This window comes from Sphingomonas kyeonggiensis, from assembly GCF_014196745.1.
GTDB classification, from domain to species: Bacteria; Pseudomonadota; Alphaproteobacteria; order Sphingomonadales; family Sphingomonadaceae; genus Sphingomonas; species Sphingomonas kyeonggiensis.
Map to the genome: position 1 here is coordinate 222,372 of NZ_JACIEH010000004.1, position 56,049 is coordinate 278,420.

Genomic DNA, 56,049 nt, shown 5'->3' on the forward strand with positions numbered 1-56,049 from the left:
GCCGAACTGGGCGAGCATCGGCAGGTTGTGGCCGGTGCCGCAGCCAATCTCGAGGATGCGCGCGCCGGCGGGAATCGCGCCATAGCGCGTCAGATAGTCAGAAAGGATCTCGCGGCGGGCGCGATACCACCAATGGGTGGTGTCATGCGCGGCCATGCGCTCGTAGACGATGCGGTCCATCTTATTTGAACACCAGATAACGGTTGAGCGCGAAAGTGATGACGGGCGTCACGAAGACGACGGGGAGCAACGGCACCCAGGTCGGCTGGTGCAACGGGCCGGTGAAGACCCAGGTGAAGGTGGCGTTCATCGCCATGCCGACCGACTGGACCGCGACGAACTTGGACTGGGTGCCCACCCCGCCCTCGGCCTCGTGCCCCTTGAAGCTCCAGCGGCTGTGGAAGACATAGCCGAACACGACCGCGACCAGGAATCCCGCGATCGAGGCGAGCACCGGCGGGATCGCATAGGTGGCGAGCGGCCAGTAGACCACGGCATAGACGAAGGTCGACGCCAGTCCGACAATGCCGAAGCGGACGAGCTGTCCCAGCACGCCATTCGCCCACATCTCTTCAAATCGCTTGAGTACCGCTGTCACTATCGCTTGCCCAGGAACCGAACGCGGCCCTAATGCCTGCATCAATGCGAGGGAAGCGATTTTGAAGCCGAACGTGCCGGGCGGGTTCCGCCCCGACAGGGAACTGGACCGCAACTGGCTGCGCTGGATGGCGCTGTTCTGGCTCTGCGTGGTGGTCTGGTTCCTCTATGATCGCCAGGGCAACATCTACTGGCTGCTCCTCGGCGACACCGACGACAATATGCGGCTTATGCAGGTCCGCGCCTGGCTGGCGGGGCAGGGCTGGTACGATCTCAGGCAATATCGCCTCGATCCCGCGCTGGGCGGCGCCGACATCCACTGGTCGCGCCTGGTCGACCTGCCGCTCGCCGGGTTGATCCTCGCCTTCAAGCCGTTCGTCGGCATCGCCACGGCCGAGCGCTGGGCGTGCGGCCTCGCCCCGCTCTTGCCCCTTTCGGTGGCGATGGCCGGGCTGTCGCTCGCCGTGCGCCGGCTGATCGCACCCTGGGCCTGGCCCGTGGCGCTGGTCGTGCTGCTCGGCTGCACCTCGACCATGTCGATGTACGCGCCGATGCGGATCGACCATCATGGCTGGCAGCTCGCCTTCCTCGCGCTCACCGTCGCCGGCCTGGCGGACCCGAAGCGCGCGCGCGGCGGCGCCACCGTCGGCCTCGCCAGCGCCGCCTCGCTCACCATCGGGCTGGAGATGCTCCCCTATTGCGCGATGGCCGGGGCGATCATCGCGCTGCGCTGGATCTGGGACCGCGGCGACGTCCGCCGCATGCAGGTCTATGCGCTGACGCTCGGCGGCGGATCGGCCTTCGGCTTCGCGGTCTTCGCCTCCGACGCCAACCAGGTGCTGCGCTGCGACGCGCTGACCCCCGTCTGGCTGAGCGTGATGATCGCCGCCGGCGCATTGCTGTTCGGCCTGTCGCTGCTCAACCCGGCCAATCGCTGGGTCCGCCTCGCCCTCGCCGCGCTGGCGGGCGGTGTTATCGTCGTCGGCTTCGCCCTGCTCTTCCCGCAATGCCTGGGCCGCCCGGAACAGGTTTCGGACGAGCTCGCCAACACCTGGCTCAACAATGTCCGCGAGGCGCGACCGATCTACAAGCACGCCTTCAAGACCGCCTTCCCGATGGCCGTCCTGCCGGTGATCGGCGTGCTCGGCGCGCTCTTCGCCACCTGGCGCGCGCGCCGCAGCGAGGCGCTGGTCGGCTGGGCGGCGGTGGCGCTGTTCACCGCGTTCGCCAGCGCGATGCTGCTCTGGCAGGTCCGCGCCGCGCCCGCCGCGCAGCTGCTCGCGGTGCCGGGCTCGGCCGCGCTGCTGGTCGTCGTCGTGCCCTGGTTCCTCGGCCTGCGCGCGCCCTTCGCCCGCTGGATCGGCGAGGTCCCCGCGATGGTCCTGGGCGTCGTCCTCCGCGTCTTCGGCACGGTTGCCGCCTTCCTGCTGCTCTCGGGCCTGTGGGCCGGGCTGGTCGTGCCCTGGTTCTCGGCCGACAAGGGCGCGAAGCCCGGCAAGCCCGCCCCGCCCGACCGGGTCGCCGCCGCCAATGCCGCCTGCGCGCGGCTGAGCAACCTGCGGATGCTCAACGACATCCCGGCCGCGACGATCTTCACCCATGTCGATCTCGGGCCGCGGCTGATCGTCACCACGCATCACAGCGCGATCGCCGGCCCCTATCACCGCAACGGCCGCGCGATCCTCGACGTCCACCACGCCTTCACCTGGGCGACCCCGAACTTCCGCCCGATCGCCAAGGCGCACGGCGCGCAATATCTGCTGATCTGCCCGAACATGTCGGAGACGACGCTCTACCGCGCGCGCGGCCCGAACGGCTTCTATGCGCAGCTGGTCAAGGGCCAGGTTCCGAACTGGCTCGAGCCGGTGAAGCTGCGCGAGGTCCGCCCGGGGGCGCCGCTCCCATTCCAGCTGTGGAAGATCCGCTACGACCTGCCGGATGCCCCGACGCCGGCACCGACGAAGCGCTGATCCCTCTTCCCCCTCTCCCGCAAGCGGAGAGGGGGAGAAGCTCAGTGCCCGCTCACCGCACGCCCGGCGACGAGCGCGGCGCTGATCCCGTCGATCACGAACTGCACCGCCAGCGCGCCCAGCAGCACGCCGAGCAGCCGCGACACCACCGCCTCGATCTTGGCGCCGACCACCCGCATCAACGGACCCGCGGCGAGCAACGCCAGCAAGGTCAGCACCAGGATCGCCGCCATCGCCGCGAGCACCACGGCGGTGCGCTCGATGCCGTTGTTCTGCGACATCAGCAGCATGGTCGAGGCGATCGAGCCCGGCCCGGCGATCATCGGCATCGCCATCGGGAAGATCGAGATGTCGGTCGGCTCCTCGGCCTTGATCTTCTCGGCCCGGTCCTCGCGCCGCTCGGTGCGCTTCTCGAACACCATCTCGAGCGCGATCAGGAACAGCATGATGCCGCCGGCGATCTTGAAGGCATTGAGGCTGATGCCCAGCGCGCGCAGCAGCGCCTCGCCGAACAGCGCGAAGCCGAACAGGATGATCGCGGCGACGATCACCGCCCGCAGCGCCATCGCGCGCCGATGCGCCACGCTCGTCCCCGCGGTCAGCCCCGCGAAGATCGGCGCGCAGCCCGGCGGATCGATCACCACGAAGAAGGTGATGAAGGTGGAGATGAAGAGCTCGATCATTTGGCGGGCGCTGCGATGTCGTCGGTCAGGACGGAGGTATCTGCCTCGCCGTTCCAGATCGAGGCGTTGAAGTGCCGCGCGCCGTCAGGCGTAACGTGCCAGTACCAGCTGATCGTTGCATCGGGAGACTCGCCATAACCGACCTTCGCATCGGCGGGTGCGGCAATCGATGCGATGCTCTCCCCGTCGGGTCCGCAGGTCGCCCGTACGACGATCGGCTCGGCCGGTCGCGGTCGTGCCTCCTTCAGGGCGTCCCCGCCATCGACGATCCACTTCCAGCTGCCGTCCGTTTCCTTGCGCCACACCGTGCTGAAATAACCCACCGACCCGTCCGGCCGCTTCCAGCCACCGGTATTCACCGCCAGCTTGCCGTCGCACGAGACATAGCTCGCCGTCGGCCACCATTCGACCGACTTGGGCGGGTCCTTGCGATCCTTGAGCCAATCCTGCGCCTTCACCGGCTGCGGCACGAACATCGTCGCATCGCTCGCGGCGAATTCGCGAAACGCCGTCCACTGCCCCTTGGCCTGCGCAGCGGCATTGAACGCGCGCTCGGCATCCACCGCGGTCTGCGGCGCGGCGGCCTGGAGGATCAGCGCGGCCAGGATCATATCGTGCCCTTCTCCAGCGGAATCCCGGCAGCGCGGTGCGCGGCCACCAGCGTGTTGCGCAGCAGGCAGGCGATGGTCATCGGCCCGACGCCGCCCGGCACCGGCGTGATCGCGCCCGCCACGCTCGCCGCACTTTCGAAATCGACATCGCCGACAAGGCCAGCGTCGGTGCGGTTGATGCCGACGTCGATCACGGTCGCGCCCGGCTTCAGCCACTCGCCCTTGACGAAATGGGGAATCCCAACCGCCGCCACGACGATGTCGGCATGCTTCAGATAATGCGGCAGGTTGCGTGTCCGGGAATGGACCAGGGTCACCGTCGCGCTCGCCTTGGTCAGCAGCGCGGCCATCGGCTTGCCGACGATATTCGAGCGCCCGATCACCACCGCGTCGAGCCCGGTCAGATCGCCCAGCCGGTCCTCGAGCAGCATCAGGCAACCGAGCGGGGTGCAGGGCACGAAGCCCTCCATGCCGGTGGCGAGGCGCCCGGCATTGACCGGATGGAAGCCGTCCACGTCCTTGTCCGGATCGATCCGCAGCAGCACCGCCCGCTCGTCGATATGCTTCGGCAGCGGCAGCTGGACCAGGATGCCGTCGACTTCGGGATCGGCATTGAGCTTGTCGACCAGCGCGATCAGCGTCGCCTGAGTAGTGTCCGCACCGAGCTTGTGCTCGAAGCTCTCCATCCCCGCCTCGCGGGTCTGCTTGCCCTTGGAGCGGACATAGACCGCACTGGCCGGATCCTCGCCGACCAATACCACGGCCAGCCCGGGCGCGCGGCCCGTCTTTGCCTGGAAAGCGGGAACCAGTTCCGCCACGCGGGCGCGCAGGCCCGCGGCGAACGCCTTGCCGTCGATGATGTCAGCCGTCATGCGCCCCGCCATAGAGACGTTGGGCCCGTTCTTCCAGCGCTGTGGGGTCGCCGGTTACACGAAGTCGCTTGAGCCGCGCGGTATCGCCCGCGATCAGGCTGACGGCACGCTTCGGCACGCCAAAGGCCCCCGCCACCAGCGGGACGAGCGCGGCATTGGCCGCGCCCTCCACCGGCGGCGCGGCGAGCCGGGCGGCGAAATGCTCGTCGGTGCCCGCCGCGAAGGCATCCCGCGACGCGCGCGGGGTCACGCGGACAGCGATCTCTATCCCGTCCGCGATACGCCGCCAGGCGGGCACGCCAGCGTCAGTATACCGCGCCGGCGAGCTGCGCGATCGCCCAGTTGAGGACAAAGTCCTTGACGATGATGATCAGCAACAGCGCGACCAGCGGGCTCAGGTCGAGCGCGCCGAAATCGGGCATGATCCGCCGGATCGGCCGGTAGATCGGCTTGGTGATCGCCTCCAGCGTCTGCCACACCGAGCGGACGAAGTCGTTGTAGGTGTTGATCACGTTGAACACGATCAGCCAGGACAGGATCGCCTGGATGATGATGATCCAGCTGAGCACCCACAGCAGATACTGCGCGACCTGCAGGAGCATGATGAGGAAGGACAAGGCGATCTCCGAGAAAGGTTGCGCGAGAACTTAAGCAAGGCCGCGCCCGTCAACAACCCCGGCATCGCCGGTCGCTTGCCGGATCAGGCGTGGACCAGCGTGCCCGCGCCGCGCCGGGTGAAGATCTCGAGCAGCATCGCGTGCGGGATGCGCCCGTCGAGGATCACCGCGGCATCGACGCCCTGCTCCACCGCGTGGACGCAGGTCTCGACCTTGGGGATCATGCCGCCCTTGATCGTGCCGTCGGCCTTGAGCGCTTCTATCCGGGCCCGGTCCAGATCGGTGAGCAGCTCGCCCTGCTTGTCGAGCACGCCGGCCACATCGGTCAGCAGGAAGAAGCGCGAGGCGCCGGTTGCGCTGGCGATCGCGCCGGCCATGGTGTCGGCATTGATGTTGTAGGTGTGCCCGTCCGCGCCCAGCGCGATCGGCGCGACCACCGGGATGAAGTCCTTCTCGGCCAGCGAATGGAGGATCGCCGGGTTCACCGCCACCGGTTCGCCGACGAAGCCCAGGTCGACATGGCGCTCGATGCCCTGGAGCGGATCGGCCTCGCGGCCGGTCACCTTCTCGGCGGTGACCAGGCCCGCGTCCTTGCCCGAGATGCCGACGGCGCGGCCGCCTGCGGCGCCGATCCAGCTGACGATCTCCTTGTTGATCGATCCGGCCAGGACCATCTCGGCGATGCGCGCGGTCTCGGCATCGGTGACGCGCAGGCCGCCGACGAAGTTCGATTCGACGCCCAGGCGCTTCAGCATCGCGCCGATCTGCGGGCCGCCGCCATGGACGACGATCGGGTTGATGCCCACTGCCTTGAGCAGCACCACGTCCTCGGCGAAGTCGCGCTGCAGCTCGGGATCGCCCATCGCGTGGCCGCCATATTTGACGACGAAGGTCGCGCCGGCATAGCGCTGCAGATAGGGCAGCGCCTCGACGAGCGTTTCGGCCTTGGCGAGCAGCGCGGGATCGGGGGCATTGGTCATGGCGGCCCCATAGGGCCAGAGGGGCGCCCCCGCAACTTTCAGCGGAAGACGGCCCTGGCGCGGTAGGTGGCGAGCCAGTTGGTCGAGCCGCGGCACTCGCTCATCACGCGCGCCTCGGTCAGCCGGAAGCGCCTGCCGTCCCACACATAGGTTTCGCTGCTGCCGCAATCGCCGACGCCCCGCCCCTTGTTGTGGGTCGAGAGCATGCCGTTGTCGAAGCTGGCGTTGACCAGCACGCCGTCGCTGCCGTCGAGATCGGCGCGCACCGCCTTGCCGCCGGCGACGATGAAGGCGACGCTGCTGAAGTTGTAGGCGCCCGAACCACAGGGCAGCAGCGCCAGCGTCTTGCCGCCGCCGAGCGCATAGGTGTCGACTTCGGGCACGCTGCCGACGCCGCCATCGAGCCCGTCGCACTCGCTCTGCTTCTCCATGCCCGCGCGCATCGCCCTGGAGACGGTGGCAGCCTTGCCCGAGGGCCGGAGCCCGACGATCTGCTCGGGCGGCCTGGCGGCGGGCACGGCGCTGGCGGACCTGGCGCCCCTGGCGACCAGCGCCGTCACCGTCCCGGCGCGGCCCTGGTTCGCATCGATATGGCGCAGCGAGGCCGAGGATCCGGCCAGCGAGATGCGCGCCACCGGCTTGCCGGTACCGTCGACCAGCGCCAGCACCTTGCCATTGGGCATGGCCGCGGCGATCCGGGAAGCGTCGGCGCCGCGGAAGGTCAGGCTTTCGTCGCTGATGGTGCCGGTCGCGACCACCGCATCGTCGATCCTGATCGAGGCCTTGCCCTTCAGGGCGCCGGACGGCCAGACCTCGACGGTGAGCGCGCCCGCCGGTCCGGCCTCGCGCGACAGCGACATGGTGGCTTCATAGGCGGAATCGTCCGCCGGCGCCGTGTCATCATTGGGGAAGAGCGAGGTCATCTCGCAGCGGTGCAGATTGTCGCAGGCTACCACCCAGTCGCCGTAGAGTTTCTCGGGATCGTCTTGCGGGACCGGCGCGGCGAGGAGGAAGGCGAGGAGCAGCATGGCGCCGAGCCTAGCCGATCCGCCTTCGAATCGATAGGAGCGGCGCCAAAGGAGAGATGATGATGAAGACGGTTGGCGTGATCGGTGCGGGGCAGATGGGCGCGGGCATTGCGCAGGTCTCGGCCCAGGCGGGCTATGCGGTGTTGCTCTCCGACGTCGATCAGGCGCGCGCCGAGGCCGGCAAGGCGGGGATCGCGAAGCAGCTCGCCCGCGCGGTCGAGAAGGAGAAGATCAGTGCGGCCGATGCCGAGGCGGCGCTGGGCCGCATCACTTGTGTCGGCGGTACCGACAGTTTCGCGCCCTGCGACCTGGTGATCGAGGCGGCGACCGAGCGGGAGGCGATCAAGCGCCAGATCTTCGAGAGCGTCGGCAAGGTGCTGGGCGCCGAGGCGATCCTGGCGAGCAACACCTCGTCGATCCCGATCACCCGCCTCGCCCAGGCCTCGCCCGATCCGGCGCGCTTCATGGGCGTGCACTTCTTCAATCCGGTGCCGGTGATGGGCCTGATCGAGCTGATCCGCGGCCTTGCCACTTCCGACGCCACCGTCGCCGCGGTCGAGAAGTTCGGCCAGTCGCTGGGCAAGCGCATCGTCCATGCCAATGACGCGCCGGGCTTCATCGTCAACCGCGTGCTGATGCCGATGCTCAACGAGGCCTGCTTCGCGCTGGGCGAAGGCGTGGCGACGATCCCGGACATCGACGCCGCATGCCAGCTGGGCCTCAACCATCCGATGGGGCCGTTCACCCTGGCCGACTTCATCGGGCTCGACACCTGTCTCGAGATCACCCGCGTGCTGTTCGAGGGCACCGGCGATCCCAAGTTCCGCCCGGCGCCGCTGCTGGTGAAATATGTCGAGGCCGGCTGGTACGGCCGCAAGACCAAGCGCGGCTTCTACGACTATTCGGGCGCGGAGCCGGTGCCGACGCGCTAGGCGCCGGCCTCCGCCTCCGCCTGGGTCAGCTCGGCCTGGCGGTCGAGCGCCCATCTGGCCAGCGTGTCGAACGGGATCGCCGCGAGAAAGGCGATCCCGGCACGGCCGTCATGCGCCCAGCGCACCACGCCGCGGCGGGCTTCCAGCCCGTGCACGCTCACCGTCACCTCATCGCCTTCCCGCAGGAAATCAGCCTCGACCTTCACCCCGCCCTGGGACACGTCGACCAGGGTGACGCTCACCCGCAGTCCCTCGGCGACCAGGCTCACCGGGCAGGCGATGCGCAGCCGCGGCATGCGCTGGGTCAGCCCGGGATCGCCGTGCACCGGCGCATGCAGCACCTCGAGCACGTCGATCTTCTCGTCGAACTGCACGCCGACCATGCCGTCATCCGACCAGGCGACATGCCCGGCGATCTCGTTGCCCGAGCGGATCTCGACCGTCACCGGCTCGCCGGGGGAGAGGCTCGTATGGAGCTTCCCCATCAGCCCGCCGGGCGAGATATTGCGGATCAGGCAGAGCGCCTCATAACCGTCCCATCGCAGCATCGCGGACCGATAGACCGAGATCTTCGAACGATCGTCGCTTCTACGGTCCATGGTCGGCACTTCGGGCTGGAAGGAGATTTCGGTGCGGGAGATGTTCGCCTCCAACGGCTTGTCTGTTGTGACCCGCGGCGAATATGCGTCCACCTGATGTCTGGAACGTTTCGATGCGGAAACGATCCTCGGCAGGGATTGGCTAGGCGCCACTCCGCCGATACCGGGCGGATGAAAGGCGAGCTGCAGGCAGTCCCGCACCCGGCCAAGCGCTTCCTCGCCGGGTGTCGGCGGCGGCCGGCGCAGGATGCGGAGCGGACGCGCGTCCGGACCGGTGGCGATGAAATTGGTCACGCATTACTCCAGCTACTGTTCTGGAGAGCGCACATCACAAGGCCGGCCCGTGGCACGGCACATGATGGCGCGCGACCCGCTCTCCATCCGATGTCGGTTGTTCTTGGCAGGTACAGCGCGCCCCCGGCGCAGCGTTGTGCCTGCGTATATACGTAATTCTACCGAAACGGCGGTATCCAAAAGGTTAACGCCTCAGGGGAGTAGCAGTCCCGCCAGTGCCGCGCTCATCAGGTTGGCGAGGCTGCCGGCGATCAGCGCGCGGACGCCGAGCTTGGCGATCATCGGCCGCTGGTTGGGCGCCAGGCTGCCGGTCGCCGCCATCTGGATCGCGATCGAGCTGAAATTGGCGAAGCCACATAGCGCAAAAGTGATGATCGCACGGGTACGCGGCGCGATATCGGTCATCGCGCCGAGATCGATGAAGGCGACGAACTCGTTGAGCACAACCTTGGTGCCGAACAGCCCGCCCGCCGCGGTCGCCTCGTGCCAGGAGATGCCGAGCAGGTACATGACCGGCGCGAAGACCGTGCCGATGATCTTCTGGAAGCTGAGATTCTGGAAGACCTGCGCCCAGGCGGCATGGCCGCTCAGCTCGTAGACCCAGTTGCCCGCGCCGGCGAGCAGGCCGTTGGCAAGCGCGACCAGCGCGACAAAGGCCAGCACCATCGCGCCGACCGCCACCGCGATCTTCACACCGGTCGACGCGCCCGAGGCCGCGGCCATGATGATGTTGGCGGCGCGCTCTTCCTCGATATCGTGCTCGGCGACCTTGATCGCCGCGTCCTCAGCATCGTCGCCGAGCGGCAGCTCACCCGCCTGCACGGGCGTGTCGGGCATCATGATCTTGGCCATCAACAGCCCGCCCGGCGCCGCCATGAACGAGGCGGCGAGGAGATAGGGCAGCGAAGCCGGGCCGAGCAGGCTGGCATAGGCGGCGAGGATGGTGCCGGCGACGCCGGCCATGCCGACGGTCATCACCGCGAAGAGCTGCGACGGGGTGAGCCGCGCCAGATAGGGGCGGATCACCAGCGGCGATTCACTCTGGCCGACGAAGATGTTCGCGGCGGCACAGAGGGACTCGACCTTGGTGGTGCCCACCACCTTCTCGATCGCGCCGCCGATCCAGCGGACCACGAACTGCATCACGCCGAGATGGTAGAGGATCGAGACCAGGGCCGCGAAGAAGATGATCACCGGCAGCGCCGCGATGGCGAAGCTCTGGCCGCCCAGTTCGGGCTTGGCGAGCGGGCCGAACAGGAAGCTGGTACCGGCGCCGGCATAGCCGAGCAGCGCCGAGACTCCGTTCGACATGCCGTGCAGCGCCGCCTGGCCCCAGCTGGTCCGCAGCACCAGCGCGGCGATGCCCGCCTGGAGGAGGAAGGCAGCGCCCACCACGCGCAGATTGATCGCGCGCTTGTTCGACGACAGCAGGAACGCGATGCCAAGGATCGCGAGCACGCCGAAGATGCCGATCGGAAACTGATTCAACTTCTACCCCCAAGGCAAACGCCCAAGCCTGTGAGCATACACGCTCGCACCCGCATGGCCAGAGGCAGCCGACTCCGTTCCCCGCAGAAGCCGCGTGACGGAAGTTCACAAAGTTCCCGACATCGCCGCGCGCGATCGCAGGCACCCGCACGCGTGGGCAAACGCTCCGCGGCCCCGCCCGGCGAAGACAGCCCGGCGAGTGATGGAAGGAACGGGATTTTCGAGATCTCGGACCCTACATAGAACAAACCAGGAACGATGTCAAGCCCAAAAGCCCCCGGGACTTGCGGTACGAACATTTCCCGCTAGCGTCCGCCCATGGACACCATTCGCATCCCGCGTTCGCTCTTCTTCCTCTCGATCTTCTATGGCGGCATGGTCTGCATCGCCGGCGTGCTGGGCAACAAGCAGGTTGCGCTCGGCCCGATCTCGCAGATCGGCAACTGGGTGGGCGTCGGCCCGCTCGCGGTGGAAGCCGGGATCTTCGCCTTCCTGTTGCTCGTCGCGGTCTCGAGCGCGGTCGCCGAGCTGCACGGGCCGGACACGGCGCGGCGGCTGGTGCTGATCGGTTTCGTGCCGCTGGTCACCTCCGTCCTGCTCTCGATGCTCGTCCTCGGCTTGCCGCCCTCCCCGAGCATGGCACCCGACCGGCTGCACGCCTTCGAGCTGATGATGAGCGGCACGCCGCGCATCTGGCTGGGCGGAATCATCGCCTATGGCATCTCGCAGATCCTCAACGTCACCATCTTCTCGGCGCTGAAGAGCGGCGGGGGCAAGCTGCTCTGGCTGCGTGCCGCGATCGCTTCGGTGCTGAGCCAGATCGCCGACACGCTGATCTTCGTCACCGTCGCATTCTATGGCGTGTTCCCGATCGGCGAACTGCTCGTCGGCCAGATGCTGAGCAAGGTGGTGCTGAGCATCGTGCTGGTGCCGGCGCTGATCTACCTGTTCGTCGCGTTCGGGCGCAGCCTGGATGGACGGCGCGGGCTGAATTGAGTTTCTGACAATTCCTCCCCCAGCTTGCTGGGGGAGGGGGACCGCTCGCGAAGCGAGTGGTGGAGGGGCGGCGGTGGAACACCGCCGGCTTCGTCGTCGGCCCCTCCACCATTGCTGTGCAATGGTCCCCCTCCCCGAGACAAGCTCGGGGAGGAATTTATCAGGGCGCCAGCCGGATCGGCTGGGCTTCGCAAAGGATCAGGGCGAACCAGTCGTTCGGGTCGGTCCATTCGCGGATCGGGGTCCAGCCGCCGGCGCGCAGCAGCTGGCGGGCGCCGTTGCGGCCATATTTGTGGCTGTTCTCGGTGTGGATCGTCTCGCCCGCCGCCATCCGGAACGGCCGGCCATCGACCGCGAACTCCATGTCGCGCACCGCCTCGAGATGCATCTCGATCCGCGCGGCATCGTCATTCCACAGGGCGACGTGGCGGAAGGCCTCCACGGGAATCGTGCCGCCCAGCTCGCGGTTGATCCGTTCGAGCAGGTTGAGATTGAACGCCGCGGTGACGCCCTGGGCATCGTCATAGGCCGGCACCAGCACCTCCGGCGCCTTGATCCGGTCCATGCCGATCAGCAGCCGCGCGCCCTCGCCCAGCCAGTCGCGCATCGCGCGCAGCAGATTGACCGCATGAAAGGCCTGCATGTTGCCGATCGTCGAGCCTGGGAAGAAACCGAGCTTGGGCATGCCGCCCACCTGCTCGGGCAGCGGCACCGGGCGGAGGAAATTAGCCTCGACCGGATAGACCGGCAGGCCCGGGAACGCCTGGCCGAGCTGCGCGGCGGACTGGCGGAGGAAATCGCCCGAAATATCGATCGGCACATAGGCGGCGGGATCGATGGCACGCAGCAGCAGCGGAGTCTTGACCGAGGAACCCGAGCCGAACTCGACCACCGCCGCGCCGCGCGCCGCCAGCGCACCGAGCTCGGGGCCGGTCTTGCGGAGCAGCTCGGTCTCGGTGCGGGTGGGGTAATATTCGGGGAGCTGGGTGATTTCCTCGAACAGCTCCGAGCCGCGGCGATCGTAGAACCAGCGCGCCGGGATGGCGCGCGGCCGTGCCTCGAGCCCGCTCAACACATCGGCACGGAAATGCGGATCGGCGAGGCTGGCCTGGCCGTCTTCGAGTTCCTGTTTCAGCATGATTCAGTGGCTTTCGTCATTCCCGCGAAAGCGGGAACCCATCTCCGATGGGTTCCGCCTGCTGCACGGGCAGGAGATGGGCCCCCGCTTTCGCGGGGGTGACGGTAAAGAGAAATCACAGGTCCTTCGCCAATCTGACGCCGGTGAACTGCCAGCGCTGATGGGGGTAGAAGAAGTTGCGGCAGCTGGCCCGCGAATGGCCACGGGGCGTGGCGCAGGACGATCCGCGCAGCACGAACTGCCCGCTCATGAACTTGCCATTATATTCGCCGACCGCGCCCTCGACCGGCCGGAAGCCGGGATAGGGCCGGAAGGCGCTGCCGGTCCATTCCCAGACATCGCCGAAAAAGGCCGGGCCGCCCGCCGACGGGCGCGGCTCGACCGGGCCGGCGGCGTCGAGCTGGTTGCCGCTTTCCGGATCGAACGCCGCAGCCGCGGCTTCCCATTCGAACTCGCTGGGCAGCCGCGCGCCGGCCCAGCTGGCATAGGCATCGGCCTCGAAGAAGCTGACATGGGTAACCGGCGCGGCGGGATCGACCGGGCGGCGGCCGTCGAACCCGAAGCGGGTCCAGACATCCCCGTCGCGGCGCCAGTAGAGCGGCGCCTCGATCCCCTCGGCCTTCACCCAGGCCCAGCCGTCCGACAGCCAGTGGCGCGGGTCGCTATAGCCGCCATCGGCGATGAAGGCGGCCCATTCGCCATTGGTCACGGTGCGATCGGCGATGGCATGCGGAGTGAGCAGTGCCTGGTGCCGCGGCCCCTCGCAGTCGAACGAAAATGTTGAATCGCTTGAATCGATTCCCGCCTGCACGAGCCCCTCGGCGCCGGTGATCCAGCCGATCGGGCCGGGCATCGCCACGGGGACCTTGGGTGCACCCTGCCAGACCGCGGGCTCGAGCGGGTTGACCGAGAAATGGTGGAGGATGTCGGTGAGCAGCAGCTCCTGGTGCTGCTCCTCATGATTGCAGCCGAGCAGGACCAGGGCCCGGGCTGCCTCGGGCAGATCGGGCAGCGCCTCGATCAGCGCGGCATCGACATGGGCGCGGTAGGCCAGCACTTCGGCGAGGCTCGGGCGCGAGAGCATGCCCCTGCGAGGACGCGCGTGGCGCTGGCCCTCCGCCTCGTAATAGCTGTTGAACAGGAAGGGCCAGCGTTCGTCGTGCAGCGCATAGCCGGGGACGTGGTCGCGCAGCACGAAGGTCTCGAAGAACCAGTTGGTGTGGGCGAGGTGCCATTTGGCCGGCGAGGCATCGTCCATCGACTGGATCGTGGCATCGGCATCGGAGAGCGGGCGGACCAGCGCCTCGCTCAGTGCGCGGGTGCGGCGGAACTTCGCGCCAAGGGCGCCGGAGGCCGGAGCGGATCCCGTTTCCGTTCGCATTATGTTCTCCTAGCGCGGCCGGCGGCGCCGGTCAACCGGGGGAGATATAGGGTCGCGGAAAGCCCCTGGTACCCCATCAGAACGTTACGTCGCCGGCTTTTGTTCACGCCTGGCCGATAGCCGGCGGCGCCGGGCCGGGAAGCTATGCCAAGGTATCGGTCAGCGCGACGCGCCGGGTATCCAGAGCACGTCCCCGGCCTCGCTCTGGTTCACCGCCCGGGCAGCGACGAACAGCAGATCGGACAGGCGGTTGAGATAGGCGAGCGGCTGGGCGCCGGCGCGCGCGGCCACCGCGGCGCGCTCGGCCCGGCGGGTAACGGCGCGGGCGAGGTGGAGCTCGGGCGCACCGGGGGCGCCGGCGGGCAGCACGAAGCTGGTCAGCGGCGCGAGGGCCGAGTTGATATGGTCGATCCGCTCCTCGAGCCATGCGACCTGGCCGGGGGTGATGCGCAGCGCGCCCTCGATCCCCGCCGGCGTGGCGAGATCGGCGCCGAGATCGAACAGGTCGTTCTGGATGTGCGCGAGCATGCCGCCGAATGCGTGATGGCCGAGCGTGGCGCGGGCGACGCCGAGCGCGCAATTCGCCTCGTCGACATCGCCGATCGCCGCCATCCGCGCATCCGCCTTGGAGACGCGCGAGCCGTCTACCAGACCGGTGGTGCCGTCGTCGCCGGTGCGGGTGTAGATCTTGTTGAGCTTGACCATGGGCGAGGGTCTACGCCGAAGGCGACGGCTTCTCAATTCCTCCCCGAGCTTGTCTCTGAGAGGGGGACCATTCGCAAAGCGAATGGTGGTGGGGCCTGCCGGGCACCGGCGCGTTGCACCGGCCCCTCCACCACCGCCTTCGGCGGCGGTCCCCTTCCCCCAGCAAGCTGGGGGAGGAATTTAGAAGGTCACGCCGCTTCGGCGATGTCGCCGCGGGCCGGGGGCAGGAAATGCTCGGGGCCGAACAGCCGGTGCGGATAGAGGAACTGGTTGGTCGCCATCGGCACCACCACGCCCTCGACCACGCCGGGCATGAAATAGTTGCCCTGATAGCAGTTGGGCTGGGTCATCTGGGTATCGCCGTGATAGGCGCTGCCGATCCCGCTATAGTTCAGGTCGGTGCCGAACACCGCGTAGAGCGCCATGTCCACGAAGTTCATGAACTCGGGCGTGCCGCGCAGATGCGTGTCCTGCGCGATCAGCGCGACCAGGTCGTCGCGCACGAAGGACAGCGCCGCGAGGTCCTTCACCACCTGGGTGAAATTATGGTCGCCGTCGTGATGGACGATCGTGCGGCGGCCGCGCTCCTCGAGCATCACGTGGCGGACATAGCTGGGCACGTCGCCATGGAAGATGCGCATGCGCCGGGCCGCCTCGGGGAAGGTGCGGCGGGTGCGCTCATAGGCGAAACGCAGATATTCGGCGGAGACGTCGACCAGGTCGAGATCGAAGTCGAACGGCTCGACGCAGCCGCCGAGATAGGCGGTGGCGCCGCCCATGAAGACGCCGACTTCGACGACGCGGTCGAACTGGCCGTTATAGTCGCGCAGGGTGCGGACGATGTCGTGATAATATTGCGGCGAGCACTGGTCCTCATAGGGAAGGCTGAGCGCGCAGACCCGTTCGGCGATGCGATCGAAGATGCGGTTCTGACCCTGGAACTCGTCCATCAGGCGCTTGGTCTGGTAGCCCGAATACATCGGGATGCCGAGCGCCGCGGCGGGATCCGCCACGTCGTGGAGCGTCTCGTCGGGCGCGATGAAGGTTCCGAAGGTCATGGGGCATCCTGGTGGTTACCCCTGAATTATAGAGCGCGCGGCGCTCAGGCGTGCTTCGAGCGGAGCAACAGCAGGCCGAAACCGATGAAGATCGTTCCCGTCATCCGGTTGAACCATTTCTTGAGCGACGGGCGCGCGAGATGGCGGGCGAGGCCGCGACCGCCCAGCGCATAGACGCCGTACCAGAAGCACTCGACCACCGCGAAGGTCAGCACCAGGATCGCGAACTGCGGCGGCTTGGGCGCGGCGGCGCTGACGAACTGGGGGAAGAAGGCGGCGGCGAAGAGCAAAGCCTTGGGATTGGAGATGCTGATCGCGAAGCCGCCGCGGAAGAGCTGGGCGGGGCTCAGCCGGCGGTCGGCGAGCGCGGCGTCGTCGGTCACGTCGAGCGGGGTCGGATCGGCGCGCCAGGCCTTGATGCCGAGCCAGACCAGATAGCCGGTGCCGAGCCAGCGCAGCACTTCGAACGCGCCCGGGATGGCGAGCAGCAGCGCGGTGAGCCCGGCGGCGGAGGCGGCGAGGATCGTCACCAGCCCGGCCAGGCAGCCGGCCATCGCCACCACCGTGCGCCGCACGCCGAAATCGACGCTGCGCTGGAGGATGTGGAGCATGTTGGGGCCGGGGGTTCCCGAAAGCAGGAACACGGCCATGACGAACAGCCACCAGGTCTGGAGAGTCATCGCGGCAACCTTGGAACGTGGGAAAAGGGCCGTGCGGCCCGGCGCGTCAGCCCTTGGCCGACATCATGATCAGGATCAGCGCGATCACCGCAATCGCAATCGCCTGGAACAGGATGCGCTGCTGCATCAGCTTCTGCGACTTGAGCGCGCGCGGACTCGGGCCGTCGCCGGTGCCTTCCAGGTCCTGGCTGGTCGTCTGCGCCATGTTCACCAGCCCCTTGATGAGGATGAACAGGGTGGCGAACATCGCCGCGAGCAGGAGGAAGGCCAGGAAGATCATGGGCGGAGCTTACGCCTGTGCCGCGGCGATGCCAACCGGCAGTTGTCCTTCGCGCAACCGGTCGGCGAGCGCGCGGCCGTCCTCTCCCGCCAGCCGCATCGCCTCGAGGCCAGGCGCGCCGTGGCGCTTGGCGAGGCGGGTGCCGTCGGGGCCGAGAAGAAGCGGGTGGTGGCGGTATTCCGGGGTCGGCAGGCCGAGCAGCGCCTGGAGCAGGCGGTGGACATGAGTGGCTGCGAACAGGTCCACCCCGCGCACGACATGGGTGATGCCCTGGGCCGCGTCGTCCATAGTGACGGCGAGGTGGTAGCTGGCCGGCGCGTCCTTGCGGGCGAGGACGACGTCGCCGGCGGAGGCTGGGTCGGCGAGGATGCGGCCGGCAAAGACGTCGTTCCAGAACAGCAAATCCTCCCCGAGCTTGTCTCGGGGAGGGGGACCGCCAGCCGCAGGCCGGTGGTGGAGGGGCGGCGGCGGGACACCGCCGTCTTCGCCGGCGGCCCCTCCACCATTCGCTGCGCGAATGGCCCCCCTCCCCGAGACAAGCTCGGGGAGGATTTTGAGGGCGCCCGTCACATCCAGCCGCCAGCAATGCGGCTTGCTCAGGTCAGGCGCCACCAGCCCCCGGCAGGTGCCCGGATAGAGCGCACCCTCCGGGCCATGCGGGGCGGTGAGGCTCGCGGCGATGTCGGCCCGGGTGCAGAAACAGGGGTAGAGCAGGCCCATCGCCCGCAGGTGATCCAGAGCCGCTTCGTACAGGTGCAGGCGTCGGGACTGGAAGGTCACCTCCCCATCCCAGGCCAAGCCCAGCCATTCGAGATCGCGCAGGGTCGCCTCGACATGCTCGGGGCGCGAGCGGGTGCCGTCGATGTCCTCGATGCGCAGCGTGAAGGTGCCGCCATGCGCCCGGGCATAGTCGTGCGCCTGGATCGCCGACCAGGCGTGCCCGAGGTGCAGGCGCCCCGTCGGGCTCGGCGCGAATCGGGTGTGGATAACCATCAAACCGGCCCTTGACCACGAGTCGCGGCATATGCTGTCATCACTGCGTCACGCTTCTCGGCGAGATGCGTGCCACCACGAACTGGGCGAGGGAGCGCATGTATCATCCCGATCTGATCCGCCATCCGGACAGCTGCCCTGCCCTTGTGCTCAATGCCGATTATACGCCCCTGAGCTATTATCCGCTGAGCATCTGGCCCTGGCAGACGGCGGTCAAGGCGCTGTTCCTCGATAGGGTGGACGTCGTCTCCTATTACGAACGCGAGGTGCGAAGTCCCAGCGCGAGGCTGAAGCTTCCTTCGGTCATCGCGCTCAAACAATATGTCAGACCTTCGCAATTCCCCGCCTTCACCCGGTTCAATCTCTTCCTTCGCGACAAGTTCGTCTGCCAATATTGCGGCAGCCACCGCGACCTCACCTTCGACCATGTCATTCCCCGCGCCCAGGGCGGGCGCACCACCTGGGAAAATGTCGCCACTGCCTGCGCGCCCTGCAACCTGAAGAAGGGCGGGCGCACGCCTCAGCAGGCCGCCATGCCCCTCTATCTCCAGCCGATACGGCCGACCAGCTGGCAGCTCCAGGAGCATGGCCGGCGCTACCCTCCCAATTATCTCCACGATACCTGGCGCGACTGGCTCTACTGGGATGTGGAGCTGCTGGCCTGATCTGCTAGCATTGTCCGGTAACGACCTGTTCCGGGGGATATAGGCATGAGCGGTTTCACCATCGACCGGCGCACGGCGCTGGCCCTGTCGCTGGGCGGCGCTAGCGCGCTGGCGTTTCCTCGGCTCGCCCTGGCGGCGGCGCTGGACGAAGCGGCGATCGATGCGATCGTCCAGCCTTTCCTGAGCGCGTTCGAGACTCCGGGCATCGCGGTCGCCGTGGTGCGGCCGGGCCTGCCCGCCTTCACCAAGGGATATGGCGTGCGCACGCTCGGCAAGCCCGCACCGGTGGACGCCCATACCCGCTTCGGCATCGCCTCGCACTCCAAGGCGTTCACCGCCGCCGCGCTGGCGCTGCTCGTCGACGAAGGCAAGCTCGGCTGGGAAGACCCGGTGGTGAAGCACCTGCCCGAGTTCCGCATGTCCGATCCCGCGGTCACCCAGATGATGACGGTGCGCGACCTTCTGGTGCATCGTTCCGGACTTCCTCTGGGCGCCGGCGACCTGATGTTCTTCCCCGCGGGCCTGCACGTCGCCGCCGATGCGCTCAAGGCGCTGCCGCACCTGAAGCCGGCGCGCGGTTTCCGGGCGGGCTATGACTACGACAACATCCTCTACATCGTCGCCGGGCTGCTGATCGAGCGCGTCAGCGGCACGCCCTGGGACAGGTTCGTCGAGACGCGGATCTTCGCGCCACTGGGCATGGCGGACGCAGTCGGATCGCGGATGTCGCTGAAGACCGACAATGTCGCCGGGCGCCATGCCCGCCTCGGGCCGCCGGTGCGCGGCATCGGCAAGCAGGAAGTGATCCAGCCCGACGAAGGCAAGATGGTCGACGCCGCCGGCGGGATCAACGCCAGCATCAGCGACATGGCCAAGTGGATCCAGGTGCAGCTGGCGCAGGGCAAGCTGCCCGACGGCAAGCAGCTCTGGTCGACCGCCCAGGCCAAGGAGATGTGGAAACCGCAGACGATCACCGCGTCGAGCGACGGCCCGACTGCGGAAAACCCGGCGCGGCCGGTGCTCGCCGCCTATGCGCTGGGCTGGTTCGTCCAGGATTACCGCGGCATGCGGATGATCCAGCACAGCGGCGGGCTCTCCGGCCAGGTGACCTATACCGGGCTGCTGCCGTCGCGCGGGATCGGCGTGTCGGTGCTGAGCAATGTCGAGGAAGGCGTCTCCGCCGCGATCCGCAACGCGATCCTCGACCGGCTGATCGACGCGCCGGCGTTCGACTGGGTGGCGAGCTACCGCACCCGGCAGAAGGCGGCACAGGACGAGGCGCTGGCGAGCGTCGAGGGCGGCGTCGACAAGGCGCCGGCCGGCGACCCCTCGCTGCCGCTGGCGGGCTATGCCGGGCGCTACCGCGATCCCTGGTACGGCGATGTCGTGGTGACGACCAAAAGCGGCAAGCTGTGGATCGACTTCACCCCGACCCCGGTGTTCAAGAGCGTGCTCGAACCCTGGGGACCCGACACCTTCCGCACCCGCTTCGCCAAGGATGCCGGCGAGGACGCCATCGTCCGCTTCCAGGTCAAGGACGGCAAGGTGACCGGCGTGACCATGGAGGCGCTCTCGCCGCTGGCCGACTTCAGCTATGATTATCAGCATCTTGCCTTCGTGCCGGTGCCGTAATCAACTGTGTTATTGTAGTAATACAGATGCTGCGTTAAAAGGGCGCCATGCGAGCGGCAGAATCGAAGATTGATGGCTGACGGCAGCGATCCGAGGAACGTCCGCTTTCCGCTGCGCCGGTCGGACGACGGGTTCGAGCCATCGCCGGACCCGGCGCCCGCGCCGAAGCCCGAGCCGCGCAACTGGCGTCCGCCTTCGATCGAGAAGCTCGGCGCGGGGCTGGGCGAGGCGATCAAACGCGTGACGCCGCAAAAGCCCGAGCCGCCGCTGGAGCTTTCGGGCGGCATGCCCGCGCCCGAGGACCAGGGCACACGCTGGCGCCGTGCCGCGCCCCCGCCTCCCCCGCCACCGATCCAGCCCGGCCATGCCGAGCCGCTGCCGGCGGGCGGCTACACCACCAATCTGCCGGTGGTGGTCAAGAAACGGAACTGGCTGCGCTGGGCGAGCTGGATCGTCGCGGGCTTCCTGATCCTGTTCTTCGTCGCGGTCGCCTGGCTCGCGCTGACCGCGCCGCTGTCCAAGTCGCTCCAGCCGCCGGCGCCACCCTCGATCACGCTCCTCTCCGCCGAGGGCAAACCGATCGCGCGGCGCGGCGCGGTGATCGCCGGCCCCGTCGATGCGAGCAAGCTGCCCGAGCATGTCCGTAACGCGTTCGTCGGCATCGAGGACCGGCGCTTCTACAGCCATTGGGGCGTCGATCCGCGCGGCATCCTGCGCGCCTTCGTCCATAATGTGACGAGCGAGGGCGGATCGCAGGGCGGCAGCACGATCACCCAGCAGCTCGCCAAGAACGCCTTCCTCAACTCGCAGCGCACCTTCGGGCGCAAGGCACAGGAAGTGCTGATCGCCTTCTGGCTGGAGGCCTGGCTGAGCAAGGACGAGATCCTCTCGCGCTACCTCTCCAACGTCTATTTCGGCGACAATGTGTACGGCCTGCGCGCCGCCGCGCGGCACTATTTCAGCGTCGAACCCGAGGCGCTGACGCTGAGCCAGGCGACGCTGTTGGCGGGGCTGGTGCAGGCGCCATCGCGGCTGGCGCCGACCGGAAACCTGAAGGGGGCACGCGAGCGGCAGAAGCTGGTGATCGCGTCGATGGTCGATGCGGGGCTGATCACCAAGGCGCGCGGACAGAGCGTGCGCCCGGCGGTGCTCAACGTCACCAAGTCCGAGGACGACCTGCCCAACGGCACCTATTTCGCCGACTGGGTGCTGCCCCAGGCGCGCGACCGGGCGGGCGGGGTCGGCACCGAGCAGACGGTGCAGACGACGCTCGAGCTCAGCGCGCAGCAGGCGGCCGAGCGTGCGGTGCGCGGTGCGGGGCTGAAGAAGTCGCAGATCGCGATCGTGGCGATGCGGCCCGACGGCCGGGTGATCGCGATGGTCGGCGGCAGGAATTACGGCGAGAGCCCGTTCAACCGCGCCACCCAGGCGCGACGCCAGCCGGGATCGACCTTCAAGCTGTTCGTCTATCTGGCGGCGCTGCGCGGCGGGATGGAGCCGGACAGCATCGTCGACGACTCCCCCGTCCAGATCGGCGACTGGAAGCCCGAGAATTCGCATGGCGACTATGCCGGGCAGATCACGCTGCGCCGTGCCTTCGCCCGCTCGTCCAACGTGGTCGCGGCGCGGCTGACCCAGAAGTTCGGCGTGCGCGCGGTGACCCAGGCTGCGCGCGACCTGGGCATCTCCACCCCGATCGGCAACGATGCCTCGATCGCGCTCGGCACCTCGACCGTCTCGCTGCTCGAGCTGACCGCCGCCTATGCCTCGGTCGCCAACGGCACCTATCCGGTGCGGCCACAGGGGCTGAGCGAGGACGAGGCGGACAGCGACTGGCTGGCCAAGCGGCTGGGCGGGCCGACCCGGTTCAACGGGCGCCAGCTCGACGATCTGCGCAGCCTGCTCGGCACGGTGGTGGAAGAAGGCACGGGCCGCGGCGCGAACCTGCCGATCCCGACCTATGGCAAGACCGGTACCACCCAGGACAATCGCGACGCGCTGTTCATCGGCTATGCGGGCGGGATCGTCTGCGGCGTCTGGCTGGGCAATGACGACAATTCGCCGAACCCCGGCCTGTCGGGCAGCGGCCTGCCGGCACGGGTGTGGCGCGACTTCATGACCCGCGCGCTCGACCTGCGCATCCCGCCGCCCGAGCCGACGGTGGAGCCCGACGGCAATGACGTGACGCTGGACGACGTGCTGAACGGCGTGGGCGACTTCATCGAGGGTACCGGCATCCAGACCCAGGTGGTGCCGCAGGGCGTCGATCCCGACGAGCAAGGCGAAGCACCGATCGATGCGCGGCCGATCGACCGCCGCCCGCGCCGCGACCAGGCACCGGACGGGCCGCCGCCGGGCGACCGCTTCCGGCCGGACGATCGGCGGGGCGAGGAGCGGTAGCAGCGAACGCTCCCCCTTGCGGAGGTTCGATCGGGCACTAGTCCTGATATCATGAACCTGTTCGTGATCGCCGGATTGCTTCTCACGCTTGTGTCCGTGATGGCGCTGGGAGCCGGCTTTGCTTCCGGCAACATGTTCCTGAGCCAAAGGCCCTGGGACCCCGCCATCGATACGAGCCGTCGCTCGGCGCCAATCACCTTCCGGGTCGTTGCGGCATCCTGGGTGCTCACGGCGACTTTCGGGATCGTCGTCATCGTCACCGCCTGGGGGAAATGATTGCCGCAGGAGGCCACGCATCGGTAACGCGCCGGCCCGACTGCTGCCCCGAGGCCGGGGTTACGGATAGGGCGAGATTCTCTCTGTTGACGCCGCGGGACACCCCCCGCATGGACCGGCCATGCGCTTCTTCTCCGACAACGCCGCCGCCGTCTGCCCCGAGGTCTTCGCCGCGCTCGGCAAGGTGAACCAGCTCGACACCGCCTATGACGGGGACAAATGGTCCAAGTCGCTCGACGGCGCCTTTTCGGACCTGTTCGGGACCGAGGTGCGTGCACTGTGGGTGCCGACCGGCACGGCGGCGAACAGCCTGGCGCTGGCGGCGCTCTGCCCGCCCTATGGCGGGGTGGTCTGCCACCGCGACGCGCACATCAATGTCGACGAATGCGGCGCGCCCGAATTCTACACGCATGGTGCCAAGCTGCTGGTCGGCGACGGCGAAGGCTCGAAGCTGACCCCCGACGCGATCCGCGCGGTGATCGACCCGATCCGGCCGGACGTCCATCAGGTCCAGCCGCATGCGATCTCGATCACCAACGCGACCGAGTACGGCCTGGCCTATACGCCCGACGAGGTCGCGGCGATCGGCGCGCTGGCCAAGGAGCGGAAGCTCGGGCTGCACATGGACGGCGCGCGCTTCGCCAATGCCGTCGCGCATCTGGGCTGCCATCCGGGCGACGTGACCTGGCGCGCCGGCGTGGATGCGCTGAGCTTCGGCTTCGTCAAGAATGGCGGGATGAGCGCCGAGATGCTGGTGTTCTTCAGGACCGAGCTGGCGGACGCGACGCTCTATCGCCGCAAGCGCGCCGGGCTGCTCTTCTCGAAGGGGCGCTATCTGGCGGCGCAGGTGCTGGCGCTGCTCGAGGACGACCTGTGGCTGCGCAACGGCCGCGCGGCCAATGCCGGGGCGGCGCTGCTCGCCCGGGCCGCGGGGGACCGTCTGGTGCATCCGGTGCAGGCCAATGAGGTGTTCCTCAAGGTCAGCGCCGCGGAAGCCGCATCGCTGCGCGCACTGGGCTTCGATTTCTATGACTGGGGTGTCGGCGAGGCGCGGCTGGTGATCAGCTGGGACCAGAGCGAGGACGCGATCCGGCCGCTGGCCGACGCGATCGCAGCGCTGTGAGGGGCCTTCTCCAATTCCTCCCCGAGCTCGCTCGGGGAGGGGGACCGCTCGCGAAGCGAGTGGTGGAGGGGCCGCCGGCGAAGACGGCGGTGTACCACCGCCCCTCCACCACCGCCCTTCGGGCGGCGGTCCCCCTCCCCCAGACAAGCTGGGGGAGGGATTGATGAGCGACGCTCCCCAGTCCACTCGCCTTTCGGTCCTGATCCCCTTCGCGATCGTCACGCTGATCTGGGGGTCGACCTGGATCGTGATCCGCGACCAGCTGTCGGTGGTGCCACCGAGCTGGTCGGTGACCTATCGCTTTACCGTCGCGGGGGTGACGATGCTCGCCTGGGCGCTGCTGCGCGGCGACGGCTTGCGGATGGACCTGCGCGGCTGGCGGTTCGCGGTGCTGCTCGGGCTCGCCCAGTTCGTGTTCAACTTCAACTTCGTCTACCGCGCCGAACAGCACATCACCTCGGGCGTGGTGGCGGTGGTCTATGCGCTGCTGCTGGTGCCCAATGCGGTGCTGGCGCGGATCTTCCTCGGCCAGAAAATGGGGCGGCAGCTGGTGATCGGCTCGGCGATCGCGATGGCGGGCGTGGCGCTGCTGTTCGTCCACGAGGCGCGGCTGAGCCCGGTCGGGCCGCACGCCGCGATGCTCGGCATCGGCATCGCGATGCTGGGGGTGCTGTCGGCCTCGACCGCCAATGTCATGCAGGCGACGAACACCGCCAAGGCCTATCCGATGGCGACCGCGCTCGGCTGGGCGATGCTGAGCGGCGCCGCGATCGATGCGGCCTTCGCCTATGCCACGGTCGGCGCGCCGGTGTTCGATCCGCGGCCGAGCTATGGCCTCGGCATCCTCTATCTGGGCGTGCTCGGATCGGCGCTGACCTTCAGCATCTATTTCAAGCTGATCCGCACGATCGGCCCGGCCAAGGCGGCGTACACCAGCGTGCTGATCCCGGTGATCGCGATGGTCTTCTCGACGGTGTTCGAAGGCTATCGCTGGTCGTGGCTGGCGGCGGGCGGCGCGGTGCTGGTCGTCGCGGGGCTCGTGGTGGCGCTGAGGGCGCGCAGGCCGAACCGGTAATCCGGGTAGCGCGGCGCCCAGCCCAGCACGCGCTTCGCCTTGCCGTTCGCGACGCGGCGATTCTCGGCATAGAAGGCCCGGGCCTGGGGGCTGAGGTTCGCCTGCTCGAGCGGCACCAGCCGGGGCACCGGGAGACCGAGCAGCGCACAGCCATAGGCTATGACGTCGCTCTGCGGGGCGGGCAGGTCGTCGGCGAAGTTGTAGGCGCCGGGCGGACCGTCGAACCCTGCGATCACGCCGCTGACGATGTCGTCGACATGGACGCGGCTGAACACCTGGCCGGGCACATCGATCCGGGCAGCAGCACCTGCACGGATACGATCGAGCGGGGAGCGGCCGGGGCCGTAGATTCCGGGCAGGCGGAAGACGCGGGCGTTCGGCAAGGCGAGCCAGGCGGCATCGGCTTGCGCGCGGGCGGTGCGGCGGCCGGTGCCGGTGGGCGCGCGCTCATCGACCCAGGCACCGGCGACATCGCCATAGATTCCGGTCGAGGAGAGATAGCCGATCCAGGCGCCCGAGGCAGCGATGTCCTTGCCGTACGCGGCGAGGACGGGGTCGTCGTCACCGGGCGGGACGGTGGACAGGATGTGGGTGGCGCGGGCGATGTCGTCCGCGCGGTCGGCGAAGGTTTCGCGGGTGACGGTGGCGATTTCCGCCTGGCCGGCGAGGCGGGCGATCAGGCGGGTGGCGGTGTAGCCCGGGCCGAAGATCAGGAGATGCATTCTCTAAAATCCTCCCCGAGCTTGTCTCGGGGAGGGGAACCATCGCGCAGCGATGGTGGAGGGGCCGGCGCAACGCGCCGGTGCCCGGCGCGCCCCTCCACCACCGCCTTCGGCGGCGGTCCCCCTCCCCCAGCAAGCTGGGGGAGGATTTAAATGGTCACTCCGCCCCATAGCCCCCGAACTGCACCCCGAAGAAATCGCCCTTGTTCCAGCGCGGGCGCTCCGGGACGTCGGTGAGGGTGCGGGCGATGGCATAGTTCAGCCGCATGTACTTCGCCGCCGAGTTCCAGTCGAACGGCAGGTCGATCTGGTCCGAGGGCTTGTGGTAATTCTCGGCGAGGAACTTCTTCTGCGCCTCGGCACCCTGGCCGCCGGGGCCGGTATCGAGCGACACCGCCGGCACGCCCGACTTGACGAAGCTGTAGTGATCCGAGCGGACGAAGAACATTTCCTCGGGGCTCGGGTCGGGCACGACCTTGAGCCCCTCGGTCGCCGCAGCCGCCTCGATCACCGGGCCGAGGCTCGAACGCTCGCCGCCCAGCGCGACCACGTCCACCAGCGGATAGGTGAGGATCGGCATGTCCATGTTGACGTCGGCGACCAGCTTGTCCTTGGGCACCGGTGGGTAATGCGCGAAATAGTCGGAGCCGAGCAGCCCCTTCTCCTCCGCCGCCAGCGCGATGAACAGCATCGAGCGCTTGGGCTTCTCGCCCGAGGCGATGAACTTGCGGGCCACCTCGAGCATCGTCGAGACGCCGACCGCATTGTCCATCGCGCCGTTGTAGATGCGATCGCCATTCACCGGATCGCCCACGCCGACATGGTCGAGATGCGCGGAGAGGACGACATATTCGGCCTTGAGCGTGGGATCGCTGCCTGGGATCAGCCCGACCACGTTGCGCGTCGACTGGGTGACCAGCCGCGTCTTGCTCGCCACCTTGAGGATGCCCGGCAGCGCGCCGGTGGGGATCTTTGTCGCCTTGCGCTGGGCGGCGAGCACGTCCTGCCACTTGATCTTCGCGCCCTGGAACAGTTTCTCGGCGCCGACCGGGCCGACATAGCCGACCGGCGGCGCGCCGGCCGCGGTGGCGAAGGCGGTGCCGTCGGGACGGGCCCAGGTGGTACGCTCATAGTCGTAATAGGGGACGATCGCCTCGAACGGGAATTGCTCGCGCTGGGCGAGCGATTCCAGCACGATCACCGCGACCGCGCCCTTCTTCTGCGCGATCGCCGCCTTCTGCTCGTCATCGCTGAAATGCGCCTCGACCGCATCGGGCAGGCCCTTGGGCACGCCGGGCAGGATCGCGACGATCTTGCCGCGCACGTCGAGCCCCTTGTAGTCGTCGCGCTTGCCCTCGGGATAGACCAGGCCATAGCCGGCGAAGACGATGCCGGCCTCGGCCTTGAAGTCGGGCGTGGCGGGCGCCGGCGTGTTGACGAAATCGATGCCGAACTGGAGCGGGATCTCGCTGCCGCCGCGCACCAGGCTCCACTTGGCCTTCTCGGCCGGCTTGTAGGCGACCAGCTTGAACGGCTGGAACCAGCTTCCCGCCACGCCCGGCTGCAGCCCGATCGCGAGCATCTGCGCCGCGACATATTCGGCCGCCACGTCATAGTCGCGCGTTCCTGCCTCGCGTCCGCGCATCGCGTCGGAGGCGAGGAACTGGACATGGCTCTTCAGCGCCGCCTGTTCGGGCGGGAGCTGCGCGGCCAGCGCGGCCGTCTGGGCCTGGGCAAGCGGCGCGGCGAGCAATGCCGCGGCGGCGAGAAGGAAGCGGTTGAGTTTCACTTTGCAGCGGGTCCCTGGGCCATCGGCCCCTTATAGAGCGTGCCGAAGAAATCGCCCTTGTTCCACACCGGCTTTTCCTCGGCATCGGCGAGCGCGCGGGCAATCGCATAGTTGAGGCCGACGAAGCGCAGCCCCTGCTTCCAGTCGATCAGCCCGATCTCGTCCGAGGGCTGGTGGTAATGCTTGTCGAGGAACTCCCTGGTCGCCGCCGCACCGGGTCCGCCCGGGCCGAGATCGAGCGAGACCGAAGGGATGCCGGCCTTGACGAAACTGTAGTGATCCGAGCGGACGAACGAGGCTTCCTCGGGCGCGGGATCGGGGACGAGCTTCACCCCTTCGGCCGCCGCCGCCGTCTCGACGATCCTGCCGACCGTGCTGCGATCCGCGCCATAGGCGACGAGGTCGACGAAATCATAGGTGAGGATCGGCATGTCGAGATTGACGTCGGCGACGATCGATCCCTTGGGCACCGTCGGGTTGGCGGCGAAGTAATCGGAGCCGACCAGCCCCTGTTCCTCCGCCGTAACGGCGACGAACAGGATCGAGCGGCGCGGCGCCTTGCCCGCGGCCTGAAAACGCCGGGCGACCTCGAGCATCGCGGCGGTGCCGACGGCATTGTCCATCGCGCCGTTATAGATCGTGTCGCCCTTCGCATCGGGCTTGCCGACGCCGACATGATCGAGATGGGCCGAGATCACGACATATTCGCCGGCCTTGTCGGTGCCCGGCAGCACGCCGGCGACATTGTTGGCGGTGAGGGTGCGGACATCGGTGTTGGACGCGCCGGTGACGGTCACGCCGAGCGCGCCCGTGGGCAGCTTGCGGTCCGTCTTGTCGGCGGCGAGCACTTCGTCCCACTTGATCCTGGTGCCCGCGAACAGCTTGGCCGCCCCTTCGTAGCTCAGATAGGCGAAGGCCGGTGCGGCGGCGCCGTCAGAAGCGCCCTGCCAGTGCATCGCGCTGGTCTGCCAATTGGGCACGGTGCGCGCGAACGAATAGCCCGTACGACGGGAGACGCCCTCGATCAGGATCACACCGATTGCGCCATGCGCCGCGGCGGTGCGCGACTGCTCGATCGGGATGCCGAGATGCGCGCGGATGTCGCTGGGGCCGGAATGCGGCGCATCGCGTACCACCGCGACGATCGCGCCCCTGGCGTTCAGCCCCTTATACTCGCCCTCGGTGCCGTAGCCGGCGAACACAACCGGCGCCGACGCGGTGAACTTCGGGTTCGAAGGCACCGCCCGGGTGATATAGTCCTTGCCCCATTCGAGCGGGGTTTCCGCGCCGCCGCGCCTTAGGACCAGGCTGCCATGATCGGCGGGCTTGTAATCGATCAGCGGCACCGGCTGGAACCAGGTGCCATCCACCCCCGCCGGCTTCAGCCCCGCCGCGAGCATCTGCGCCGCGACATATTGCTCGGCGATGGTCAGCTCGGGGCTGCCGGTGTCGCGGCCCTTCATCGCATCGGAGGCGAGGAACTGGACATGCGCCTTGAGCGCCGCCGCGTCCTTGCCCAGGTCCTGGGCGAAGGCCGGAGTCGCCGCGAGCAGCGCGCTCGCGGCGAGAAGCAGGTGCCGCTTCATCCTACTTGGCGCCCGGGCCGTCATAGGCGAGGCCGAAGAAATCGCCCTTGTTCCACACCGGCCGCTGGTCGCCATCGGCGATCTCGCGGGCGATCCGGTAGTTCACATCGACGAAGCGCACGCCCGATTCCCAGTCGATCGCCGGCAGCTGGCCGACCTCGTCAGAGGGCTGGTGATAATGGTTCTTCATGAAGTCATCGATCGCCGCGCGGCCCGGGCCGCCGGCACCCGGCCACAGGAAGACCGAAGGCACGCCCTTGCGGACGAAGTTGTAGTGATCCGAGCGGACGAAGATGTTCTCGCCGGGCAGCGGATCGTCCGACAGCGGCACGCCGATCGCCTTGCCGGCGCGCTCGACGATCGGGCCGAGCGTCGAGTGGCTGGCGCCGTACACGACCACGTCCTGGAACTTGTAGGTGATGATCGGCATGTCGAGATTGACGTCGGCGACGATGCTCGACAGCGGCACGGTGGGGTTGTTGGCGAAATAGTCCGAGCCGACCAGGCCCTTCTCCTCGGCGGTGACCGCGAGGAACAGCACCGAGCGGCGCGGCTTCGTCCCCGCCGTCTTGAAGCGCTTGGCCTCCTCGATCAGCGAGGCGATGCCGACCGCGTCGTCGAGCGCGCCATTGTTGATCGTGTCACCGGTCTTGTCCGGGCGGCCGACGCCGATGTGATCGAGATGGGCGGAAAGGACGACGATCTCCTTCGAGAGCGTCGGGTCGCTGCCGGGGATCAGGCCGGCGACGTTGTAGCTCTGCACCGGGGTGAGCGCGGTCTTGGCGGCGACGGTGACGGTCACCGGCAGCGCCTCGGCCTTGAACACCGCATTGTCGGCTTCGGCCGCCTTGGCGATGTCGGCCCATTTCTGCTTCGCGCCGGCGAACAGCTTCTCGGCGCCGACCAGGCTGACCGTGCCGGCCGAGGGCGTGCCCGGCGCGGCGATATGGCCGGTGCCGTTGGAATTGCCCCAGGTGAAGCGCGGACGCGTCACGGCATTGGCGTAGAAGCTGAAGGGACGCTGCTTGGCGGTGCGCGGCGATTCGAGCGTGATCGTGGCGACCGCGCCGTGCCTGGCGGCGATCTCCGACTTGGATGCCGGGTTGGAGAAATGCGCGGCGACCTCGCCGGGGAAGCTCTCGGGCGCGCCGCTGAAATAGGCGACGATCTTACCCTTCACATTGACGCCCTTATAGTCGTCACGACCCTGGCCGACGATGCCGTAGCCGACGAACACCACCGGTGCGGTGACGGTGTAATTGGGCGTCTCCGGGTTGGCCGAGGAGACGAAGTCCTTGCCGAATTCGAGCGTGACCGGCGCGCCGCCCTTGCGGGTGAGCGACAGGGTGCCGGGACCGTCGAGCTTGGCGCTGATCAGCGGCACGCTCTGCAAATAGCCGCCATTGTCGCCGGCGGGCTTGAGGCCGGCGGCATAGAATTGCGAGGCGACGTACTGGGCGGCGATGTTGAACTCGTCGCTGCCCGCCTCGCGGCCCTTGAGCGCGTCCGAGGCGAGGAACATCACATGGCTCTTGAGCGCGGCCTGGTCGGCCGGCAGCTCGGCATTGATGATCGCGTTGCGCTCGGCGGCACTGGGCGTAGCCGGGGCGGCGGCGGGCGCCGCGGTCTGGGCATAAGCGGGCATGGCCAGCATCAGCGCGAGGGCGAGCGGCGTGGTGGTGCGGATCATGTGGGGAACCTCTCGGGCGTAACTCGGTATATCGCTTCGGTAGCACGGCTTGACGCAGGCGCAAGCGGACAGATTTTCGTGGTGGCGGGCGGGATACTTGCCCCTATATCCGAGGGATCATGGCAGACGCACGCATCGCATCGCAAACCCCGCAAGTTATTCGCCGCGAGGACTATCGCGCGCCCGACTGGCTTGTTCCCGAGATCGCGCTCGACTTCGACCTCGATCCCACTGCGACCAGGGTGCGTGCGGTGCTCAAGGTCGAGCGCAACGGCACGCATGACCGGGCGCTGGTGCTGAACGGCGACGGGCTGGCGGCGGAGGCGGTGCTGGTCGACGGCGTCGAGGCGCAGGGCTGGACGATGGACGGACCCGACCTGGTGATCCCGCTGACCGGCACGGCGCACGAGATCGAGACGGTCGTGACGATCGCGCCCGAGCGCAACACCCAGCTGCAGGGGCTCTATGCCTCGTCGGGCATGCTCTGCACCCAGTGCGAGGCCGAGGGCTTCCGCCGCATCACCTTCTTCCCGGACCGGCCGGACGTGCTGTCCAGGTACAAGGTAAAGATGGCGGGCGACAAGGCGCGCTTCCCGGTGCTTCTGGCGAACGGCGATCCGATCGCGCAGGGCGATGCCGGGGATGGCCGCCAGTGGGCCGAGTGGCACGACCCCTTCCCCAAGCCGAGCTATCTGTTCGCGCTGGTCGCCGGCGACCTGGTGGCGAACAAGGGCCAGTTCACCACGATGAGCGGCCGCAGCGTAGATCTCGGCATCTGGGTGCGCGAAGCCGACCTGCCCAAGACCGACCACGCGCTGCATGCGCTGAAGCTGTCGATGGCCTGGGACGAGAGCGTCTATGGCCGCGAATATGATCTCGACGTGTTCAACATCGTCGCGGTGGACGACTTCAATTTCGGCGCAATGGAGAACAAGGGGCTGAACGTCTTCAACAGCCGCTACATCCTCGCCGATCCCGACACCGCCACCGACTACGACTATGACGCGATCGCCGCGGTGGTGGCGCACGAATATTTCCACAACTGGTCGGGCAATCGCGTGACCTGCCGCGACTGGTTCCAGCTCTCGCTCAAGGAAGGCTTCACCGTCTTCCGCGACCAGAGCTTCTCGGGCGACCAGGGCAGCAAGGCCGTCAAGCGGATCGAGGACGTGCGCGGGCTGCGTGCCTCGCAATTCCCGGAGGATTCCGGTCCGCTCGCCCATCCGGTGCGCCCGGACGAATATATCGAGATCTCGAACTTCTACACGGCGACCATCTACAACAAGGGCGCCGAAGTGATCCGGATGATGTCGACCATCCTGGGTCCGCAGAAGTTCCGCGCGGCGACCGACCTGTATTTCGACAAGTTCGACGGCACCGCGGCCACCTGCGAGGATTTCGTGCGCTGCATGGAAGAGGCCGGCGGCGTCGATCTCACCCAGTTCCGCCGCTGGTACAGCCAGGCGGGCACGCCGCGCGTCTCGGCCAACCTGACCCAGGAAGGCGGGCGCGCGCGCCTGAAGCTCGCGCAGAGCGTGCCGCCGACGCCGGGCCAGCCGGTCAAGGAACCGATGGTGCTGCCGCTCAAGGTCAAGCTGTTCGGCGGCATCACCGGCCGGCCGATGTGCGACGAGCAGCTGGTGCTTTTGAAGGACGCGGCGCAGGAGATCGTGTTCGAGAACCTGTCCGAAACGCCGGTGCTGTCGATCAACCGCGGCTTCTCCGCGCCGGTGATCGTCGAGACCAACCGCACGGCGAAGGACCTCGCCTTCCTCTCGGCGCATGACGACGATCCCTTCGCCCGCTACGAGGCGATGCAGCAGCTGATGCTCGACACGCTCGTCGCCGCGGTGACCAGCGGCAAGGGCCAGCACGACGCGGTGATCGAGGCGGTACGCAATACGCTGGCGGACAGCGCGCTCGACAAGGCGTTCGTCGGCGAAGCGGTGCTGCTGCCCTCGGACAGCTTCATCGGCGACCAGATGGGCGTGGTCGATCCCGACGCGATCTTCGCGGCGCGGGAAGCCCTGCGCGCGGAACTGGGCAAGGCGCTCGAAGGCGAATGGCGCGCGGCCTATGACGGGGCGCAGGCCAACCGGTTCGAATATTCGCCCGCGGCCAAGGGCGCGCGGCGCCTGAAGAACGTCGCACTGGGCTATATCGCGGCAAGCGGCGCGGACGATGCCGCGGCGCTCGCCTTCGGCCAGTTCGAGGCGGCGGACAACATGACCGATCGCCAGGGCGCGCTGAGCACCCTGGTCAACGGCACGTCGGACAGGCGCGAGGCGGCGCTCTCGGCCTTCTACCAGCGCTATCAGGGCAATGCGCTGGTGCTCGACAAATGGTTCCAGACCCAGGCGCTGTCGGCGCGCGAGGATACCGCCCGGGCGGTGGAAGCGCTCGCGAGCCACCCGGACTTCACCCTGGCCAACCCGAACCGCGCCCGGGCGCTGATCGGAGCGTTCAGCGTCAACCAGCGGGCGTTCCACGACATCTCCGGCCGCGGCTATCGCTTCGTCGCCGACCAGCTGATCGCGCTGGACCGCCTGAACCCGCAGACCGCCGCCAAGCTGGTGCCGCCGCTCGGCCGCTGGAAGCGGTTCGACGCCGGCCGCGCGGCCAAGATGCGCGCCGAGCTCGAGCGGATCGTCGCGACGCCGGGGCTGAGCAAGGACATGTTCGAGCAGGCGTCGAAGTCGCTCGACTGAGCGTCATCGAACCGATCGTCATCCCGGCGAAAGCCGGGATCTCGGGCGGCTCCATTCCCGCCATCGCCTGAGATCCCGACTTTCGTCGGGATGACGGACTTGGCTTTGATCGCAAGGCGCAGGAAGTAGTTGGTGGCCAACCGGCCCATATCGGCAGGGCAAGGAGAAACCCGATGACCCTGTCGACCAAGACCATCGCCTCGCCCGTCGGCGACCTCACCCTCGTCGCCAGCGACAAGGGGCTCGTCGCGATCCTGTGGGAGAATGATTCGCCCGACCGGGTGAAGCTCGGCGCCGTCGAGGAGGATGCCGGGCACCCGGTGCTCGAAGCCACCGAGGACCAGCTGCGCGAGTATTTTGCCGGGACGCGTACCCGCTTCGACCTGCCGCTCGATTTCCGCGGCACCGATTTCCAGAAGTCGGTCTGGGCCGAGCTGCTCGCAATCCCGTTCGGCGAGACGCGCTCGTACGGCGAGATCGCGATGAAGCTGGGGCGCCCCACGGCTTCGCGCGCGGTGGGCGCCGCCAATGGCCGCAACCCGATCTCGATCGTCGCGCCGTGCCACCGGGTGATCGGGTCGACCGGCAAGCTCACCGGGTTCGCCGGAGGGCTGGCGGCGAAGGAATATCTGCTGGGGCTGGAGCGGGGCTGAACGTAGAATTCCTACCCGAGCTTGTCTCGGGGAGGGGGACCATTCGCGCAGCGAATGGTGGAGGGGCCAGCACAGGAGCGGCGGCGAAGACCGCCGCGCCCCTCCACCCCGACGCTTCGCGTCGCGGTCCCCCTCCCCCAGCAAGCTGGGGGAGGAATTTGAACTAGGCCATCACGTTCCGGCCGCGGGTCACCACCACGGTATGCCCCACGCTGGCCTTGAGCGTGCGCTGGGTGATCGTGTCCATCATCACCCAGTCGTTGCTCGCCTTTTCCGGCGTGAGCGTCAGCGCCATGTAGCCGCGACGGCTGGTGTCGCACCACTTCAACTCGGGGCTGGCGGCGACGAGCGCGGCGGCTACCACCTTCGGATCGGCGCCCGTAGCCTGCTCATAGCCCGGCGAGGAAACGCTGTGCCCGGCGAACTCGACGCCGGCGGGCTTGCCGTCCTGGCCCAGGTCGAACGCCCAGGCATTGTGGCTGTCGCCGCACAGCACGAGGAGGTTGGCGCCGGCCGCCTGGGCGGACTTGAGGAAGCGGGCGCGCGCCGCGGGGAAGCCGCCCCAATTGTCGAGATCCGAGGGGATGCCGAGCTTGCTCGCCATCACGCCCGCCTGGACATAGGCCTTGGTGCGCGCCGAGGCATCGGGCTTGAGCCAGTCCATCGCCTGGACAGGAATGTTCTGCTTGCCCATGATCGTGCCGAAATTGACCAGCTGCCACTTCTGGCCCGAACGAGTCGACTTCTTCAGCGCATGGCCGAGCCAGGCCTCCTGCTCGGTGCCGAGCATGGTGCGGGCCGGATCCTGCAGCGCGCCGTCGCGGAAGGCGACCAGCGCCTTCTGCGCATCGGCCGAGGCGAAGAGCGGGGCGAGCTCGGGCTCGTCGCTGCGATAGAGGAGCCGGCTCTCGGTACGGAACAGGGTAGCCAGCGTGCCGACATCGTAGCTGCTCCAGGGCGTCTCCGAGACCGGCATCCATTCCTTGTAGGCCTGGAGCGCGGCGGCGCGGCGATCGTTCCAGTCGGCCTCGCCCGGCTGGTTGTTCTGCGCGCTCATCTCGCGGCTGTTGTTGGCGCTCTCGTGATCGTCCATCTGCGCGAGCATCGGCTTGACCCGGTGCAGCTCCTGCAGGTCCGGATCGCTGCGATAGCTGGCATAGCGCAGGCGATAATCGGCGAGGTGGATGATCTCGCCCGCCGGCTCGGGCACGCGGCCGCCGACCGGGCCGCTTTCGGGCGCATAGCCGCCGGCGGCATATTCGTAGAGATAGTCGCCGAGGTGCAGCCACAGGTCGATGTCGCCCCGCGCCGCGGCATGGCCATAGGCGTTGAAATAGCCATAGGGCATGTTCGAGCAGGAGAAGATCGCGATGCCGTACTTGCCGACATTGCCAACGGGCAACGTCTTCGTCCGGCCGACCGGCGAGAAGCTGCCGTCGGGTGCCACGAAGCGGTAGAAATAGCTGGTGCCGGGTTCGAGCCCCTCGACGGTGATCTTGGCGGTGTGATCGCGCCACGGGCCGGTGATCTGCTCACCGCCCGAGACGATCCTGGCGAAATCCTCGGTCTTCGAGACCTCGGCCTTCACCTTCACCGCACCGCGATCGGCGGGGACGTAGCGCGTCCACAGCAGCATCGTGTCCGGACCCGGCTCGCCGCTGGCGACCGAATGGGTGAAGCCTCTGGCCAGCGCCTGCGCGAAGGAGAAGCCCGGAATGGCGAGCGCGCCGAGGCCGAGCGTGCCGGTGAGGATGAGCGAGCGGCGATCGATGCGCAGTGTCATTTCGAGGCATTCCCAAGCTATTTCGCCGCATGCCTTGCCGCTCGTGCATGTCGAGTTCGTGACAGCGCGCGCCGCGGACGCTAAGCACGCCTGCAGTCGCACGCAACAAGGCCCTTTCAAAGCAGATGCCGCATCACCTCCCGCCCGGGGCCAAGCGCTCCTGATGGCAAGCAAGTCCGAAGTGCTGGGGAGCCGGACGACTCGCCTGACCGACCTCACAGCAGCGATCGCCGCGCTTCCGCGCTGGTCGGTCGTGCTGCTCGCCGCCGTGGCGGTGCGCGCGCTGACCTTTGGCAACCCCGTCGTCCATGTCGACGAGGAATTCTACTTCGTGACCGCGCAGCAGATGCTGCACGGCGCGGTGCCGTTCGTCGACGTGTGGGACCGCAAGCCCGTCGGCCTGTTCCTGATCTACCTGCTGCCCGCCGCGTTCGGCGTGCCGGCGGGAATCTGGATCTACCAGGCCATGGCATTGGCGGCCGTGGTGGGCACCGCGCTGCTGATCGCCCGGCTGGCCGAAAAGGCCGGATGGGGGCGCGGCGCGCTGACCGTCGCACTGCTCTATCTGTTCATGATCAACTTCGCCGACGGCCAGGGCGGCCAGGCGCCGGTGTTCTACAATCTGCTGATGGCCTGGGCGTTCCTGCTCGTCGTGCCGAAACCGAGCGACGAGAGCGGCGACCGCCGCCGCATCCATCGCGGCACGCTGGCCATGCTGATCGTCGGCGTGGCGATGCAGATCAAATATTCGGTGGTGTTCGAGGCGATGTTCCTCGGCCTGTGGCTGATGTGGCGCGAAGTGAAGCTGGGCACCAGCGTCGCCCATGTCATCCGCCGCGGCTGCCTATGGGCGGCCGCCGTGTGGCTGCCGACGCTGGCCGTCTGGGCGGTGTTCATCGTGCTGGGGCATGGCGAGCCCTGGTTCTACGCCAATTTCGGCTCGATCGTCGATCGGCTGAGCGATCCGCCGATGGTGCTGCTGCGCGCCTTCCTCAAGATCGCTCTGATCCTGGGCCTGCTGCTGATCGTGTCGGGCCTGTCGCGCCACGTGCCGGTGAAGGACCCGAGCGAGCATCCGGTACGTGCGCTGTTCTTCGGCTGGCTGATCGCCGCCGTCATCGGCCTGCTCGTGTTCGGCAGCTGGTTCAACCACTATGCCCTGCCCGTGCTGGTGCCCGCCAGCCTGTGCTGCGCCGGCTATCTGGGCGGCACCGAGTTCGGCCGGAAATGGCTGACCCCGGTGATGCTGCTCGCGTCCGGCCTTGGCGGCGAATACACCGCGTGGAGCGCCAAATGGCACCGCGGCAATGCCGAGCAGCTCGATGCGCTCGCCGACGGCATCGGCCACGGCAGCGGCTGCATGTACGTCTATTCCGGCAACGCCATCCTCTACAGCTATACCGGGCGCTGCACGGTGACGCCGTGGATCTTCCCGAGCCACCTCTCGCGCGAGCGCGAGAATGGCGCGCTGGGCGTCGACCAGCTGGAGGAGATCAACCGCATCTTCACCCAGCGGCCCGAGATCGTGGTGATGCGCCCGACCTATTATGGCGAGCGCATGGAATCGCATCGGCTGGCGGTGCAGCGGATGGAGGAGATGGGCTATCGCCTGCGTGGCCGCTGGCCGCTCGGCGACCTCTACATCTCGGTCTACGAGCTGCCGGCGGCCCGCAAGGCGCCGCCGCGCTTCGCTGCGAGCAAGCCTTCGTAATAGGTCATCAGCTCGGCGGCGTGATCGGCGTCGCTGCGCACCTTGCCGGCGGCAATGCGTGCGGCACTCCGCAGGATGGTCTGCTCCCGGCCGAACATCCGGCGGATCGCATCGGCGGCCGAATAGGCGTCGCGCGCGCGATAGGTCTCGGCGAACAGCGGATCGGCGATCTCGGCGAAGCCGCCCTCGTCCGGCCCGACCAGCGGCAGGCCCGAGGCGAGCGCCTCCGAGGCGACCAGGCCGAACGGCTCGGCGTCCGATCCGTGGATCAGCGCGTCGCAGCTCGCCATGATCCGCGAGAAGCGCACCCGGTCATAGACCGGCCTGAAGATCTTGATGTGCGGGCTGCCGGCGATCCGCTCCTCGAGCTGGCGGCGCTGCGGGCCGTCGCCGATCAGCATCAGGCCGACGGGCAGGTCGTTCGCCGCCGCCTCGACCGCGTCGATCACCAGCGGCCAGCGCTTTTCCTTGTGGTGCCGGCCCAGGCCGAGCAGCAGATGCCCCTCGGGCGGAAGGCCGAGCTGGGCCAATAGCGCCACGCGCAGCTTCTCGTCGCGCAGATCGGGCGAGAACCATTGCCGCTCGATCCCCAGCGGCATCGACGCATCGACGTGCATCCCCCGGCGGCGGAAGCGCTTCGCGAGCGCCGGGCCGTTGGTGACGAACGCGTCGTAATGCTGGAGGAAGTTGTTCATGTACCGGGTGTACCAGGCGAAGGCCTGCTCGACCTGGATCGGGGTCGCCACGCTGTCGAGCCAGCGCTGCGGATAGGCGCCGATATTGTCGCCATGCGCGAAGAACACCTTCACCGCATCGCCCTTCCAGCGCGCCACGGTCCAGCCCGGCAGCCAGGGCGAGCTGGTCTCGACGATGTCGGGCCGGAGTTCGTCGAGCAGGTTCCAGACCGGCTCGTCCTTGACGAAGATGCCGTAGTTGCGATCGAGGATCAGCGGCGGCGCCTTGACCCAGATCACCCGGCCGCCGCCCGGACGCTCCTCGACGCTCGATTCGAGCGCCGGGGCAATGACGGTCAGCTCATGGCCCATATCGGCCATGATCCCCATCTTGCGATCGAGATAGGTGCGGACGCCCCCGCCGGTGGGCGAATAGAACTCGTTGACGTCGACGATGCGCATCGATCGCACCTTCCCTTAGTCTTCGAGCGGGCCGAAGCCGCCCAGGCCCCTCAGATATTGGGCCTTGATCGTGATCTGTCCACCGCCGGCACCGACATTGACCAGCGCCTGGCGCACCTTGGGACGGCTGCGGCCGAGCTTCTGGTTGCTGGCGAAACCGGCGCCGTCCTCCCAGAAGTTGAACTTGTTCTTGCCGTCGCGGTCATGGGTGAACAGCACCGCCCAGGTGCCGGCGCTGGGTGCGCGGATGCAGATGCGCACCGGGCCCGACTGCGGCACCGACGACCAGACGCGGCGGAACGGCTTGCCCTCGCGCTTGAGCGAGGTGTCGTCGCGCAGGAAGTCTTCCTCGTTCGGCGGATAGAGCTCGACCTTGAGCCGGCCGGTCCGGTCCTTGAGGCCGGTGACGTTCACATAGAGGCGGGCGCCGCCGGGAATCGCGCAGGTGCCGTCCACCGGATCCTGCTGCGCGAGCGCCGGGGTCGCGGCAAAGGCGAGCGCGGCGGCGGTGCTGGCGGTCAGGGCACGGATCATTGCTGCTTGTTCCTCTGGAGCAGGGCCTGGACGCTGAACCCTCCGATCAGCGCGACGTGGCTGAGAAGCGTGAGGCCGGCGATCAGCGCCATCAGCTCGGACATGGCCGAGCCCTGGCCGATCACCACGCCGGTGATCGCGGCGAAGGCGGCTTCCTTGCTCGGCACCAGCGGCAGGCGCCAGACGAGCAGGCGGCCGGCGGCCATCATCAGCCACACGCCGATCGACACGCCCGGCATCGCCAGGTGCCAGGCGATGGCGACGAGCAGCGAACCGGTGACGATACGGGCGCAATGCACCAGGAACACCCACCACAGCTCGCGCCGGGGCAGCGAGAAGACGCGCTTGGAGAAAAGCAGGAACGGCACCGACATCAGCACCAGCACGACGACCGAGCCGAGCACCGCGGCCTTCCAGGTCGGCGGCACCAGGCCGAGATAGAGCGGCAGGCCGAGGATCATCATGATCAGCGTGATCGCATTGCCGGCGATCGCCGACAGGATCATCACGTCCTTCACCGCACCGAACGGCGCCGCGACCATCTGGGTGCGCTGGCGCGCCCAGGCGTAGAAATAGGCCTCGCCCGAATAGCCGAACAGCACTTCGTTCGAGATGCGCTTCTTGTGGAGTGCGGCGAGCCCGGCGAGCGGGATCTGCCACAGCCGCTTGAAGATGATGTAGTCGAAGGTCGGCGGGCCCACATAATAGAGCGCGAAGACGATATAGAAGAGCGGGTTGGTCGGCAGGGTGCGGTACAGACCCGCCAGGCCCGAGCCGAACAGCTCGCGGCCGAGCGCCACGATCATCAGCAGCGTCAGCGCGCCACCGACGAACGCCGGCCAGCGGCGCTTGATCTTTTCGACGGGCTCCAGGCCCGCAAGGTCGGGCGCGCCCGGGAGAGGGACGGCCTCGACAACGCTCGTGTTCACCGAAGCCTCCAGACTGGGTTCGTTCACTGATTCGTATTCCGCAGCCCAAAACGGGCAAATTCAGCACTTTACCCGCGCCATGCGGCTTTTCAGCCCCCAGTTCACACGACGCGAAAATGGCTGGTGGCAGCAGAATGCGGTTTATTGCGGGGGCGATTTGGGCGTAAGAATGGCAATTCGCAAGGTCTATGTTGCACTGCACACAAAACGAATCCGCCCAACACATCCTCACTTATGCCCAGCGATTGCAGGGCGGCGGGGTGGAAAGGGCGATGCTGCGCATGGCACGCGGCTGGCTCGATTCGGGTCGCCGGGTGACGCTGGTGCTGGGCAGCCGCGAGGGGCCTCTGGCCGCGGAAATACCCGAGGGGATCGACCTGATCGAGCTGGGCGACGCGCGCTATTCGGCGCTGCTTTCGCTGGCGACGCATGTCCGCGCCGCGCAGCCCGACCTGATCTTCTGCGCGGGCAACCATTATAGCGGCATCGCCGCCGCGACCCGGCTGCGGCTGGGACGGAAATGCCCGCCGATCGTCGCGAAGGTCTCCAATGCGCTGGTCCGCCCCGAGCTCTCGCCGGGCGCGGCGTGGCGCTATCGCCGCTGGCTGCGGCTCCACCCGCGCTTCCTCGACCATGTCGTGGCGATGACCCCGGCGATGGCGGCCGAAGCGGTCGCCGAGATGGGCATGCCGGCGGACCGGGTGAGCGTGATCGCCAATCCGCCCGCTTCGGGTATCGCAGAGGCGGCCCCGGTGGCGATTCCCGAGGGACGCTATCTGATCGGCGTCGGCCGGCTGGAGCCGCAGAAGCGCTGGGAGCGGCTGCTCGCCGCCCTGCCCCGGCTGGCGGATCAGGAGATTCGGCTGCTCCTGCTCGGCGAAGGCGGTGCGCGCGCCGAACTCGAGGCACAGGTCGCGGCTCTGGGACTTGGCGACCGGGTGACGATGCCCGGCCATGCCGGCGATCCCCTGCCCGCGATCAGAGGGGCCGCGGTGGCAGTGCTGACCTCGGACTATGAAGGCGTGCCCGGCGTGCTGCGCGAGGCGCTGTCGGTGGGGACGCCGGTGGTGTCGACCGAATCGAGCGTGGCGGTACGCGAGATCGTCCATGCGCCGGCGCTGGGAACGGTGATCGACCGGGAGGATGCGGACGGACTGGTGGCGGCGTTGAATCACTGGCTCGGCCCCGATGCAAAGCGGCCGGAACCGGTCGTGACGGGCGGCGATCCGATCGCGGAATATCTCGCGCTGTTCGACCGGATCGTCAGCCAGCGGACCAAATAACCGTCATCCCGGCCCCAAATGGTGATCCCGCCTCACATCCGTCATCCCGGCGAAAGCCGGGATCTCAGGCGATGGCGGGAATAGAGCCGCATGAGATCCCGACTTTCGTCGGGATGACGACTAGGTCACCGCAGCCTCAGCCGCGCGCCCAGCCACAAGGTCCGCGGCATCGCGCGCTCGACCACGCCGGGACCGCTGATCCCCGCCTGCACCTCGGCATCGAAGATATTCTCCGCGCGCGCCAGGAGCGCCAGGCCGCGGGTGATCGGCAGCGCGGCGGCGGCGTCGAGGGTGAAGGCGCCCTTCAGCGTGCGGCTGTTCTGGTCGTCCTCGAACGGCGGGCCGGCATAGCGCGCGGTGAGCGACGCCCCGGCATCTTCGTGGCTCCAGCCTAGCGTGGCGCTGGCCTGATGGCGCGCCGTCTGGGCGGGACGCAGCCCGTCGAGCGCGGCGGAAGCACCCGAGGCGGACACCCGCGAATCGGTGAAGGCATAGGAGGCGCCGAGACTGAGGTCCCCGGCCACCCAGCGCCCGTCGAGCTCGACGCCCTTTGCCGTCACCGCGTCGAGATTCTGGCGTTGGCGATAGAAGCCCGCCGCCGAGACGAAGCCGACGCCCGGGAAAGTCCCCGGCCCCTGCGCCAGGGTGACATTGGCGATCGCGCCGTCGAGCCGGTTCCAATAGCCCGTCGCGCGGAAGGTCAAACTGGGTAGCGGTCGCCAGTCCGCGCCGATTTCGGCACCGGTCAACCGCTCGGGATCGAGCGCGGCATTGGCGGCGGTCGCGTCGGCGCCGGCGCGGAACGGGCGGTAGAGCTCGTTGAGCGTCGGCAGGCGCCAGCCGCGATAGGCGGCGGCGCGCAGCGTGACCCGGCCCAGCCGATAGGCGGCACCGGCACGTCCGGTCGCCTCGATGCCGTCGCGATCCGGGAAGCGGCTGTCGGTGAGCACCGGCCCCGGCGCGAGCGAAGTCTCCAGCAACGAGCCGCCCGAGATGTTCCAATGGTCGAGCCGGCCGCCCAAGCTGAGCGTCAGCGGGCCGCTCTCATAGCTCGCATCGGCGAAGCCGCCGACCGTCAGGCTCTCGCCGCCCGCCACGCGGCGGCGCGTGGGCAGGCCGGCAACATAGGTGTACAGTTCCTCGGTCTGTCCCGAGACGCGGCGCAGGTCGCTGCCGAGCCGGAGCGTCACGCCGCCACCGATGGGCGGTGCAAGCTCGATGCGCGCGCCGATGCCGGTGGCGGGTACTGCATATTGGTCGAGCGTGGCGGTCGCCGTGGTGCGGGTGTCGTTGACGCTGGCAAAGCCCGAGGCGAAGCCGCGCGTCTGCAGATAGGCCAGCGCCGACCAGCCCCATGCGCCGCGCCCCACCAGCCGGATGCTGGCGTCGGCACCCTCGCTCTTCACCCTGGTGAAGTCGACGCCGCGATCGCGGTGATCGGTGAAGGCGGAGAGATTGGCCTGGAGCTCGGTATCGCCGCCGAGATCGGTGACGGCGCGGATCGCCACCGCCGCCTGTTCATAGGGCGCTGGGCGATCGGCGGGGCCACGATCCGCCTCGACGATCGGCGTGAAGCCGTCTCCCCGGGCATATTGGCCGGCGAGCGTGACGAAGCCGCGCCCGAGCCTGGCCGCACCGACGCCGGACACGTCCACGCTGTCGCGGCTGCCATAGAGCGCGTCGAGCGACAGCGGACCGAGCTGCGACGGGCTGCCGCTCTCGAGTTCGATCGTCCCGGCGAGTGCACCCGGCCCGGCATAGCCGCTGCCCCCGCCCCGCACGATCCGGGCGCCGGCAAGGCGGCCTGGCAGATAGGCCGGGAAGGCAACCCAGCCGCCGAACGGATCGGCCTGGGGCACGCCGTCGAGCAGCAGCAGCGCGCGGCTGGAGGCATTGCCGCCCAGGCCGCGCAAGGTGACGCCCTGTGAAGTCGGATGCGCCGAGCGCGAATCGGAACGGCGGAACTGAGCGAGCCCGGCAGCATCGCGCAACGCGTCCTCCAGGCGCCCGCTGGCGGTGCCGGCAATCCGGTCGCGCGAGAGCGTCACCACGTCATAGGCGGCATCGCCCGGCGGCGCGTCGAGCCCGCGGCCCGTGACCACGATCTCGTTCGGGTCCTGCTCCTGGGCGAAGGCAGGTGCGGCGAGCAGCAGGCCCGCCGCCAGCCCGGCGATCCTCATTTGGGCGCCACCGCATCCGGATGCGCCGCGGCGAAGGCCGGCAGCGCAGTCGCCGCCGCATCGATCGCGACGAGCCGGGGAAAGACCTCGAGCCGCATCTCGAAGCGCCGGGCATTGTACATCTGCGGCACCAGGAACAGGTCCGCGATTCCGGGCGCTTCGCCGCCGAGGAACGGACCGTCCCCCGCCATCGCCTCCAACGCGGCAAAGCCCTCCGCGATCCAGTGGCGCGTCCAGTCGTTCCGGCCGGCCTCGTCCACCCCCATCTCCTTGAGGCGCCGCATCACCCGGAGGTTGTTGAGCGGGTGGATGTCGGCCGCGACGACCAGCGCGCGTGCGATCGCGGCGGCGCGGGCATCGGGATCGGCGGGGATCAGCCGCGGCTCGGGATAGCGCGAATCGAGCCATTCGATGATCGCCAGGCTCTGGGTGATCACCCTGCCGTCCACCTCCAGCGCCGGCACCAGTCCCTGGGGGTTGCGCGCGAGATGCTCCGGACTGCGCTGCTGGTTCTCGAGCAGCATCACGTCCTGCTGCTGGTACGCCACACCTTTCAGGTTCAGCGCGATGCGGACCCGATAGGCGGCCGAGGAACGGAAATAATCGTAGAGGATCATGCCGCGCCCGCCGGCGGATCGAGCGGGGTCGTCGCACCTTCCTCATAGCCCTTGCGCAGCCGCATGCGCCATTTGAGGCGTGGGCCATGCTCGTCGGCGGCGCGGGCGGCACGCTCGGCCTCGCTCTCCAGCGCGACCTTGATCATCGCCACGATCGGATCGGCCAGCGCCAGGCCGAGCACGCCGAACAGGGTGCTGGCGAGGATCTGCGAGGAGAGCGTGAGCGCCGGCGGCATGTCCACCGTGCGGCGCGCGACCAGCGGCAGCACGACATAGCCGTCGAAATTCTGGACGCCGAAATAGATGATGATCGCCCAGATGCCGGTATCGGTGCCGGCACTGAAGCCGACCGAGACCATCATCACGCCCGAGACGAAGGCGCCGATATTGGGAATGAAGGCGAGCACGCCGGTGATGATGCCGAGCAGCAGCGCCATCGGCACGCCGGCGAGCCACAAGCAGAACGCCGTGAGCACGCCTTCGAACAGCATGCCGAGCAGGCGCCCGGCGAGCAGGCGGCGCATCGTCGTCGCCATGCGGCTGATCGTGACGGCGAAGGCATCGCGCGCGTCGCTCGGCACCAGCCATTGCAGCCCGCGCTCATAGATGCGTGGCTCCAACGCCACGAACAGGCCGATGATCACGATCATCAGGAACGAGGAGACCGCGCCGAACACCGAGCCGACCGCCGAGGTGAGCTTGCCGACACTGCCCAGCGCTTCCTTGGCGAGCCCGGTCAGGTCCGAGCGGCCGGGCATCAGCCCGAGTTCGGCCACCCATTGCGCCACCTTGTTGGCCTGCACCTCCAGCGTGGTGCGCAGCTGCTCGGCCTGGGCGGCGATCTGCATTCCGGTCAGGTAGAAGATGCCGCCGAAAAAGGCGATCACCAGCAGGATGACGATCACGATGCGGAGCGTGCGCGGGATCGGCAGCACGCGGCCGAGCAGGCGCGCACCGCCATCGAGCATCGAGGCGAAGACCAGCCCGCCGAAGATGATCAGGATCGGCTGGACCAACAACACGAACAGGGCGACCGCGATGCCGAGGCCGAACCAGACGCTAGCCTTTTTCAGCTCGGCGCGGACCATGGGATCGCGGAGCTCGTTCGGGCCCGGCTCCTGGACGACATGGACGTTCTCGGAGGCGAGCGGATCGCTCATCAGTGGTTGTCCCGTTGCGGATGGAGCGACGTGCCGGCCCGGCCGGGGCGGAAGGACTTGGGCCAGGTCAGCGGATTCCAGCTGGCGCTGCCGTCGAGGCTGAAGGTGATGAACTCGGCGCGGCCGCCGATATTCTCCCAGGGCACCGGGCCGCCCAGGCCGTTCTGGCTGAGCGGGAAGCGGCTGTCGGCCGAATTGTCGCGATTGTCGCCCATCAGGAAGACCTTGCCCTGGGGCACGCGGATCTCGGGATAATTGTCCCCCCGCCCCGGCCGGAAGCCGAGGTCCACCGTGTCGTAGGACCGGCCATTGGGCAGGGTCTCGCGGAAGATCGGCAGGCGGCAATAGGGCTTGCCGTCCCGCGTGACGCGGAAGCCGGGATATTGGTCCGCGTCGCAGCGGGTATTGGCATCGACGGGGATATAGCGATCGCCCATCGCGCGGCGCGGGACCGCCTTGCCGTTCAGATAGACGATGCCGCCGCGCACGCCGATCGTGTCGCCGGGCAGGCCGATCACGCGCTTGATGTAATCGGTGTTGGTGCCCGGCGGGGTGACGATCACCACGTCGCCACGCTCGGGCAGGCGGCCGAGGATCCGGCCCGGCACGAAGGGCAGCACATGGAAGGTCGGCGTCACCCAGCTATAGCCATAGGGATATTTGGTCACGACCAGCCGGTCGCCGACGAGCAGCCCGGGCAGCATCGATTCGCTGGGGATGAAGAAGGGCTTGGCGATCAGGCTGTGGAAGCCGAGCACGGCGAGCACGAGCCACAGGATGCCGCGCGCCTCGGCCCACCAGTCGGTGCGCGTCTGGGCTATGGCCTCCTCCTCATATGCTTCGTGACTCAATGCGAGCTCGTCGCCCCCCATCAACCTTCCTTCACCGCCTCGATCATCACCATGGCGAACGCCCAGGGGTGATCGTCCGTCAGCGTCAGATGCACCACGGCGACGTGACCCGCGGGGGTGATGGCGTCAAGCCTAGCCTTCGCGCCTCCGGTCAATGCCAGGGTGGGGGCGCCGGAGGGCGCGTTGACGACACCGATGTCCTTCATGAACACGCCCGCCTTGAACCCGGTTCCCACCGCCTTGGAGAAGGCCTCCTTGGCGGCGAAGCGCTTGGCGAGGGTGGCGGCATAATTGTGCGGTCGGGTCTTCGCCTTGGCGATCTCGCGGTCGGTGAAGCTGCGCTGCTCGAAACGCGTGCCGAACCGGTCCAGCGACTTCTGGATTCGCTCGATGTTGCAGAGGTCGGAGCCGAGACCGAGGATCATTGGTTCAGCACCGCCAGAGAGCCGAGCGCCGCCGCCAGCGCCACGACAGGCGCGGCGCGCATCGCCGCGGACGTGCCGGAGCTCCTTACCGCGCGGTAGAACAGCCCGCTGGCCACGATCGCCGGGACGACTGCCCCCAGGATGAACAGAAGCCAGGTGGCCGGCGTGGCGAGATCCCCCATCACCGCGATGCTCAGAAGCTCGATCGGCACGATGATCCAGCATGTCAGCGTCGCCACCGCACCGATGACGAAGAGGATGCCCTCCGCCGCGACGGCCCGTGCCGTGTTCACCGCGCTTCGTCCATCAGCGCGCGCATGTGGCGAATCACCGGGGCGAGGCCGTCGAAGATCGCCTCGCCGATCAGGAAATGGCCGATGTTGAGCTCCATGATCTGCGGGATCGCCGCGATCGGAATCACATTGTCGAAGGTGAGGCCGTGGCCGGCATGCGGCTCGATCCCTTCCTTGGCGGCGAGCGCGGCGGCATCGGCGATGCGGCGCAGCTCGGCGGCGCGATCCGCCTCGGCCAGCTCGCAATAGCGGCCGGTGTGGAACTCGACGACCGGCGCGCCCAGGCGGAGCGCCGCGTCGATCTGGCGCTCGTCGGGCTCGATGAACAAAGAGACGCGGCTGCCATTGTCGCGCAGCTGCGCCACCATCGGGGCGAGGTGATCGAAATGCCCGGCGACGTCGAGCCCGCCCTCGGTGGTGCGCTCCTCGCGCTTCTCGGGGACGATGCACACGGCGTGCGGACGGTGGCGCAGCGCGATCGCCAGCATCTCCTGCGTCGCCGCCATCTCGAGATTGAGCGGCACGGTCAGCTCGGCGGAGAGCCGGGCGATGTCGTCATCGGTGATGTGCCGGCGATCCTCGCGCAGATGCGCGGTGATGCCGTCGGCGCCGGCCCCGACGGCGAGCAATGCCGCACGCACCGGATCCGGATAGCCCGAGCCGCGCGCGTTGCGCACGGTGGCGACGTGATCGATGTTGACACCCAGGCGAAGCTTGCCGGTCACCTCTGGCGCCTCCTTATGCCGTGGTCGCCCGGCTGCCGGGCTTGGTCGCGGGGATCGCCGCCAGCTCGGGGGGCAGCTGGTCCGCCGGATAGGCCGGCACGTCCATCTTGAGCAGCGAGACCAGCGGCACGCCGACATCCGCGGTGCCGTTCGAGCGATCGACGATGCAGGCGGCGCCGAGCAGCTTGCCCGGGTGCTTGCGGATCGCGGCGATGCATTCGCGCGACGAAAGCCCGGTGGTGACGATGTCCTCGACCATCACGATCCGCGCGCCTTCGGGAATCTCGAAGCCGCGGCGCAGCTGGAACTCGCCGTCCTCGCGCTCGACGAACACCGCCTTGCAGCCGAGCGCCCGCGCGGTCTCGTAGCCGGGGATGATTCCGCCGATCGCCGGCGACACGACCATGTCGACTTCGCCGAACGACTCGCGAATCAATTTTCCTAGTGCACTGCACACACGCCCAGTTCGCACAGGGTCCTCGAAAATACGCATCTTTTGCAGGAAGATGGGCGAACGAAGGCCCGAAGAGAGAATAAAATGGCCTTCGAGCAACGCACCTGCAGCACGAAACTCATCCAGAACTGCGTTGCCTTCCAATGCTCGCTCCAATCATCGCGGGGACTATCGATTCCCTTAGGACCACCTCCCATCCACCGCAACGGGCGATCAAAAAGGGTTGAGAATGGATGCACGGCTCGTATACCCCGGTTGCACTGGGGGTAATCCTTTCCCAGCCCGGGGCTCTTGCGGAACAGGGTGAAGATAGACGATGCGCATGCTTGGGTTGACTTCGATCCTCCTGGCGGCGGGGATGGCGTTCGCCACGCCCGCTTCGGCCCAGGAGCCTGTTGCTAACACCGCGGCTCCGGTCGCGAACAGCGCGGCACCCGCCGCAGCCGCCACGCCGGCGGTCGCCGATCCCACGCTCGATGCTTCGGGCAAGCCGCTGACCAAGGCGGCTCCGGGCATCGGCCAGCCGGTCGCCGAAGGCATCGCGCTGCAGCCGCAGGTCACCAAGACCGGCGAGGAAGCGCACAACTTCCACAACCACATCCTGCTGCCGCTGATCACGGTGATCTCGATCTTCGTGCTCATCCTGCTGGTGTGGGTGATCTTCCGCTATCGCCGCGCGGCCAATCCGACGCCGAGCCGCACCGCGCACAACACGGTGATCGAGATCGTCTGGACGCTCGTCCCGGTGCTGATCCTGATCGCGATCGCGGTCCCGTCGATCCGCCTGCTCGCCGCGCAGTTCAAGCCGGCGCCCAAGGATGCGATCACGCTCAAGGCGATCGGCAACCAGTGGTTCTGGAGCTATGAGTATCCGGACAATGGCGGCATCCAGCTGACCGCCAACATGCTCAAGGAGCAGGGCCAGGTCCCGGCCGGCCAGCGCTACCGCACCGACGCCGACGGCCCGCGCTTGCTCGCGACCGACCAGCGCGTCGTGCTGCCGGTCGGCGTGCCGATCCGCCTGATCACCACCGCGCAGGACGTGATCCACAGCTGGGCGGTCCCCGCCTTCTGGATCAAGCTCGACGCGGTGCCGGGCAAGCTCAACGAGACCAGCTTCACCATCGAGAAGCCGGGCCTCTATTTCGGCCAGTGCTCGGAGCTGTGCGGCGCCCGCCACGCCTATATGCCGATTGCGGTCGAGGCCGTGTCGCCCGCCGAGTTCGCGCAATGGGTGAAGTCGAAGGGCGGCACCATCCCGGCCGAGGTCGCCGCCGCAGCGGCAGCCGAGGCCGCGCAGAACGCCGCCGCGCCGGCCGCCGCGAACGCTGCCGAGACCAACGCCGCCGCCGAACCGGCTGCCACCAACGAGACCGCGCCGGCCGCCAACGCCGCCGCCGGCAACACCACGGGCAACTGAGACCATGACCGATATCGCCCTTCACGCGCATGACGATCATGCGCACCACGATGCCGATCACAAGCCGGGCTTCTTCGCCCGCTGGTTCATGTCGACGAACCACAAGGACATCGGCACGCTCTACCTGATCTTCGCGATCGTCGCGGGTATCATCGGTGGCTCGATCTCGGGCCTGATGCGCGCCGAACTGATGCATCCGGGCATCCAGTACCTGCCGACCTGGCTGAGCATGCTGCACGGCGGCGAGCACAGCTTCGACGACGCCATGCACTTCTGGAACGTGCTGATCACCGCCCACGGCCTGATCATGGTGTTCTTCATGGTCATGCCGGCGATGATCGGTGGCTTCGGCAACTGGTTCGTGCCGATCATGATCGGCGCGCCGGACATGGCGTTCCCGCGCATGAACAACATCTCGTTCTGGCTGCTGATCCCGGCCTTCCTGCTGCTGCTGCTCTCGCCGTTCGTCGGCATCGGCGCGGGCACCGGCTGGACGGTCTATGCCCCGCTCTCCACCTATGGCGAGCCCGGGCCGTCGGTCGACATGGCGATCCTGTCGCTCCACCTGGCGGGCGCCAGCTCGATCCTGGGCGCGATCAACTTCATCACCACCATCTTCAACATGCGCGCGCCGGGCATGACCCTGCACAAGATGCCGCTGTTCGTCTGGTCGGTGCTGATCACCGCCTTCCTGCTGCTGCTGGCGCTACCGGTGCTCGCCGCCGCGATCACCATGCTGCTGACCGACCGCAACTTCGGCACCGCCTTCTACGATCCGCAGTACGGCGGCGACCCGGTCCTCTACCAGCACCTGTTCTGGTTCTTCGGCCACCCCGAAGTGTACATCATGATCCTGCCGGGCTTCGGCATCGTCAGCCAGATCATCGCCACCTTCAGCCGCAAGCCGGTGTTCGGCTATCTGGGCATGGCCTACGCCATGGTCGCGATCGGCCTGGTCGGCTTCGTCGTATGGGCGCACCACATGTTCACCACCGGCATGTCGGTCACCGTGAAGATGTACTTCACCGCCGCCACCATGGTGATCGCGGTGCCGACCGGCGTGAAGATCTTCTCGTGGATCGCCACGATGTGGGGCGGCTCGATCAGCTTCAAGACCCCGATGGTCTGGGCGATCGGCTTCATCTTCATGTTCACCGTCGGCGGCGTGACCGGCGTCGTCCTCGCCAATGGCGGCGTCGACGATTACATGCAGGACACCTATTACGTCGTCGCGCACTTCCACTATGTGCTGTCGCTCGGCGCGGTGTTCTCGCTGTTCGCCGGCTTCTACTACTGGTTCCCGAAGATGTCGGGCCGGATGTACAACGAGCTGCTCGGCCAGCTGCACTTCTGGGTGTTCTTCATCGGCGTGAACGTGATGTTCTTCCCGATGCACTTCCTGGGCCTGCAGGGCATGCCGCGCCGCTATCCGGACTATCCGGACGCCTATGCCCATTGGAACCAGGTTGCCACGATCGGCTACATGATCATGGCCGCGGGCATGGTGATCTTCTTCGTGAACATCATCTGGTCGCTGCTCGCCGGCCGCAAGGCCGAGGGCAATCCCTGGGGCGAAGGCGCGACGACGCTGGAATGGACGCTGTCCAGCCCGCCGCCGTTCCACCAGTTCGAGACGCTGCCGGTGATCGAGGATCACGGTCACCATTGAGCAGGGCCGAAAGGCTGAAACACGAAGCGCCCCGGGAGGAAACTTCCGGGGCGCTTTCGTTGGGACTCGTGGCAAGCGGCAAGGTATCCCTTCAGACCATCCAAAGGGGCGAGGCGGCGTTGAAAAATCTATCACATCCGACGACCCTGCTGGCCGGCGGCGGGGTTCTGCTGCTGGCAGCTATTCTTATCATCAACGCCAACTCTCCCTGGTTTCGCGACAACGGAGGGCTGGCTGGCTGGCTCCAGACGATCGGCAGCCTCTACGCAATCGCTGCGATAAGCGTGCCCGTACTTCTTGAACGCAGACTGGCAACTACGCGGGCGCGCCAGAGCCTGCTCGCCTCTGCGGAACTCGCATACGATCTGATGTCATATGTCGCGAGGATAGCCTTCGATCGGGATGCCCGGTTCTCCGAATGGTACGTCCCGCAATGGCAGGTGATCGACGAAGTTCTTCAAGCGGCCCCTGTGCATGAAATTGACTCACCGGGGGGCATGCGAGCCTTCGTGTCGATCCGAGAATTATACGGGAGAATGAGAGCTTGGGATGAGACCAACGAAGAGTCATGGCCACGGAGCGCCGAAGGCGGAACGCTGAGTTATGTGGGAAATCTCGTTATGAACGCGGGCAGGCACCTGGAGGATCTACGAGGGCAGGTGGCAGGGCGAGAGCAGCGTCACGTATAGTTATTTCACGCGGGCTCCGGCTGACGGGACAATCGGTCCACTTCCCCCCGGGCCCGCGCCGGCCTATAGCCGATCGCACGACCATGAGCACCGCTTCCGCCACCGTTTCATTGCCCGCCGACTGGCGTGATTTCCTCGCGCTGACCAAGCCGCGGGTGATGACCCTCGTCGTCTTCACCGGATTGTGCGGCATGCTCGCCGCCCCGGTGCCGATCCACCCGATCCTCGGCTTCACCGCGATCCTGTGCATCGCGCTGGGCGCGGGTGCCGCGGGTGCGCTCAACCAATGGTACGAGGCCGATCTCGACGCCAAGATGAAGCGCACCGCCAAGCGGCCGCTGCCCGCCGGGCGGATGGATCGCCAGTCGGCGCTGCACTTCGGCGTCGGCCTGGCGGGCTTCAGCCTCGCGCTCATGTATTTCGCGATCAACCTGGCGGCGACCCTGATCCTCGCCGCATCGATCCTGTTCTACGTCTTCGTCTACACGATCTGGCTCAAGCGCCGGACGCCGCAGAACATCGTGATCGGCGGCGCCGCCGGCGCCTTCCCGCCGATGATCGGCTGGGCGGCGGCGACCGGCGACGTCAGCACCATGTCGGTGCTTTTGTTCGCGCTGATCTTCCTGTGGACCCCGCCGCATTTCTGGGCGCTCGCGCTGTTCGTGAAGACCGATTACGCCAATGCCGGCGTGCCGATGCTGCCGGTGGTGGCAGGCGAGCGCACCACGCGCATCCAGATCGGGCTCTACACCATCCCGATGATCCTCTGCGCCGCCGCGCCCTGGCCGCTCGGCTTCGCCGGGGCGATCTACGGGATCACCGCCGCGGTGATGTCCGGCCTGTTCCTCGCCATGGCGGTGCAGGTGGCGATCCGCCGTTCCGAGCCCGAGGACGCGATGGTCCCCGAGAAGCGGCTGTTCAAATTCTCGATCCTCTATCTGTTCGTCGTCTTCGGCGCGCTCGTTATCGACAGGTGGTTCGCATGACCGATGATCTGATCCAGCCCTCGCCCACGAATCCGGCAACGCCGATCGAGGAGGCGGAGCTGATCCGCAGCCGCCAGCGCAGCCGCGCCGTGGTGATGGCGGTGCTGCTCGGGCTGTTCGTGGTGCTGGTCTTCGCCATCTCGATCGTGAAGATCCAGCTCGGCCACGCCGGATGATCCGGATCAGCCGGAACCTGCGCGTTGCCATCCTCGCCGGTATCGGCGTGTGCTCGATGACCGGGCTCGGCTTCGCGGCGGTGCCGCTCTATCGGATGTTCTGCGAGGCGACCGGCCTCAACGGCACGACGCAGAAGGGCCTGCGCGCACCGGGCAGCGTCGGCCAGAAGATCACCATCGCGTTCGATTCGAACGTGGCGAAGGGCATCCCCTGGAAGTTCCAGCCCGAGCGGCGATCGGACACGATCGACATCGGCGGGCGCGACATGGCGTTCTTCACCGCCACCAACACTTCCGATCGCGAAGTGACCGGCACCGCGACGTTCAACGTCACCCCGGTGTTCGTCGGCAAGTATTTCACCAAGATCCAGTGCTTCTGCTTCACCCAGCAGACGCTGAAGCCCGGCGAGACGGTGCGCATGCCGGTGATCTTCTATGTCGATCCCAAGATCCTCGACGATCCGGACGCGCGCGACGTGCAGGAGATCACCCTCTCCTACACCTTCTACCCCTCCGAATCGCAGGCCGTGAAGGACGCCGCCGCCAAGGCGCATTGATCGAAGCGGCCCCGCGCACGAGGATTGTTGCGGGAAGCGATTTCGCGCCCTAAGCTCCGCGCAAAAGCATAGGACAGGGATGATCGATGGCCGGGGCTAAGAATCACCAGTACCATATCCTTCCACCCAGCATCTGGCCGCTTTTCGGGTCATTTGCGGCGCTGGTGCTCGCCACCGGCGGCATCATGGTGATGCACAAATATCCGAGTGCGTACCTCGTCTTCTTCGCTGGCGTCGCGCTGGTGGCGATCACCATGTTCGGCTGGTGGAGCAAGGTTATCCAGGAGGCGCATGCCGGCGACCATACGCCGATCGTGCAGCTCCATTTGCGCTACGGCATGATCCTGTTCATCGCTTCCGAAGTGATGTTCTTCGTCGGCTGGTTCTGGGCCTGGTTCGACTTCTCGCTCTTCCCCTCGCACGTGGAAGCAGTGGGTGGTCAGTGGCCGCCCAAGGGCATGGAAGTGCTCGACGCCTGGAAGTTCCCGCTGCTCAACACGCTGATCCTGCTTTGCTCGGGCTGCACCGTGACCTGGGCGCATCACGGCCTGATCCACAATGAGCGCGGCGGTGAGAAGAAGGGCCTGTGGGGCCTGCTCGGCGTCGGCGAGAATGACAGCGTGCTCAAGGGCCTGTGGCTCACCGTGATCCTGGGCCTGACCTTCAGCAGCCTCCAGGCCTATGAATATGCCGAGGCGCCCTTCCCGTTCGCCGCGGCTTCCGAGGGCGGATCGAGCTATGGCGGCGCCTTCTTCATGGCGACCGGCTTCCACGGCTTCCACGTGATCGTCGGTACGATCTTCCTGATCGTGAACCTGGTCCGCGCGTACAAGGGTGACTTCACCCCGAAGCAGCATTTCGGCTTCGAGGCGGCAGCCTGGTACTGGCACTTCGTCGACGTGGTGTGGCTGTTCCTCTTCGCCTCCATCTATGTCTGGGGCGGCTGGGGCGCGCCGGTCCACGCCGGCTGAGCGTGACCGACACCAATAGCGATTCTCTCGGGGGAGGCGGCCCAGTGTCGTCTCCCCCGATCCTTTCGGGGACCAGGGGCGCCTGCCCGCGCTGCGGCGCGCCGACCCTGTTCAAGAGCTTCACCGGCTTTGCCGACAGCTGCGCTGCCTGCGGGCTCGACTTCACCCGCTTCAACGTCGGCGACGGACCCGTGGTGTTCCTTACCCTCGGCATCGGCGCGCTGATCACCGGGCTGGCGCTGTGGGTGGAGTTCACCTTCCAGCCCGGCGTGCTGATCCATGTCCTGCTCTGGGTCCCCATCACCGCGGCGCTGGTGATCCTGGCGCTGCGCTTCTCCAAGGGGCTCCTGCTCGCGCTCGAATATCGCAACCGCGCGGGCGAAGGGCGCGTTCGAGGCGAATGATGCCGCGCTTTCCCCTGATCCCGACGATCGTCGTCGCCCTCGCCGTCGCCCTGATGATCGGGCTGGGCGTGTGGCAGCTCGAGCGCCGCGGCGAGAAGCTGGCCGCGCTGCAGCTCTACGCCGCCAATTTCGACAAGCCGGAGATGGCGTTCCCCCGCCTGCCGGTGGGCGACCAGTATCTGTTCCGCCGCGCCAGCGCCTATTGCCTCGCCGTGATCGGCTGGCAGAGCCAGGGCGGCCGATCGATCAAGGGCACCAACGGCTATCGCCACATCGCCCGGTGCCGCGCCGGCGCGGAGGGTGCGGTGCTGCTGATCGACATGGGCGTGGCGCCCGATCCCAAGTTCCAGCCCGCCTGGAAGGGCGGCCAGGTCACCGGCACGATCACCCACGCCCCCGATCACCGCCCGCTGCTCGCCGGCCTGTTCGAGAGCGAGCCCAAGCATCTGATGCTGATCTCCGAGGCTGCGGCGCCGGGACTGCAGCCGACCGCGAAGCCGGATCTGTCGAGCGTGCCCAACAACCACCTCAGCTATGCCGTGCAATGGTTCCTGTTCGCAGCTGTAGCGTCGGTGATCTACGTGCTGGCGCTACGCTGGCGGCAGAAGCCGAAGGCCTGAACCCATAACCGTCATCCCGGCGAAAGCCGGGATCTCAGGCGAGGGCGCGGGACAGGAGCCGCACGAGATCCCGACTTGCGTCGGGATGACGGCATGAGGGGATGATGGACTAGAGGGGATGGCCGGAGTGCGGGAATGGCGTCCCTAAACATAGCCTATCTTGTCCCCCTCCCCGCTCCCCGCTAGGCCCCGCGCTCATGCAATATCAGAGCACCCGAGGCGGCGCGCCGCTGCTTGGCTTCCGTGACGTGACCC

General features: G+C 67.8%; 57 protein-coding genes (2 of these 57 running past the window's edge). 23 read left to right on the top strand and 34 right to left on the bottom strand.

Annotation, left to right across the window (positions count from 1 at the left end; all coding sequences use genetic code 11):
- Positions 1-180: the 5' portion of a class I SAM-dependent methyltransferase gene (locus tag GGR46_RS22580; RefSeq protein ID WP_184000328.1), read on the bottom strand. It extends 549 nt beyond the left edge of the window; only the first 180 of its 729 coding nucleotides appear in the window; the start codon lies at positions 178-180; its stop codon lies beyond the left edge, outside the window.
- Position 181: 1 nt separating this feature from the next.
- The gene (locus GGR46_RS22585; RefSeq protein ID WP_343058311.1) at positions 182-553 is read right to left on the bottom strand and encodes a GtrA family protein; all 372 of its coding nucleotides are present in this window, start codon (positions 551-553) and stop codon (positions 182-184) included.
- 172 nt (positions 554-725) lie between these two features.
- On the opposite strand from GGR46_RS22585, the gene GGR46_RS22590 reads away from it, so the two are divergent.
- A complete protein-coding gene (locus GGR46_RS22590) occupies positions 726-2,567 on the top strand; it encodes an AcrB/AcrD/AcrF family protein (RefSeq protein WP_184000423.1) in 1,842 nt (613 codons plus the stop codon).
- 41 nt (positions 2,568-2,608) lie between these two features.
- Here GGR46_RS22590 and GGR46_RS22595 read toward each other — a convergent pair whose 3' ends face one another.
- The 7 genes from GGR46_RS22595 to GGR46_RS22625 form a co-directional block, all read right to left on the bottom strand.
- Positions 2,609-3,250: a MarC family protein gene (locus tag GGR46_RS22595; RefSeq protein ID WP_184000329.1), complete on the bottom strand. Its 642-nt coding sequence runs from the start codon at positions 3,248-3,250 to the stop codon at positions 2,609-2,611.
- Complete coding sequence (locus GGR46_RS22600; protein ID WP_221262961.1) at positions 3,247-3,861, bottom strand: Cif family virulence factor; 615 nt, start codon at positions 3,859-3,861, stop codon at positions 3,247-3,249. The genes GGR46_RS22595 and GGR46_RS22600 overlap by 4 nt, the downstream gene beginning before the upstream one ends.
- Positions 3,858-4,733 carry a bifunctional methylenetetrahydrofolate dehydrogenase/methenyltetrahydrofolate cyclohydrolase FolD gene (folD, locus tag GGR46_RS22605; RefSeq protein ID WP_184000330.1) on the bottom strand — a complete coding sequence of 292 codons (876 nt, stop codon included), beginning with the start codon at positions 4,731-4,733 and terminating at the stop codon, positions 3,858-3,860. Before folD ends, GGR46_RS22600 begins: the two co-directional genes overlap by 4 nt.
- The gene (locus tag GGR46_RS22610) at positions 4,723-5,031 is read right to left on the bottom strand and encodes a DUF167 family protein (RefSeq protein WP_184000331.1); all 309 of its coding nucleotides are present in this window, start codon (positions 5,029-5,031) and stop codon (positions 4,723-4,725) included. Before GGR46_RS22610 ends, folD begins: the two co-directional genes overlap by 11 nt.
- Positions 5,032-5,038: 7 nt before the next feature.
- Positions 5,039-5,350: a YggT family protein gene (locus GGR46_RS22615; protein WP_343058312.1), complete on the bottom strand. Its 312-nt coding sequence runs from the start codon at positions 5,348-5,350 to the stop codon at positions 5,039-5,041.
- 83 nt (positions 5,351-5,433) lie between these two features.
- The gene (gene argB / locus GGR46_RS22620; protein ID WP_184000332.1) at positions 5,434-6,330 is read right to left on the bottom strand and encodes an acetylglutamate kinase; all 897 of its coding nucleotides are present in this window, start codon (positions 6,328-6,330) and stop codon (positions 5,434-5,436) included.
- A 38-nt stretch (positions 6,331-6,368) separates the two neighbouring features.
- A complete protein-coding gene (locus GGR46_RS22625; protein ID WP_184000333.1) occupies positions 6,369-7,358 on the bottom strand; it encodes a DUF1176 domain-containing protein in 990 nt (329 codons plus the stop codon).
- Between the two features lie 62 nt (positions 7,359-7,420).
- Between GGR46_RS22625 and GGR46_RS22630 the strand changes: the two genes are divergently transcribed.
- Entirely contained in the window at positions 7,421-8,290 is an 870-nt protein-coding gene (locus tag GGR46_RS22630) for a 3-hydroxyacyl-CoA dehydrogenase NAD-binding domain-containing protein (protein ID WP_184000426.1), read from the top strand.
- Here the strand turns inward: GGR46_RS22630 and GGR46_RS25605 are convergent.
- Positions 8,287-9,183 carry a PilZ domain-containing protein gene (locus tag GGR46_RS25605; RefSeq protein WP_184000334.1) on the bottom strand — a complete coding sequence of 299 codons (897 nt, stop codon included), beginning with the start codon at positions 9,181-9,183 and terminating at the stop codon, positions 8,287-8,289. The genes GGR46_RS22630 and GGR46_RS25605 overlap by 4 nt on opposite strands.
- A 192-nt stretch (positions 9,184-9,375) precedes the next feature.
- Complete coding sequence (locus tag GGR46_RS22640; protein ID WP_184000335.1) at positions 9,376-10,671, bottom strand: NupC/NupG family nucleoside CNT transporter; 1,296 nt, start codon at positions 10,669-10,671, stop codon at positions 9,376-9,378.
- A 318-nt stretch (positions 10,672-10,989) separates the two neighbouring features.
- Between GGR46_RS22640 and GGR46_RS22645 the strand changes: the two genes are divergently transcribed.
- On the top strand, positions 10,990-11,667 hold the full coding sequence (locus tag GGR46_RS22645; RefSeq protein WP_184000336.1) for a queuosine precursor transporter: 678 nt from the start codon (positions 10,990-10,992) through the stop codon (positions 11,665-11,667).
- 160 nt (positions 11,668-11,827) lie between these two features.
- Here the strand turns inward: GGR46_RS22645 and egtD are convergent, their stop codons facing one another.
- The 7 genes from egtD to GGR46_RS22680 form a co-directional block, all read right to left on the bottom strand.
- Complete coding sequence (gene egtD, locus GGR46_RS22650; protein ID WP_184000337.1) at positions 11,828-12,805, bottom strand: L-histidine N(alpha)-methyltransferase; 978 nt, start codon at positions 12,803-12,805, stop codon at positions 11,828-11,830.
- A 115-nt stretch (positions 12,806-12,920) separates the two neighbouring features.
- Complete coding sequence (gene egtB / locus GGR46_RS22655) at positions 12,921-14,186, bottom strand: ergothioneine biosynthesis protein EgtB (protein WP_184000338.1); 1,266 nt, start codon at positions 14,184-14,186, stop codon at positions 12,921-12,923.
- Positions 14,187-14,345: 159 nt separating this feature from the next.
- A complete protein-coding gene (locus GGR46_RS22660) occupies positions 14,346-14,891 on the bottom strand; it encodes a cob(I)yrinic acid a,c-diamide adenosyltransferase (RefSeq protein ID WP_184000339.1) in 546 nt (181 codons plus the stop codon).
- Positions 14,892-15,079: 188 nt separating this feature from the next.
- Positions 15,080-15,949, bottom strand: a complete 870-nt coding sequence (locus GGR46_RS22665) for a class I SAM-dependent methyltransferase (protein ID WP_184000340.1) — start codon at positions 15,947-15,949, stop codon at positions 15,080-15,082.
- A 44-nt stretch (positions 15,950-15,993) separates the two neighbouring features.
- On the bottom strand, positions 15,994-16,629 hold the full coding sequence (locus tag GGR46_RS22670) for a LysE family translocator (RefSeq protein ID WP_184000341.1): 636 nt from the start codon (positions 16,627-16,629) through the stop codon (positions 15,994-15,996).
- A gap of 46 nt (positions 16,630-16,675) precedes the next feature.
- Entirely contained in the window at positions 16,676-16,909 is a 234-nt protein-coding gene (locus tag GGR46_RS22675; RefSeq protein ID WP_184000342.1) for a twin transmembrane helix small protein, read from the bottom strand.
- A 9-nt stretch (positions 16,910-16,918) separates the two neighbouring features.
- Positions 16,919-17,902: a glutamyl-Q tRNA(Asp) synthetase gene (locus GGR46_RS22680; RefSeq protein ID WP_184000343.1), complete on the bottom strand. Its 984-nt coding sequence runs from the start codon at positions 17,900-17,902 to the stop codon at positions 16,919-16,921.
- A gap of 98 nt (positions 17,903-18,000) precedes the next feature.
- Here GGR46_RS22680 and GGR46_RS22685 point away from each other — a divergent pair, with 98 nt between their 5' ends.
- The 6 genes from GGR46_RS22685 (at position 18,001) to GGR46_RS22710 (ending at position 25,073) form a co-directional block, all read left to right on the top strand.
- Entirely contained in the window at positions 18,001-18,567 is a 567-nt protein-coding gene (locus GGR46_RS22685) for an HNH endonuclease (protein WP_184000344.1), read from the top strand.
- Positions 18,568-18,612: 45 nt separating this feature from the next.
- Positions 18,613-20,199: a serine hydrolase gene (locus tag GGR46_RS22690; RefSeq protein WP_184000345.1), complete on the top strand. Its 1,587-nt coding sequence runs from the start codon at positions 18,613-18,615 to the stop codon at positions 20,197-20,199.
- Positions 20,200-20,271: 72 nt separating this feature from the next.
- Entirely contained in the window at positions 20,272-22,599 is a 2,328-nt protein-coding gene (locus tag GGR46_RS22695) for a transglycosylase domain-containing protein (RefSeq protein ID WP_246426311.1), read from the top strand.
- A gap of 51 nt (positions 22,600-22,650) precedes the next feature.
- Positions 22,651-22,875 (top strand): hypothetical protein, encoded by a 225-nt coding sequence (locus tag GGR46_RS22700; RefSeq protein WP_184000346.1) that lies wholly within the window; start codon positions 22,651-22,653, stop codon positions 22,873-22,875.
- A gap of 121 nt (positions 22,876-22,996) precedes the next feature.
- Positions 22,997-23,998, top strand: coding sequence for a threonine aldolase family protein (locus GGR46_RS22705; RefSeq protein WP_184000347.1), 1,002 nt, complete (start codon positions 22,997-22,999; stop codon positions 23,996-23,998).
- Between the two features lie 163 nt (positions 23,999-24,161).
- Positions 24,162-25,073 (top strand): DMT family transporter, encoded by a 912-nt coding sequence (locus tag GGR46_RS22710; RefSeq protein ID WP_184000348.1) that lies wholly within the window; start codon positions 24,162-24,164, stop codon positions 25,071-25,073.
- On the opposite strand, the gene GGR46_RS22715 is transcribed toward GGR46_RS22710, so the two are convergent.
- The 4 genes from GGR46_RS22715 to GGR46_RS22730 form a co-directional block, all read right to left on the bottom strand.
- On the bottom strand, positions 24,983-25,795 hold the full coding sequence (locus GGR46_RS22715; protein ID WP_184000349.1) for a Rossmann-fold NAD(P)-binding domain-containing protein: 813 nt from the start codon (positions 25,793-25,795) through the stop codon (positions 24,983-24,985). The genes GGR46_RS22710 and GGR46_RS22715 overlap by 91 nt on opposite strands.
- Before the next feature lie 157 nt (positions 25,796-25,952).
- Positions 25,953-27,584 carry a M28 family metallopeptidase gene (locus GGR46_RS22720; protein WP_343058314.1) on the bottom strand — a complete coding sequence of 544 codons (1,632 nt, stop codon included), beginning with the start codon at positions 27,582-27,584 and terminating at the stop codon, positions 25,953-25,955.
- Positions 27,581-29,170, bottom strand: coding sequence for a M20/M25/M40 family metallo-hydrolase (locus GGR46_RS22725; protein WP_184000350.1), 1,590 nt, complete (start codon positions 29,168-29,170; stop codon positions 27,581-27,583). Before GGR46_RS22725 ends, GGR46_RS22720 begins: the two co-directional genes overlap by 4 nt.
- Position 29,171: 1 nt before the next feature.
- The gene (locus tag GGR46_RS22730) at positions 29,172-30,860 is read right to left on the bottom strand and encodes a M28 family metallopeptidase (protein WP_184000351.1); all 1,689 of its coding nucleotides are present in this window, start codon (positions 30,858-30,860) and stop codon (positions 29,172-29,174) included.
- Between the two features lie 119 nt (positions 30,861-30,979).
- Here GGR46_RS22730 and pepN point away from each other — a divergent pair, with 119 nt between their 5' ends.
- Positions 30,980-33,568 (top strand): aminopeptidase N, encoded by a 2,589-nt coding sequence (gene pepN / locus GGR46_RS22735; protein WP_184000352.1) that lies wholly within the window; start codon positions 30,980-30,982, stop codon positions 33,566-33,568.
- A 173-nt stretch (positions 33,569-33,741) separates the two neighbouring features.
- On the top strand, positions 33,742-34,221 hold the full coding sequence (locus GGR46_RS22740) for a methylated-DNA--[protein]-cysteine S-methyltransferase (protein ID WP_184000353.1): 480 nt from the start codon (positions 33,742-33,744) through the stop codon (positions 34,219-34,221).
- Positions 34,222-34,384: 163 nt separating this feature from the next.
- Here GGR46_RS22740 and GGR46_RS22745 read toward each other — a convergent pair whose 3' ends face one another.
- Positions 34,385-36,004 (bottom strand): alkaline phosphatase D family protein, encoded by a 1,620-nt coding sequence (locus GGR46_RS22745; protein WP_184000354.1) that lies wholly within the window; start codon positions 36,002-36,004, stop codon positions 34,385-34,387.
- A gap of 163 nt (positions 36,005-36,167) precedes the next feature.
- Here GGR46_RS22745 and GGR46_RS22750 point away from each other — a divergent pair, with 163 nt between their 5' ends.
- Positions 36,168-37,715: an ArnT family glycosyltransferase gene (locus GGR46_RS22750; RefSeq protein ID WP_184000355.1), complete on the top strand. Its 1,548-nt coding sequence runs from the start codon at positions 36,168-36,170 to the stop codon at positions 37,713-37,715.
- Here the strand turns inward: GGR46_RS22750 and GGR46_RS22755 are convergent.
- From GGR46_RS22755 to GGR46_RS22765, 3 genes are read right to left on the bottom strand one after another with little or no spacing between them, the layout of a single operon-like run.
- Positions 37,655-38,851 (bottom strand): glycosyltransferase, encoded by a 1,197-nt coding sequence (locus GGR46_RS22755; RefSeq protein WP_184000356.1) that lies wholly within the window; start codon positions 38,849-38,851, stop codon positions 37,655-37,657. The genes GGR46_RS22750 and GGR46_RS22755 overlap by 61 nt on opposite strands.
- A 15-nt stretch (positions 38,852-38,866) precedes the next feature.
- The gene (locus GGR46_RS22760; protein ID WP_184000357.1) at positions 38,867-39,385 is read right to left on the bottom strand and encodes a DUF2141 domain-containing protein; all 519 of its coding nucleotides are present in this window, start codon (positions 39,383-39,385) and stop codon (positions 38,867-38,869) included.
- The gene (locus GGR46_RS22765; protein ID WP_184000358.1) at positions 39,382-40,314 is read right to left on the bottom strand and encodes a hypothetical protein; all 933 of its coding nucleotides are present in this window, start codon (positions 40,312-40,314) and stop codon (positions 39,382-39,384) included. The genes GGR46_RS22760 and GGR46_RS22765 overlap by 4 nt, the downstream gene beginning before the upstream one ends.
- A gap of 188 nt (positions 40,315-40,502) precedes the next feature.
- Here GGR46_RS22765 and GGR46_RS22770 point away from each other — a divergent pair, with 188 nt between their 5' ends.
- Positions 40,503-41,597: a glycosyltransferase gene (locus GGR46_RS22770; RefSeq protein ID WP_184000359.1), complete on the top strand. Its 1,095-nt coding sequence runs from the start codon at positions 40,503-40,505 to the stop codon at positions 41,595-41,597.
- 125 nt (positions 41,598-41,722) lie between these two features.
- On the opposite strand, the gene GGR46_RS22775 is transcribed toward GGR46_RS22770, so the two are convergent.
- Genes GGR46_RS22775 through pyrE form a run of 8 tightly spaced genes read right to left on the bottom strand, consistent with a single transcriptional unit; the run spans position 41,723 to position 48,446 of the window.
- A complete protein-coding gene (locus GGR46_RS22775; RefSeq protein WP_184000360.1) occupies positions 41,723-43,777 on the bottom strand; it encodes a TonB-dependent receptor in 2,055 nt (684 codons plus the stop codon).
- On the bottom strand, positions 43,774-44,394 hold the full coding sequence (gene maiA, locus GGR46_RS22780) for a maleylacetoacetate isomerase (protein WP_184000361.1): 621 nt from the start codon (positions 44,392-44,394) through the stop codon (positions 43,774-43,776). Before maiA ends, GGR46_RS22775 begins: the two co-directional genes overlap by 4 nt.
- The gene (locus GGR46_RS22785) at positions 44,391-45,554 is read right to left on the bottom strand and encodes an AI-2E family transporter (protein WP_184000362.1); all 1,164 of its coding nucleotides are present in this window, start codon (positions 45,552-45,554) and stop codon (positions 44,391-44,393) included. Before GGR46_RS22785 ends, maiA begins: the two co-directional genes overlap by 4 nt.
- Positions 45,554-46,426 carry a signal peptidase I gene (gene lepB, locus GGR46_RS22790; protein WP_184000363.1) on the bottom strand — a complete coding sequence of 291 codons (873 nt, stop codon included), beginning with the start codon at positions 46,424-46,426 and terminating at the stop codon, positions 45,554-45,556. The genes GGR46_RS22785 and lepB overlap by 1 nt, the downstream gene beginning before the upstream one ends.
- On the bottom strand, positions 46,426-46,830 hold the full coding sequence (gene acpS, locus GGR46_RS22795) for a holo-ACP synthase (protein WP_184000364.1): 405 nt from the start codon (positions 46,828-46,830) through the stop codon (positions 46,426-46,428). The genes lepB and acpS overlap by 1 nt, the downstream gene beginning before the upstream one ends.
- On the bottom strand, positions 46,827-47,123 hold the full coding sequence (locus tag GGR46_RS22800) for a hypothetical protein (protein ID WP_184000365.1): 297 nt from the start codon (positions 47,121-47,123) through the stop codon (positions 46,827-46,829). The genes acpS and GGR46_RS22800 overlap by 4 nt, the downstream gene beginning before the upstream one ends.
- On the bottom strand, positions 47,120-47,848 hold the full coding sequence (locus GGR46_RS22805; RefSeq protein WP_184000366.1) for a pyridoxine 5'-phosphate synthase: 729 nt from the start codon (positions 47,846-47,848) through the stop codon (positions 47,120-47,122). The genes GGR46_RS22800 and GGR46_RS22805 overlap by 4 nt, the downstream gene beginning before the upstream one ends.
- A gap of 13 nt (positions 47,849-47,861) precedes the next feature.
- Complete coding sequence (gene pyrE, locus GGR46_RS22810; protein WP_184000367.1) at positions 47,862-48,446, bottom strand: orotate phosphoribosyltransferase; 585 nt, start codon at positions 48,444-48,446, stop codon at positions 47,862-47,864.
- A 172-nt stretch (positions 48,447-48,618) separates the two neighbouring features.
- On the opposite strand from pyrE, the gene coxB reads away from it, so the two are divergent.
- The 10 genes from coxB to thrC form a co-directional block, all read left to right on the top strand.
- Positions 48,619-49,722 carry a cytochrome c oxidase subunit II gene (coxB, locus tag GGR46_RS22815; RefSeq protein WP_184000368.1) on the top strand — a complete coding sequence of 368 codons (1,104 nt, stop codon included), beginning with the start codon at positions 48,619-48,621 and terminating at the stop codon, positions 49,720-49,722.
- Positions 49,723-49,726: 4 nt separating this feature from the next.
- Positions 49,727-51,391: a cytochrome c oxidase subunit I gene (ctaD, locus tag GGR46_RS22820; RefSeq protein WP_184000369.1), complete on the top strand. Its 1,665-nt coding sequence runs from the start codon at positions 49,727-49,729 to the stop codon at positions 51,389-51,391.
- Complete coding sequence (locus tag GGR46_RS22825) at positions 51,388-52,080, top strand: hypothetical protein (RefSeq protein WP_184000370.1); 693 nt, start codon at positions 51,388-51,390, stop codon at positions 52,078-52,080. Before ctaD ends, GGR46_RS22825 begins: the two co-directional genes overlap by 4 nt.
- Positions 52,081-52,163: 83 nt before the next feature.
- A complete protein-coding gene (locus GGR46_RS22830; RefSeq protein ID WP_184000371.1) occupies positions 52,164-53,066 on the top strand; it encodes a heme o synthase in 903 nt (300 codons plus the stop codon).
- Positions 53,063-53,242 (top strand): hypothetical protein, encoded by a 180-nt coding sequence (locus GGR46_RS22835; RefSeq protein WP_184000372.1) that lies wholly within the window; start codon positions 53,063-53,065, stop codon positions 53,240-53,242. The genes GGR46_RS22830 and GGR46_RS22835 overlap by 4 nt, the downstream gene beginning before the upstream one ends.
- Positions 53,239-53,799 carry a cytochrome c oxidase assembly protein gene (locus tag GGR46_RS22840; protein WP_184000373.1) on the top strand — a complete coding sequence of 187 codons (561 nt, stop codon included), beginning with the start codon at positions 53,239-53,241 and terminating at the stop codon, positions 53,797-53,799. The genes GGR46_RS22835 and GGR46_RS22840 overlap by 4 nt, the downstream gene beginning before the upstream one ends.
- Positions 53,800-53,885: 86 nt before the next feature.
- Positions 53,886-54,770: a cytochrome c oxidase subunit 3 gene (locus GGR46_RS22845; RefSeq protein WP_184000374.1), complete on the top strand. Its 885-nt coding sequence runs from the start codon at positions 53,886-53,888 to the stop codon at positions 54,768-54,770.
- A 44-nt stretch (positions 54,771-54,814) separates the two neighbouring features.
- Positions 54,815-55,174, top strand: a complete 360-nt coding sequence (locus GGR46_RS22850; protein WP_184000375.1) for a DUF983 domain-containing protein — start codon at positions 54,815-54,817, stop codon at positions 55,172-55,174.
- Positions 55,174-55,794, top strand: a complete 621-nt coding sequence (locus tag GGR46_RS22855; RefSeq protein WP_184000429.1) for an SURF1 family protein — start codon at positions 55,174-55,176, stop codon at positions 55,792-55,794. The genes GGR46_RS22850 and GGR46_RS22855 overlap by 1 nt, the downstream gene beginning before the upstream one ends.
- Positions 55,795-55,991: 197 nt before the next feature.
- A protein-coding gene (thrC, locus tag GGR46_RS22860; RefSeq protein WP_184000376.1) for a threonine synthase crosses the window boundary here: on the top strand, positions 55,992-56,049 show its 5' portion. It continues 1,334 nt past the right edge of the window; the window shows 58 of its 1,392 coding nt (coding positions 1-58); it begins with the start codon at positions 55,992-55,994; the stop codon falls past the right edge of the window.

Coding starts and splice junctions, on each gene's coding strand:
- GGR46_RS22755 (WP_184000356.1), bottom strand. CDS start 38,851: ATGCGCATCGTCGACGTCAACGAGTTCTATTCGCCCACCGGCGGGGGC.
- lepB (WP_184000363.1), bottom strand. CDS start 46,426: ATGGGGGGCGACGAGCTCGCATTGAGTCACGAAGCATATGAGGAGGAG.
- GGR46_RS22840 (WP_184000373.1), top strand. CDS start 53,239: ATGATCCGGATCAGCCGGAACCTGCGCGTTGCCATCCTCGCCGGTATC.
- GGR46_RS22855 (WP_184000429.1), top strand. CDS start 55,174: ATGCCGCGCTTTCCCCTGATCCCGACGATCGTCGTCGCCCTCGCCGTC.
- maiA (WP_184000361.1), bottom strand. CDS start 44,394: ATGATCCTCTACGATTATTTCCGTTCCTCGGCCGCCTATCGGGTCCGC.
- GGR46_RS22600 (WP_221262961.1), bottom strand. CDS start 3,861: ATGATCCTGGCCGCGCTGATCCTCCAGGCCGCCGCGCCGCAGACCGCG.
- GGR46_RS22730 (WP_184000351.1), bottom strand. CDS start 30,860: ATGATCCGCACCACCACGCCGCTCGCCCTCGCGCTGATGCTGGCCATG.
- GGR46_RS22625 (WP_184000333.1), bottom strand. CDS start 7,358: ATGCTGCTCCTCGCCTTCCTCCTCGCCGCGCCGGTCCCGCAAGACGAT.
- GGR46_RS22725 (WP_184000350.1), bottom strand. CDS start 29,170: ATGAAGCGGCACCTGCTTCTCGCCGCGAGCGCGCTGCTCGCGGCGACT.
- GGR46_RS22835 (WP_184000372.1), top strand. CDS start 53,063: ATGACCGATGATCTGATCCAGCCCTCGCCCACGAATCCGGCAACGCCG.
- coxB (WP_184000368.1), top strand. CDS start 48,619: ATGCGCATGCTTGGGTTGACTTCGATCCTCCTGGCGGCGGGGATGGCG.
- GGR46_RS22645 (WP_184000336.1), top strand. CDS start 10,990: ATGGACACCATTCGCATCCCGCGTTCGCTCTTCTTCCTCTCGATCTTC.
- GGR46_RS22750 (WP_184000355.1), top strand. CDS start 36,168: ATGGCAAGCAAGTCCGAAGTGCTGGGGAGCCGGACGACTCGCCTGACC.
- GGR46_RS22670 (WP_184000341.1), bottom strand. CDS start 16,629: ATGACTCTCCAGACCTGGTGGCTGTTCGTCATGGCCGTGTTCCTGCTT.
- GGR46_RS22830 (WP_184000371.1), top strand. CDS start 52,164: ATGAGCACCGCTTCCGCCACCGTTTCATTGCCCGCCGACTGGCGTGAT.
- GGR46_RS22705 (WP_184000347.1), top strand. CDS start 22,997: ATGCGCTTCTTCTCCGACAACGCCGCCGCCGTCTGCCCCGAGGTCTTC.
- GGR46_RS22665 (WP_184000340.1), bottom strand. CDS start 15,949: ATGACCTTCGGAACCTTCATCGCGCCCGACGAGACGCTCCACGACGTG.
- GGR46_RS22680 (WP_184000343.1), bottom strand. CDS start 17,902: ATGGTTATCCACACCCGATTCGCGCCGAGCCCGACGGGGCGCCTGCAC.
- argB (WP_184000332.1), bottom strand. CDS start 6,330: ATGACCAATGCCCCCGATCCCGCGCTGCTCGCCAAGGCCGAAACGCTC.
- GGR46_RS22590 (WP_184000423.1), top strand. CDS start 726: ATGGCGCTGTTCTGGCTCTGCGTGGTGGTCTGGTTCCTCTATGATCGC.
- GGR46_RS22690 (WP_184000345.1), top strand. CDS start 18,613: ATGAGCGGTTTCACCATCGACCGGCGCACGGCGCTGGCCCTGTCGCTG.
- GGR46_RS22785 (WP_184000362.1), bottom strand. CDS start 45,554: ATGAGCGATCCGCTCGCCTCCGAGAACGTCCATGTCGTCCAGGAGCCG.
- GGR46_RS22700 (WP_184000346.1), top strand. CDS start 22,651: ATGAACCTGTTCGTGATCGCCGGATTGCTTCTCACGCTTGTGTCCGTG.
- GGR46_RS22715 (WP_184000349.1), bottom strand. CDS start 25,795: ATGCATCTCCTGATCTTCGGCCCGGGCTACACCGCCACCCGCCTGATC.
- GGR46_RS22775 (WP_184000360.1), bottom strand. CDS start 43,777: ATGAGGATCGCCGGGCTGGCGGCGGGCCTGCTGCTCGCCGCACCTGCC.
- GGR46_RS22760 (WP_184000357.1), bottom strand. CDS start 39,385: ATGATCCGTGCCCTGACCGCCAGCACCGCCGCCGCGCTCGCCTTTGCC.
- GGR46_RS22695 (WP_246426311.1), top strand. CDS start 20,272: ATGGCTGACGGCAGCGATCCGAGGAACGTCCGCTTTCCGCTGCGCCGG.
- GGR46_RS22685 (WP_184000344.1), top strand. CDS start 18,001: ATGTATCATCCCGATCTGATCCGCCATCCGGACAGCTGCCCTGCCCTT.
- GGR46_RS22710 (WP_184000348.1), top strand. CDS start 24,162: ATGAGCGACGCTCCCCAGTCCACTCGCCTTTCGGTCCTGATCCCCTTC.
- acpS (WP_184000364.1), bottom strand. CDS start 46,830: ATGATCCTCGGTCTCGGCTCCGACCTCTGCAACATCGAGCGAATCCAG.
- GGR46_RS22845 (WP_184000374.1), top strand. CDS start 53,886: ATGGCCGGGGCTAAGAATCACCAGTACCATATCCTTCCACCCAGCATC.
- GGR46_RS22770 (WP_184000359.1), top strand. CDS start 40,503: ATGTTGCACTGCACACAAAACGAATCCGCCCAACACATCCTCACTTAT.
- ctaD (WP_184000369.1), top strand. CDS start 49,727: ATGACCGATATCGCCCTTCACGCGCATGACGATCATGCGCACCACGAT.
- egtB (WP_184000338.1), bottom strand. CDS start 14,186: ATGCGAACGGAAACGGGATCCGCTCCGGCCTCCGGCGCCCTTGGCGCG.
- GGR46_RS22630 (WP_184000426.1), top strand. CDS start 7,421: ATGAAGACGGTTGGCGTGATCGGTGCGGGGCAGATGGGCGCGGGCATT.
- egtD (WP_184000337.1), bottom strand. CDS start 12,805: ATGCTGAAACAGGAACTCGAAGACGGCCAGGCCAGCCTCGCCGATCCG.
- folD (WP_184000330.1), bottom strand. CDS start 4,733: ATGACGGCTGACATCATCGACGGCAAGGCGTTCGCCGCGGGCCTGCGC.
- pepN (WP_184000352.1), top strand. CDS start 30,980: ATGGCAGACGCACGCATCGCATCGCAAACCCCGCAAGTTATTCGCCGC.
- GGR46_RS22660 (WP_184000339.1), bottom strand. CDS start 14,891: ATGGTCAAGCTCAACAAGATCTACACCCGCACCGGCGACGACGGCACC.
- GGR46_RS22675 (WP_184000342.1), bottom strand. CDS start 16,909: ATGATCTTCCTGGCCTTCCTCCTGCTCGCGGCGATGTTCGCCACCCTG.
- GGR46_RS22740 (WP_184000353.1), top strand. CDS start 33,742: ATGACCCTGTCGACCAAGACCATCGCCTCGCCCGTCGGCGACCTCACC.
- GGR46_RS22595 (WP_184000329.1), bottom strand. CDS start 3,250: ATGATCGAGCTCTTCATCTCCACCTTCATCACCTTCTTCGTGGTGATC.
- GGR46_RS22745 (WP_184000354.1), bottom strand. CDS start 36,004: ATGACACTGCGCATCGATCGCCGCTCGCTCATCCTCACCGGCACGCTC.